This window comes from Bacillus sp. BR3(2024), from assembly GCF_039134555.1.
In the GTDB taxonomy this organism is placed as follows: Bacteria; Bacillota; Bacilli; order Bacillales; family Bacillaceae_G; genus Bacillus_A; species Bacillus_A cereus.
On the sequence record NZ_CP152433.1, the window covers coordinates 4864675 to 4922345 of the forward strand.

Consider the following 57671-nt stretch of genomic DNA (forward strand, 5'->3'; position numbering starts at 1 on the left):
TTGTAACTTTAAACTCATTTCCAGTCGCTAATACGCGCTCCTTATTATTCTCCACCTTCAAGCTTATAACATCAGCAGGCTGTTCTTTAGTAAGTGTCATATACGCTAGAAATCCTCCTACAATGCCCGCTACTACTAAAACACATGTAAATACGATTTTTAAAAATTTCTTCAAATAAATGACTCCTTTTCACGCGAATTTATTTTTCTTTATTTTCAGTCAAATAAAACAAAACGACACACATAAGAAACATTTTATCATAATTAAAACCTTATATCACTATATTTAGTTGATAAGTAATCGATCCCATTTTAATTACTTGAAAAACCTTCAGACATCAAAAAAAGAAACGTTACACCCACCTCCTCACTGGAATTTAAACGGTATATTTAGTACACTATATGTAATAATCCTAGGCGATGGAGTTCGCCATAAACGCTGCTTAGCTAATGACTCCTACCAGTATACATACTGGTAGGAGTCTATTTTTTTGAGCAAGCTATTTAAAGAGGTGAGAAAATTGATTTATATTATCGTCGGCATTGCCGGTATATTAGGAGCTCTTTCTCGTTATTATTTAGGTCTTAATATCACCACATTTTGGCATCATTCATTTCCATTAGCAACATTACTCATTAACTTAATCGGTTGCTTCTTCTTAGCGTGGCTAACTACTTATATCACCCGGCTAAACATCTTACCTTCAGAGGTTATCACAGGCATCGGAACTGGATTCATCGGTTCCTTTACGACTTTTTCAACATTTAGTGTAGAAACTGTGCAATTGATCAATCATTCTGAGTGGAGCATAGCCTTCTTATATGTATCATGTAGCATACTTGGTGGCCTCATTATGTCTGGCCTTGGCTATATACTTGGGGATTTCTTAATTAAGAAATCTCTTACGGAAGGTGATTACTCATGATAGAAGCCTTATTAGTCGCAACAGGAGGATTTTTCGGTGCGATTACACGATTTGCAATTAGCAATTGGTTTAAGAAAAGAAATAAAACACAATTTCCACTTGCTACATTCCTTATTAATATAACAGGGGCGTTTTTACTTGGATATATAATCGGCAACGGAGTTACTACAGGCTGGCAACTATTATTAGGTACTGGATTTATGGGCGCATTCACTACATTTTCTACGTTTAAATTAGAATCTGTTCAGCTTCTCAATCGTAAAAAGCTATACATCTTCCTTTTATACTTAAGCGCTACGTACATAATTGGTATCCTCTTCGCATTCCTTGGAATGAAGCTAGGCGGAATATGAAAAAAGCGACTCTATTGAGTCGCTTTCTTTCATAAGAAATATGTCCCGCCATATGGAATAGAAAATAAACCAGCTGGATGTACATCGTAATGTACAATTTGCATCGGAAGCTGTGAATACGGCATATACTGACTTTGCATCATTTGTGCAAAATATGCTTGTTGTTGCATTTGAATAGCTTGATTCATAGCATGAATTGTTCCCTGTGCCCTAGCCAGCGTAATAGCTGCTCCTACTTGTCTTCCATTATAAAAATGATGGTTCATCATGATTCATCTCACTTATTCTTTTTCTTCCATATGGTATGTTTCTATTTCATAGTGAGTATTTTGTCCCTATTGGTAACCCCTATTTATTGCCCTTTTTCAGCTTTGAAGTAATAAATCCAAATAATAATACGCCAATACCACTAAGGAACAATACATAACTTATCGGTACTAGGAAAAAGAAAGGTTCTTCAAGGAATCCATCCGCTCCTACTTTACTGTTTGAAGCATGTATAGTTAAAGAAATAATCGCTAAAATCATGAAAGAAATAGCTACTACGTATTTATTTTTCATTTCACATTCTCCTCTACTCATGTAATTCTCCTTAGATTCTTAACATCATATTATCCAAAAAACCATTAACAGTCAATAATTATTTATCGTTTAACAATAAATAATTATTGACTAGAATAATAACAAAAAGGTTTACGAAGCATATTAAATCACTTCGCAAACCCTCTGTATTATAAATATTTACACTTCAAACCTCTTGCTTAATACAATATACATTGCGCAAAATAGTACGAATATCCCAGCATAAATTAACAAAATCTCTACACTAAACATATCCGACAATGGCCCAAATATTATCATTCCTAGAGGAAGCGCGCATGAATTCGCAATTTGTACAAGACTGAACATCCGTCCGTGCATTGATGGTTCTACTTTCTCCTGCAATAACACAGTAACTGGTGTATTGAAGCACGGCATCGTTATACCAATTAAAAAATTAAAGACTAAATATATAATAAATATCGGTGCTATTCCGAGTCCAATCATAAGCAGTCCATATAATGCACAAGCTAGCGCTGTTGTATACATACGATTACGAAAACCACCCCACGCCGCAATTAATACGCCACCAGCTGCCGCACCCGCACTAAAGGTCATCTCACTAGCAGTAAGTCTCCACATTTCGGCCCCGAAAGAACGAGTTACCATTAAAGGTGTTAAAAAAGCAGCTGGACTTATTAAAATCATGACGATAATTAATAAAACGATTAGCCTTTTAATAAATACATTTTCTTTTAAATAAGAGAATCCTTCTTTAATTCCTTGTAGATTAGATTTTTGCTTACTCTCTACATTCACATGTCCTTCCACCTGAATGATAAACATAATACTAATTCCAATCATAGCCGTAATAACATCAATAAAAAATGTTGTTTCAATGCTGGCAATAGAAAGAATCATCGCACTTGCTGCTGGAGAAAGAAACATAATTAAAGATGTAATACTGCTATTTATTCCATTTACTTTCATAAGATACTCTTTCGGAACGATTTGCGGAATTAATGCATTCACAGCTGGCGTTTGTACTCCTGTTCCAGCTGAACGAATGAGTAACACAATAAAAAGTAACCAAATACTTTTATATCCTGTTAAAAATAAAATTGCTAAAACTAACGTCGCAATCGCTATAATTCCATCCGATAACATAATCATCTTTTTACGGTCATAACGATCAATCCAAACACCTGCAAACAAAGATATCGCAATTTGTGGTAGAAAACCGCAAACAGTTGAAATAGTCAACATCACTCCTGATGATGTTGTAAGGGTGATATACCATATAATCGCGTATTGCACGAGAGAGGAACCGAACAACGAAATAGTTTGAGCGGTCAAAAATAATATAATTTTCGTTTTCCAATTGTTTTCACTCATATGTTTCACACCCCCTTAACTAATCCCGTCTCTATATGAAAGATACTATCTGCCCAATCAAGATAAAAACTCGCTTCGTGAGATACGAGTATAATGCTGCCCTTAAACTTAATTAACGCCTTTTGCAAAGCTTCCTTCGCTTCTGCATCTAAATGATTTGTCGGCTCATCTAAAATTAATAAGTTACAAGGTGATAATAATAATCCGCACAGTTTCACCTTCGATTGTTCACCACCACTTAACGTACGAATTTCTTGCGAAACGTGCGTATCCTTCACTCCACACGCAGCTAAATGATGGCGTATTTCCTTCATATTCAGTTTAGGAAACTGTTCTGAAATAATTTGAAGCGGCGTTAAAGAATCATTGCTCCAATTTAAATCTTGCTCATAATATCCAATCTTTATTTGCTCTGAAAAGTGAAACTCTCCAGAAATACTATCAATATTTCCAACGATTGTTTTTAATAAAGTAGATTTTCCTACTCCATTGAAACCTGTAATAACAAGTTTTTGCCTACCCATTACTGAAAAATTCAACTTTGGTAAGAGAGCGAAGTCGTAACCAACTTCAAGGTTATTTACTTCAAGAACTGTCTGAACTGAAATGGGAAGTTCCTGAAAATGAATAGACGGTTTATGAGTAAAACTTGGTGGCGCAATTCTTTCCATACGCTGTAATTGTTTTCGACGACCTTGCGCTATTTTTGAATTCACCCCAGCAATATTTCTACGAATATACTCTTCCGTTTTTTCAATTTTCTTTTGCTGTGCATAATATTGGCGAATATAATCTTTTCGCAAATGCTCCTTCTGCCTTACAAAATCTGAGTATTTGCCGTAATACTTCTTAACTGTCCCGAACTCTACATCACATATGCAAGAAGTTACCTTTTCCAGAAAATCAAAATCATGTGATACGACAATAAACGCTCCTTCAAAATTCATTAAATAATTAGCAAGCCACTCCACATGCTCCTTATCAAGAAAATTCGTCGGTTCATCTAGTAATAAAATATTAGGCTCTTCTAATAAGAGCTTCGCTAAAATTACCTTTGCACGCTGCCCTCCGCTTAATTCACCAATAACACGATCCATCCCAATCACATCAATACCTAAGCCGGATGCCACCTTATTCGTAATACTATCTACTGAATAAAAATCATGAGCCTCGAGCAGTCCTTGAATTTCTGCCGCTTTCAATAGTTGATTTTCATCTCCAGTCATCGCACTTTCTTCATATAACTTGTTCATTCTCTTTTCCATTTCATACAAATCATAAAAGGCTCTCTTTAAATATTGAGAAATGGTATAACCCTCATCAATTTCTGCGTATTGATCAAGATGTCCAATTTGAATATTTGGTTGCCACTTTATGTCTCCCTTATCAGAAATAATTTCCCCCACCAATATTTTCATTAATGTGCTTTTCCCTGCACCATTCTGTCCAACAATTCCCATATGCTCCCCTTTATGCAAATCAAAAGAAGCATTTTCGTATAATACTTTATCTATAAAACTATGTGATAAACTTTCAACTTTAAGTAAACTCATTTTTATTCCTCTTTTCCTGAAATTAAAAAAAGCAGAGAGATAGCGTCATTCGACACTAGCCCTCTGCTTCATGGTTTTTCCTATACTACTCCAATTTATAGTAAAGACTCATCGGAATAATATACACAAAGGGCCATAGACAAAGCATTGTCTATGGCCCCTTAATCTATTTTATACACCAGCTGAAAAACCATAACGAAATAAGCATAGATAAACTATACTTTTTTAGAAAAGTTATTCAGCCGATGAATATAGGGGATTTATACCCCTTGATTAAGCTCCGTACAACGCTTCACCGTATACATTTGTGCGGAGCAAAGTTTTCTAATGAGTTTTACAAATTTTATATAAAGCATATTCTGCACCTTCCTTAATACTTAAAAGGGATTTTAGCATACGGTTTTACGAAGCGTCAACATTACTTCCGAATCTTTCAACTACTTGTTTTCAAAATATTGCTTCTGAAACATACACATTCTTATCGCATTATGATAGTTACCATCAACGAAAAACTCATCGATAAGCTCACCTTCTACCATAAACCCAACCTTTTTATAAACATGTACTGCTTTTTCATTTTCCTTATCCACAACTAAATATATCTTATGCATATTTAATACAGCGAAAGCATAATCCATTGCTAAACGCGTCGCCTCTACTGCATAACCATATCCTTGATAATTCGGATCAATAATAATTTGGAATTCTGTTCTACGATGAATATAATCGATTTCTACTAACTCAACTAATCCAACCATTTCATTGTCTTTCTCAACGATAAATCGGCGTTCGCTTTGATCATGTATATGTTTATCGTATAAGTCTTGCAGCTCCACAAATGCCTCATATGGCTCTTCAAACCAATACGACATAATATGCGCATTATTATTCAGTTCGTGTACGAACTTTAAATCTTCTCGTTCCAATGGACGTAACTTCAATTCCTGATTCATTCCTATAACCTCCAAGTAAAAGAAACCTCTTCACTTAATTTCTCAATTTTTTTCGATTTCAAACGCCCTAATTTCATTGTAAACTTTCAAGCAACTTGAAGGTCAAGATGTAAAAAAGTAGTGCAAACTTATGTCTGCACTACTACTCTTTTCTCAAATCTCTCATATTCGATATGTATAAAGCAATAACTAAAACAAGAATTGCTCCTGCGTATAATAACGTCTCCATCGGTTCCTCATGAGACACAATAATCAATCGAATTAAGGCCGTAATTCCGATATAAATAAAATAACGTAACGGGAAATGATAGTTCGATTTAAAATACTTAATAATTAATGCAATGAACTCGAAGTATAAGAAATAAACGATGATACTTTCAACCAATTTATAAGACGTATACTCTTTTGCCGAAAAAATATACTGCACAAATGTAATTGTCTCATTCACTAAGAAAATTGATAACACAATGGATAATATAATTAAAGCTATATTTAATATCCATTGCAAAACACTAGCTATAACATGATCGATATTAAATGACTTCATATTCTCTTTAGACTCCCCTTCGTATAAGTACTTATTTATTATAGCAAAATTACGATTGGAAAGAAGTTAAATCATATATTCTTCCTTTGTTGTTGCCAGTGTAGGGGAGATTTAGTGTGTGGAGAATTCTGTTTACAACCATACCCGACGAAACATGGAGAAACTCTTTCAAATTACCGTTCGTACATGTCGTACTAATGAGCAATGCATAATCTCGTATAGCATCCTCATGTGCCACTTTTGAAAAATCTTTACAACTTGTACAACGCCAGCCCTTCTTCACTTTAACCATTGGAATAACTAAGCATTTCTCACATTGTACTCCATTTAACAACTCCTCTTTTTCTATTTTATATTGCTCAAGTATATTTTGTTGAAGTGGAGAATGCTCCGTTATTATTTGATGAATGAGCCTATCTACATTATCTATAACTTTTCTCTTATATTTACTTTCAAACCACTTTATTTTATGAGGTAAATTTGCACTATGAATAATTGTATGAAGAAGATTGTCATCTGAAGATTTTATAATGGTACGAGGCGAGCTAATAACAACGAGGGACTCGATTGGAAGACTAGAGGAAAATCCATGTAAGCTTAACCATTTCTTTAATTGTATTTCTTGCCTTTTTATTTGTAAAACCGGATCTGGAAATCCCTCTGAATTTCCTTCTGTTATTCGGATAAGTTGATTAAACTTTGCATCAAACATTAATGTACCTGCTATATTTTTTATCTCAAGAAAAAGAAGAAACTTTGTGGAAATGATAATAGTATCAATTTGAAAGTATTGATCATGATTAGATAAGCGAACATCATGTAAAACACTATACTCTTTCTCAGAAATAAAACTAAGTGGATAATCAATTGCTTGCTCCCCTTTATACCCCGCCATGTGTTTTGCCAAGTTTTCTCCAATTAAATTTCGTTTTGGATGATGTACAGGTAACCTTCTAAGCAGTGCTTCTAACTGTCTTATATAAATCGGCATTTTTCTTTCTTTCACAATCACCTCAAACACCCCTTTACAAATATATCAACGATTTTTTCAATATATCTATCATAACTCACAATATATCAACGATTTTTCCAATATATCTATCACAACTCACAATATATCAACGATTTTTCCAATATATCGATTGGTCGACAATATCTGACACTACCTCACTCCAATCACTCACAGCATATCCTAGAAAAACACCTTCAGCAAAAACTTAAAATCGTATTTCCTCATAAAAAAACCATAACCCGCTCCTCCAGCAAAGTTATGGTTTTTAACCCTGCAATGCCACTCTATCTATAACTTTGCCGTGAAGTCCACAAAATCCATTTGTACTTATAGCAACTTTCACTTTTTTCACACTGAAACTATATACCCCAAAATCGTTTCACAACGTTATTACTTCCGCATAGCTACAATTTATATAATAACGGTACAGTACAAATAACGTGCTGAATCACTAAGTATGGGGGCATAACGATGAACGAAGCGTTGCTATTAGTAGACATACAAAATGATTACTTTGAAGGTGGCAATATGGAATTACATCAACCTGAAAAAGCCGCACAAAAAGCGAAAGAAGTTTTGAAAGCATTTCGTGAAAAACATAAAACAGTTATTCACGTACAACATATTGCGAACAATGAAGGAGCTACTTTCTTTTTACCCGATACAGTAGGTGTTCAAATTTATGATGATGTACAACCGATTGCTAACGAAAGAGCCTTACAAAAACACCACCCCTACAGTTTTTCTCAAAAGTTTTGCACTACAATCGATTAGCTATATTAGCAATTACATTATTATTAGCGGCTTTCCTTCTTCTTTACAATGTATTTTTTGGATTACTCGTAGGCACTACAGCAAGCTAGCGATTTTTTATAAATATGAACAAATTTTAGGAATTAGTTTATCTTTTTTTAATGTTTTATTTAGAGGCAGTTTATAGTCAGGTATTAACATAAGAAACGTAGCAACTAAGTTCATATATGACGAACTGCTACCATAATCGCTAACCGTACTACTTGAAATCATAAAATAAGGAGACGATAAAACATGAACAAAAAAGCAAAAGCACTTTCATCCGTACTGCTCGGATTCACATTAGCATTAACAGGGTGTGCTGGTACTAAAGCTGAAGAAAATCATGGAAAACAAAAACAAGAACAAGTTGCTAAAGAAACAAAAAAGGAAAATAAATTAACTAAAGGGCAAAAAATGGCTAATATTCTTAGCGAGACAAATTGGCAAGGTACACGAGTGTATGACAAAGATAAGAATGACTTAACAAAAGAGAATGCAAACTTCATTGGTCTTGCAAAATATGATGCGAAGTCAGGCAGATATGAATTTTTTGATGCTAAAACAGGTGCAAGTCGTGGCGATAAAGGCACTTTCTTTGTCACAAATGATGGGAAGAAGAGAATATTAATTTCAGAATCAATGAAGTATCAAGCTGTCGTTGACATGACAAAACTAAATAAAAATGTATTTACTTATAAACGAATGGGTAAAGACGCTAACGGTAAAGATGTAGAAGTTTTCGTTGAACATGTCCCATATAAAGAAAAAGAACTTTCTTTCACTGATCCGGACAAGCAGCTGAACACGACTACAGGAGATATTGTTAAAAACGTTGATGGAGATAAAATTTTAGGCGGTACCCTTTGGCACGGAACAAAAGTAGTAGATGAAGCTGGTAATGATGTAACACAGTTTAATTCGAATTTTATAAGTCTAGCAAAATTCGATGACAAGTCTAATAAATATGAGTTCTTCAATAGCGAAACAGGTCAAAGCCGCGGTGACTATGGCTACTTCGATGTTGTACACGAAAATAAAATAAGAGCCCATGTTTCAATTGGAAATAACAAATACAGTGCAGCTCTTGAACTTACTGAACTAAATAATAAGAAATTTACGTATAAAAGAACTGGTAAAGATCAAGCAGGTAAAGATATCACCATATTCGTTGAACATGAACCTTATAAAGGTGATATGAAACCACAATTTAGTTTTTAAATACGTTTGATTAAAGATCCTGTACTGAGTTGCAGGATCTTTCTTATTAAGCAAGAGAACGAAAAGACGAAAAACATGTAGCTTTTCGTCTTCACAATATTTCCACCTTATAGTTGATGATTTACAAAACCTAAAAACATACCGATACAAAATAAAATAAATCCAATTAGAATTAAGGGAAGAGTGAAGCCACCCCAAGCTGGTTTATTAGCAAACGCCCTTATTTTAAAATTAATCCTCGCTAAAGACATGATAACGATACCCGCTATTGATAAAATTGTAGTTACATAAGTCATCTAGAATAATACTCCTCTTCTATATTGATTTTATATCTCTGCAAACCATCTACATAAGTGTTACAGTCCACTATTCATACATGTCATCCCAATTGTAGCAATCCAGCTTTGTGCACATCATTTGTAAAATTCATTCTTCATTCCTAAAAAAAGACAGAACCAGACGGTTCGGTCTTTTTTGTTTTATAATAATCTCTTTTATTTTTGCTACAATACCTTTTTCTTATAAATCTTACGCCAACACAGCTTTTGATTAACTTATCCTGAAATATTATGAATTTGCGTTCAACTTATCTAAAATACCTTTATCTATTTTTGCTTGATTCACTTTAGCTATTTTAGAAACAATCCCACGGCGATCTTCCCAATCAATCAAATAATATTGATTTTTTTCCAATTCATTTTGCAAGGAAATTTTCAGTTCTCTTTCTTCCCCTTTTTTATCGTACACCTTCTCATCGTAAACATGATACGTAAGAACTTCTCCATTACTCAATTTTTCGTTTTCTACTTTAGAATCAGTCGTTACTTTTACATAATATTGTTTAGTCAAATAGTATCCATTCCCTGACTTCATATAGTAGAAAGCACCTCCTACTATAGCTAATAACACAAAAATTCTCATGATCCATTTCATATGATAATACCTAACCTTTCTATTCTACTTGTAAGATTTATACCCGTTAAAATATAAATCTTCCTTACCTTAAGTATGCTTTAACCATACAGATGGTACAATCCAGTTTCCTTACACCCACATTACATTTTTGTAATCCTATCATTTTACAAAAGTTTCTTAAGTTGGCCCAAAACAAAGGAACATAAAGTTTTATTCCTCCAATTGCCACACTTTTAGCAACACTTGTCCAAGTAATAGGAATTTCATTTCAATCCATTTTACGTGAAGAAGTAAATCAACGCCGATTAACTATATTAGGAATTACATTATTAATCAGCCCTCATCAATCGGGCTGCCCGGTAAATAGAGGAATAAAATTTGTGACTAAGTAAAAAAGCGCCCTACTTATAGGGCGCTTTTTTTATACTTAATGACTAATACTAGCTGTTGGATATAATGTTGTTCCTCCAATTGAAACTTTTATTTCATTTGTTAATGGAACGTTTTGTTCATTAATAATTGTTCTCCACCATTCCCATGCAAGACCTGTACATTCTCTTGCTACAATTTTTATATTTTTTGAGTTCGGTGGAAGAGGGATAACTGTAGAGTAATGAGCCGTTTTGTCTTTTCCGCTACCATCCCATGTTTTATGTGTTAGTACTTCGTTACCCTTTTGATCAAATGTGAATTCATCCCAAGATACATCAAATTGAGCAACGTAAGCACCGTAATGATCAAGTGTCATTTTAGCACTTGAATATTCTGTAGTTGTCGTCTCAATATAATCTGTATTGTTATGAACAGCAGCAGTTGCATTATCTTTTAAGAAAGTACTTGTATATGAAATTGGGTATGCTGGATTTTTAAGACTTAATTCAGCATTATCTTTAATAATATTTCGGATTTCATTGAAATCTTTAGTAACAACCTTGTTATGCTCTTTCGCATCTCCGCCTAATACTACAGCAGTAAAGGTACTTTCTTCAAAAATATCTTTATACTGTCCACTTGTTTCAACGCTGTTATCCTTAAGTAAGGCTTTAAAAGCAGCTTGTACATCTTTGCTCTTAGATGTTGTTTCTAATTTTACATAAATCGTTCTACCATAAGCTACATTTGAAACCATAACAGGTGGAGCCGAATTACTTACGCCTTTTCGAGTTAACTCATCAAAAGTAACGCTATTATCAAAAAGGTCGGATGGATTGTTAGGTAGTTCAGCACTTACCGTATAAAATATTTGCTTATACGCCGCTACCATCACTTTTTTCTCTCCATTTGCAACCGCATTAAAATCAATGTTTAGACTGTTATCAAGATATTTAGCGTTAACATTAAGAGCGCTTGCGATTTGCGATTTACTATAAACCATGGATTCCGTATACTGCATTCTTGCAGGTAACGTATGTGTTGTAGAATACTTTTCATTCCAAGTAGATACTAAATCGTCTACTGCTCCAGCTACATTACCATATGTCGGATTTTGGACAGTGATTGTATTTTCTTTTCTCATGCCCGGTAAGTCTATACTAATATTCAAAGGCTTTCTCTTAGCCACTAATAAACTCGGTTGATTGTCTGCAAAAGCTTTATTTGCAAGTTGTACAGCTCCTGGATACGTGCGATTCACTACAGAATCAATAATTGAAATATCGACTGGTGACGTTGTAAGTGATTTTTTTTCGCGTTCTACTACTACAAATTTACCATTTGAATTGATACTTTCTTTCGGAACAAAACTCTCTACTTTATCACCATTTACAGCTAAAACCTCTTGATTATTATATTTAAGATTTGCTATACCAGTATCAATGCCACTAGCATTTTTGGTTACATCAGTTGCATTACTTGCTTGTGTTTCTGCGAAGGAAATAGATGAATAATTAATAGTGCATAGACTAACTAATAAACATGCAAGGAACTTTCTTCTTTTAGTGTTTTTCTTAATATTCAGAAAAATCACCCCGTTCTTTTTTTAGTAAAATATGATAATGATTGATAAATGATTGCTAACTAATAAATTTACATAAATGCTTTTAAAAGTTCTTGAATTAACGGGATTACGCCACCTACAAATTTTAAAACTGCCATTGCGATTTCCATATTATTTCCTCCTTTTTATTGCTACGAAAATATGATTTATCTTTATGCCCTCATTATAGTGACCCCTTACACTTTTATCAATACACTCTGATATGCAATATTACATATAAAAAAACAAGCTGAATTCTTTTGAAAAATTATACAGAGATATTTTTTCCACTTGGTACATACTTGAAAAGGTGAAGCATTCTTTTGCATTTTATGAGTAATCACATAAAAAAAGCTGCTTCCTATAAAATACAGACAGCAACTTCAACTAGAGTGGCTTGCATAATCTACGCAAGACATTTTATAACTAATAAACTGCTATTGGCCCATAAGGACCATTAATAATTTCTATTTTTGTTTCAAAAATATCTGTCAAAAGTGTTGAGTCCATAACCTCTTCTACTGTTCCAAAAGCAGCAATTTGTCCATCTTTCATAGCACAAATTTTATCCGAGTATTTAGCTGCAAAATTTATGTCATGCATAACCGTCAAAATTGTTCTTCCAAATTCATTAGCTGCACGTCTTAAATGCTCCATCATTTGAACAGAACGAGCAACATCAAGGTTGTTCAAAGGTTCGTCCAAAAGTACATATTCCGTCTCTTGGCACAGTACCATCGCTACATATGCCCTTTGTCTTTGACCACCAGAAAGCTCATCTAAATATCTATTCTCTAAACTAGTTAAATCTAAGAAATCGATATATTTAGAAATGATAACCTCATCTTCTTTAGTCAACCTTCCCTTTGAATAAGGAAAGCGCCCAAATCCAACTAATTGTCTAACTGTAAGCCTAGTTACAAAATGATTTTCTTGTCGCAATATAGTCAAAACTTTTGCTAAGTCTTTTGATTTGGATTCAGAAACATCCATATTTGCTACCTGAATTTGGCCTTCATCCATATCTAAAAGTCTGCCAATCATCAAAAGTGTCGTTGACTTTCCAGCACCATTTGGTCCAATTAAAGAAGTAAAGCCTGCTTTTGGTATTTCAATATCCAAAGGTCCTATTTTTACCTTATCAGTATAGAACTTTTTAACATTATCAATTTTTATCATAAAGCCCTCTTCCTTAAAACTATAGTTAAGAATATGATTCCACCAAATAATTCAATAATAACTGAAACTACACCTTGAGCATGGAATACATGATACATTAAAAAGTATGCGCTCGTCATTATTAAAAATCCTATAGCAAAAGCCATCGGAAAAATATATCTATGATCATAAGTTGACGCTGCCTGATAACTCAAAGTTGCCACTAAAAAGCCGTAGAAAGTAAGTGGCCCAATTAGAGCTGTTGAAATGGACATTAAAATAGCTACTAATACAAGCGTATAAATTACACTAGGTTGGTATTTAACTCCAAAAGAAGTAGCAACATCTTTTCCTAGTGATAAAACATTCAAATTCTTAGAATGAGCAAAAATTAATACCGCTACAATTATGATCATAGGAATTACAATAGGAAAATATGCAGGATCTGCATGATTAACAGAACCAAATAGTCTTGCTTGTAAAATATCAAATTCTGAAGGCGCAAGTAGTTTTCTCATGAAAGTTGACACAGAATTTAGCCCGGTACCAATAATAATTCCAACTAAAAGCATAAGTTGTAAATTCCCGTATTTACCGGAAAGTAACCATCCATAAAGTATCAAACTCATGAAGACCATAACAACGACTTGGAATAAAAATGATCCAATTCCATTAAAATTTATTAACGCACTAGCACCAAAGAAGAATACTGTACTCGTTTGAATTGCTGAATAAAGTGATTCGAAACCTAAAAGCGATGGAGTAATAATTTTATTATTCGTAATAGATTGGAAGGCAACTGTCGACAAGCTATGGCAAACCGCAGCAATAATCATTGCAACAATAGCTACTATCCTTCTCTTAACGACTGGGATAAAAGAAGGTGAATCTATCGGAACTGGATTGTTATAAACTAAAAGTCCATATGAAGAAAGAAGACCTAAAGCAATCAATGTTATCAGTAAAATCCAATAACGTCTTGCTTCCTTCTTAGACCGAAAAGCGCTAGCTGATCTACTTTCATTATGAAGGCTAGAATCGACTTCAACATTTTCTTTATTTCTATATTCTAATGTGATCATCGTAGCCTCCTTGGTTTTCTTTGTCTCAATAAAATAGTAATAAACACGACTGCTCCCACTGTTGCAAGTATTAAAGAAACAGGTAATTCAAAAGGCTGTATAATTGTTCGAGAAATGATGTCACAGGCAGTTATTGATCCCATTCCGATCACACAAACCCAAGGTAAATTACTCCTAAGATCATCACCTCTAAACATTGAAACGATATTTGGCACAATTAATCCTAAGAAAGGTAAGTGTCCAATAACAGCTGCAACAATTCCAACTGCAACAGAGATAAGAGCAGTCCCAAAAAGAACAATTCTATTGTAATTAACTCCAAGACTTGTTGCGACATCTTCTCCTAGTCCAGCTAAAGTCAATCTATTAGCATACATAAAAATAAGAAAAGTAATGATAACAATCAGCCATAAATATTCATATCTTCCCACCTGAATGTTAGCAAATGAACCTACAAACCAAGTTTCAATACTTTGCGTCTTTTGAAAAAGGAGTCCTAAAAAAGTAGACACTGCAGAAATTACTGCTCCAAGCATCAATCCAATAATCGGAACAATTAAAGACGAACGAAGCTTAACTCTTCTTAAAAATAGAAAGAAAATCATAGTTCCTATAAAAGAAAAAATGATTGCACCAGTCATTCTTTGAACTAAAGTCGGGGCAGGAAATAATAAATACACAAAAAGCAGGCCTAAGCCTGACCATTCAATAGTCCCCGTTGTAGTAGGTTCAACAAAGCGATTCTGTGTAATGAGTTGCATGACGAGCCCTGCCATCGCCATCGCAGCTCCAGTAAGCATTAATGCAGCTGTTCTCGGAACACGAGTTATGAAAAACATCTCTGTCCCATCCTCTTGTCCACGTATATCATAAACTCCAGTAAACAGTGATATAATCCCTAAAATTATAACAACTATAACTGCTATTATAAAAGGTTTTGTCCATATTTTATTTTGATTATAAAACTGGGGTTGAGAAATATTCTCAACCCTAGAAATCATATTTTTTGACACTGTTTCGTACCCCTTTACACTACTTAGCTAAAGTTTTTGCCATATTTCCAAATAACTCTATATAAGTTTGAATTGATTCATTTGTGTAAGTATCTTCTGGTGCATAAATAACTTGTTTTTTAGAAACAGCAGTTGTGTTTTGAAGAGCAGGTGATTTAGAAATAACATCCTTAGCAGGTGTTGACTTAGCTGCATCAGATGTTGCAGCATCACGATCTAATACGAAAATCCAATCAGGATTTGTTTGTGCAATAGCTTCAACAGAAACGTCATCACCTTTATGACCTGCAGTAGAATTTGAAACTTCTAACGCTGGAGTCCAACCGAAAATTTCATACATTGGTCCCCAAACACGACCAGAATGTGGAGCAGCAAAACCAATATTACCACCAGTAACGATAACACTCATAACTTTATCTTTTCCGTTATAAGCAGATTTTGCTTTTTCAATAGATTTATCAAAATCAGCTACTAATTGTTTAGCTTCTTTATCTTTATTAAAGATTTTTCCTAAAGTAATTGTAGAATCTTTAAGTCCTTTTACTAAGTTTTCGCCAGGCTTAGTAGCTTTCTCAGAGACATCAAAATTAAGATCAATAACTGCTGCATTTGGTACTAATTTTTTGATTTCTTCGTAATGGTCAGCAAATCTTTGACCAACGATTACAAGGTCAGGGTTTGCCGCTGCAATAATTTCTAGATTTGGCTCACGGTGATTCCCAATATTTTGAACTTTTTCATCCTTTTTATATGCTGAATCAGCAGGCATGATATCCTTTGGAGCAGCCGCTAATTTAATTCCCCAATCAGATAAAGTTTCAAACGTTCTGTTATCCAAAGCAACTACATTCTTTGGGTTTACAGGGACTTTAACAGTTCCATGAGCATCAGTGATTTCAACCGTTTTTGACTTATCACTACCATTATCTTTATTATTAGCCTTCGAAGTTTCTTTACTTGAATCTGAGCAAGCCACTAACATTAAAGTAAAAATTGCTAGAATACTCACTAATTTTAAAAGCATAGATTTTTTCATATGTATACTCCTTATAGTGTAATTTATTTCGAAAATGATGACATCCATAGATTGAATTAGAAGGTAACTTTTATTCAATTGAATCGCTATTGATAATCATTTTCATTTGAACATCCTGTTAATTAGTATAGTCATTAATCCTGTGAAAATCTTGTGAATGGTGCGAATTCATAAAATCAGGCATAGAAAGTAATATATGCAGTCGGGCGTATTGATTAGCCATAATTTCCTCTACAAAACACGCCCATTAATAGCTAATATTTTTATAATCCATTTTTTTACGTCTTTTAATACTTCTAAGAAACTATTTGATTATTAGGTTTAATAGAAAAAAGAGTAAAACTGAATGAAACAGTTTTACTCTTTTTTCTATTACCTTATTTTATCATTCAATCATTGAATAGCCTCTACCATGTATCGTTTGAATATATCTGTCTTTCTTCTCGCACTTTAACTTTTTTCTTACATACCCAATATATAAGTCTACTACATTTGGATTTACTACTACATTATATCCCCATACTTGATTCAAAAGCATTTCACGGCTCAATATTGTGTTTTTATTCTTGATTAAAAATACAAGTAAATCGTACTCCCGCTTAGTAAGCGAGAGGTTTTCGCCACCTTTTTTCACAATATTGCTAGATGCATCAACAAAGAGATCTTTAAACTGAAAAAAGTTTATCTCCTTTTGCTGGTTACAATCACTTCTCCTTAAAATCGCTTGAACCCTTGCTACTAATTCTTCTTTCGCAAATGGTTTTCTTATATAATCATCTGCTCCTGCTTGTAACCCTGCTACGCAATCCTTACTAGAAATATTGTCGGTCACAATAATAATCGGTGTCGTTTTAACAAGTCGTATTTGTCTACAAATTTCTGGTCCCGGTATACTTAATGAATCCCAATCCAATATGATAATATCCCAATCTTGTTCATATATTATATTTAAACCTTCGTTTTCATTGTGAAGTTTTAAAATGAAATAGCCTTCTTGCGTTAGACCGCTTACGATTTTCTTTGCTGAAGACCGTTCATTTTTAATCACCAACACCTGCTTCACCGATGGTTCACCTCTACTTCAATATAACTTATTTAGATAAAAAATTATCCCGAAAAAACAATTTAAGATTTATAAATTTAAAACCCCTAAATAATCCATTAAAACAGCTTATTAGGAGAACTCTATATAATCTTACAATAGGTATGGATAAAAAGACAAAATATATAAACATTTGAATAAAGTGTAATAAAAATAAATAATCACCAATCGCTCGTTTACGAGTATCTATAGTATCTACTTGCTTATCATCAATACCCATTTCTTCATTTTCTATTTCAGGGGTAACGCTCCATCAACTTAAACATTTTATAAAATTACAAAACAAAAAGAACCATAACCTCACCAAACCGGAAAATTATGTTTCATATCATACAATGTCACTTTACCTATAAGTTGGCCAGAAAACACTTATTTTTGTAGATGGTTATCTAATTATTCAACAGAATTGGAAGCATAAATTGGCCGTAAATTAATTATTAACCCATAAGCTGACAGCAAAATTCACAAAACAGCAAATTAAAGTTTCAGCTTGATGGGCATGGAAGGACAACAAATCAAGCTTTAAAAATAAGTTTATAATACTAAAGCTGCTTTATGAAATTAAGCTCATACAAACTTATATTGATGGCTAGGTGTTATTGCCCCATATCTAATAAGTTGATAACTTCTGTGACGATATACGACCATTCTTCCACATTGGGATCGATCACTTTAGAGTGCTCTGCGGATGGTATTTCCACCATTTTCACTTGATCCCCAGAAGCATCTGCTACACGCTTGTAGTTATAACTAATTCCGATTGGCACATTAATATCGAGTGATCCGTGAATAAGAACTTGTGGAACCTGAAGGGGCAATAATTGAATTGGAGAAGCCTCCTCATAACGCTCTGGAACCTCTTTCGGTGTCCCGCCTAACAAATCAGTTACAGGATGGTTATTTTCTTTACCGAATTCTGATAGACGTAAATGATGGACATCATCCATTAGTGCAAGATCGTTAACTCCTGCTAAGCTTATTGCTCCCTTAAGAGAAAGCGGTTGATCAGTAATTCTTAAAACACTATTTTCCGGTAGTTTCTTACGACCCGCTAACCATAAAGCCAAATGACCTCCTGCAGAATGCCCAATAGCAATAACCCGGCCTAAATCAAGATGATTTTCTTCCGCTATTTGTTGTAAATAGTCGGTCGCATTTGCAGCATCAATTAAAGTGCCTGGCCATCCTCCGCCTTCATCGCCAACACGACGAAATTCAATGTTCCAAGTCGCTATACCCCTTGACGCCAAATCTTTTGCTACAGGTTCCATCATATCTAAGCCCCAAATATTTTTCCAAAATCCACCGTGCAGAACAATTGCAACTGGATAAGGCCCCTTTCCTTCTGGGAGACGCAGATCCCCAAACTGCAACTGATTTTTTCCATAAGCGAATCGTTTATTTCGTATACTCATAAGAGCACCTCCGTGTTTTTCTTTATAATTTTTCATCTAGAACCTAAACGTAGTTAGGTTATTCTACAAAGTTAGCTTAATTTTCTGCTTCAACTTGTCTACTGTGCAAAAAAATGTTTTTCTTTTTTACCAGATAACATTCCTGTTGCAATGAGTAATGCAATAATAACAGGTTTTTTCTTTGTTTCATGATTTATTTTCATTCGCTCCAAAGTTATACAAATTAATAAACAGTAAAAGCCCAATTCAAACAGTGATGTTCAAATTGGGCTTTTTAAAATGCCTGCGACATTCGTCGGGGTGTCCATTCATTATGACTAGCGTTTATTTTTATCTGTACCTTTTGTCTTTATTTAAACCCGTATTTAAACCATTATTTAAAGCGTGGGAAGAGTTTAAGAGCATTATTTCTTGAAATGTCTTCGATAGTTTTATCATCGAAGTTTGGATAATTAGAAATTCTTTCAATCATTTCTTTTGTCCAGTCTTCAGGAGCATAGTGTGCATCACTACCAAATAAAATGTGTGATGAATCAGTTGTATCTTTTAAAGCTTCAAAAGTTGCTGGTTGAGTAGAAATTGCTGTTTCAAAATAGAAATTGCTGATATATTCTTCAGGGTCTTTTGTTAGTGTTGTCCATCTTTCAGATACTAATGGATCATTCATCCAAACTTTAGCTGAACGGTAAGATTGTCCGATTCTCCATTTTAAATATGGAAGTGTACCACCTGCATGAGCAAGGATAAATTTAATATTTGAACAACGTTCGATTGTACCACTTAACACAAGGTTAGCAGCCGCACGAGTTGTATTGAATGTAAACTCTGCCATGAAGTCCGCTGTTAAGAATCTTGCGCGTGGGCTTGCTTCAACTGGTGCACTAGGGTGAATAAATACTACTGCATTACGTTTGTTTAATTCATCCATTAATTCGTCAAAGATTGGGTCACCTAGAAAATGACCATTATAGTTAGATAATAAACCAACGCCGTCTAGTTTAAGTTCATCTAAGGCATATTTTAACTCTTCAATTGATTCTTCAACGTGTGGAAGTGGTAAAAATGCGAAGCCTCCAAAACGTTTTGGATATTTAGCAATCATTTCTGCTTGGAATTCATTAATACTGCGAGCAAGTTTTTTTGCTAAATCAGGATTTGCAACAGGAATTAGACCAGGTTCGGAAATAGAACCGATACCAACTTCAATTCCTAAACGGTCCATCATTGCAATGCTATCTTCAGGGGTCCATTTTTTGATAGGCATGCCTCCTGATTTTGCAACTCCAAAATATTCAAGAGTTGAACTGTATTCCTCTGGAATAATGTGATGGTGAACATCAATAAGACGTGATGCTTTCATAATAAATCGTTCCCTTCATGTTGTATTTTATACAATATGTTCATTAGTTTACTTATTGTCAATTAATGAACGCTTTGTATATAATAATTTTATCAAGTTATGGATTTTGGTCAATGTGCAAAAAACTCTATAATGTCTTATAAAAGACAATTCGATACATATCGTCCAAAAGATTTGAAATTATAGACAAGGAGAAGGAACTATGTCTAAAAATAAAAAAATTGATCCACGTGTAAAGAGAACTACTAGGTATTTAAGGGATGCTCTTATTGAGCTTCTGGAAGAAAGAGATTTGAATACGATTTCTGTTCAAAATATTACAGATAAAGCGGAGCTTACTCGTGGCACGTTTTATTTACATTACCAAGATAAGCAGGATTTTCTTTTGAAAAGTATGGATGAGACGTTAGAAGAATTAATAGAACGAGTAAAACCTAAAGAAATAAATGGAACAATCCAAGAAGTTAATGAACATAATCCACCACTTTCTTTTTTAAGGCTTTTTGAATATATAGCCGAAAATCATGATTTTTTTAAAGTGATGTTAGGGGATAGAGGGTTACCAGAATTCCGACGTCGTATGTTACAAATTGTTCAAGAAAAAGTATATGGTGATTTATTATCTTCTATTGTAGAATCTGATGAAGAATTAGGTATTCCAAAGGAGATTTTTACTAGCTATATTACTTCAGCACATATAGGTGTCATTAGTACTTGGCTAGAAAATGGTATGAAATATAGTCCTGCTTTTATGGCCGCTTTGTTAACTAAACTAACCTTACAAGGACCAATGCGGGTTATAGGATTAGAGAATAAAATCAGGCTTCCAAAATAAATTTTTCATACTTAGGGGTAGCACCACATCGCTATCAAGTTAACAAAATAAAATACCTCAAAAAATGAAAAAATACGCTATTCTTTCTGTAGAATCACAGGAAAGGATGGCGTTTTTTGTATGTCATTTGGTTGGCGGGACCCTTATATGAACTAAAGAGCTGACTTATTAACCCATTTTTTTATATTGGAAGCATAAGTTGGCCGTAAACTAAAAGAAGCATAAGTTGGCCAAAACGGCCGCCTTATGCTTCTTGTTATATATAAAATAAAAAAACCACCAAATATGTATTGGTGGAGACGGTGGGAGTCGAACCCACGTCCAAAAATATCGGCACTTAAGCTTCTACGAGTGTAGTCGATATATTAGCATTTCGCGAACTCTTCGGCCTATCGACAGGCTTCCAAGTTGCTAGTCTGGTTGTTCTCTTCCTTTGTCCTCAGACGGCGAACTCCGGCGTAGTCCACTTAGTTTGAGTCCCTTACCCTACCACATGGACGATGGAGGGAGGAACCTTTAGTGCAATTAAGCAGCTAAAGAAAGATTGTTTTGTTTGCCAATTATAGGCTTTGACGTTTTAACGAGGCCGATCCCCTCGACTCGCAACCTAAGCTCGAACTATCCCTGTCGAATCCGTAACGTCCCCATGATAAAAATGGAGCATACGAAGAAAATATCGTGATAGCTACTAAGAGCTGTTTTTCAATGTGCAACAATCTTACATAAGTTATTATAACATACGCGCTCCATTTTACAAATGTAAATATCTGTATTACATCTTTTGGCGATCACGGAACGCGCGTGCAATTTCACGTTTAGCTTCTTTCTCTTTTAAATCGTGACGTTTATCATATTGCTTCTTACCTTTTGCTAAACCAAGTGCCATCTTTGCAAATCCATTTTTCAAATAAATTCTAAGTGGAACTAATGCGTAACCTGTTTCTTTCGCAGCGCCCGCTAGTTTATCAATTTCTTTTTTATGCAGAAGTAATTTTCTCGTACGAAGTGGATCATGGTTGAAACGATTCCCTTGTTCGTATGTATTAATGTGCATATTATGAACCCATACTTCACCATTATGTACACGTGCAAACGCATCTTTCAAGTTTACGCGTCCAGCGCGAATCGACTTAATTTCCGTTCCTTGAAGGACAAGCCCTGCTTCGTATGTTTCTTCGATGAAATAATCATGAAATGCTTTTTTGTTCTGTGCAATAACCTTACCTGTACCCTTTGGCATATAACGTCCCTCCTCTATTTTTACTATTGTAACAAATGTTAATAAAAAGCGAAAGTGGCTCGCTCAGAATGTGAGATGGATGGAGCTTCTGACCTTGAGGCGCTCTTTACCTCTCGGGAAGAAGTGAAGCCGCCGAACATTCTAGCCACTGTAGCTGGATTCCGATAAAAAGCGAAAGTGGCTCGTTCAGAATGTGAGGTGGATGGAGCTTCTGACCTTGAGGCGCTCTTTACCTCTCGGGAAGAAGTGAAGCCGCCGAACATTCTAGCCACTGTAGCTGGATTCCGATAAAAAGCGAAAGTGGCTCGTTCAGAATGTGAGGTGGATGGAGCTTCTGACCTTGAGGCGCTCTTTGCCTCTGGGGAAGAAGCGAAGCCGCCAAACATTCTAGCCACTGTAGCTGGATTCCGATAAAAAGCGAAAGTGGCTCGCTCTCAAGCCACGAAGAAAAAAGAAAACGGCCCCGCTTTTCATCAAAGCGAAGCCACTCTTTTCTTACTTACGCTTTTTCTTTTTCTTCTTGAATCCTGGTACGTTTTCGAAGAATGCTTTTTTCTTCTTACCGTTACCATCTTTTTTTCCCGGCTGGCTAGCAGAAGCGGATGCAGATCCTCTTCCTTTTCCTTTACCACCACGGTCAAATTTTCTACCTGTGCCACGTTCACCGCCGCGCTCATTACTGCGCTCGCTACGTCCACCGCGTTTCTTTCTGCCTGTTCTTGGCTGCTCGATAACGACTGGACGATCTTTGAACTTACGGCGAGGTGTGCCTTTCATGCCAACGATTTCAAAGTCGATTGCACGCTCGTCTTTGTTTACGTTAATAACGCGAATTGTAATTTCGTCACCGATGCGGAATACGTTTCCTGTACGTTCTCCGATCATAGCGAAATGTTGCTCGTCATAACGGTAGTAATCATCCGTTAAATAACTAACGTGTACAAGACCTTCAATTGTATTTGGAAGCTCTACGAATAAACCGAAGTTTGTTACAGAGCTAATCATACCGTCATACTCTTCACCGATCTTATCAACCATATACTCTGCTTTTTTCATCTCATCTGTTTCACGCTCTGCTTCAACAGCACGACGTTCCATATTAGAAGAATGCTCTGCAATCTCAGGTAATTTTTCACGCCATTTTGCTTGCGTTTCGTTGTCGACTTTACCGTTAATAATGTATTCACGAATTAATCTATGAACGATTGTATCTGGGTAACGACGAATTGGTGATGTGAAGTGTGTGTAGAACTCAGTTGATAAACCGAAATGTCCTAAACTATCCGCATCGTAACGAGCTTGCTTCATAGAACGAAGCATAACTGTTGAAATAACTACTTCTTCTGGCTGTCCTTGAACCATTTCAAGAATTTGTTGTAGCGCGCGAGGATGCACTTCATTCGCACGTCCTTTTACTGCATATCCGAAGTTCGTTACAAACTCGAAGAAACGCTCAAGCTTATCTTCTTTCGGATCTTCATGGACACGGTACATGAATGGTACGTTCATCCAGTGGAAGTGCTCTGCTACTGTTTCATTCGCAACAAGCATAAATTCTTCAATTAACTTCTCTGATACAGAACGATCGCGCATGACAACGTCTGTCGGTTTTCCTTCTTCATCCACTAATACTTTCGCTTCTTTAAAGTCAAAGTCAATTGCACCACGGCGCATACGTTTTTCACGTAAAATTTGTGCCAATTGACCCATCTCTTTAAACATCGGTATGAGCGGCTCATAACGCTTAATTAACTCTTCGTCCTCATCTTCTAAAATGCTTCTTACATCAGTATAAGTCATACGCTCTGTCGTTTTAATCACACTTTGGAAAATCTCGTGTTTAACAACATCACCTAAGTTGTTGATTTCCATTTCACAAGATAATGTCAGACGGTCTACTTTCGGATTTAATGAACAAATACCGTTAGATAGACGGTGTGGAATCATCGGAATTACACGGTCAACAAGATACACACTCGTCGCTCTTTCCGCTGCTTCTACATCAATTGGAGAACCTTCTTGAACGTAATGACTTACATCCGCAATGTGAACGCCTAGCTTGTAGTTACCGTTCTCAAGCTTCGTTACTGTAACAGCATCATCTAAATCTTTTGCGTCTGCACCATCAATCGTTACGATCATTTGATCACGTAGGTCGCGGCGATCTTTTAAATCTTCTTCTGAAATCGTTTCTGGTACACTGTTTGCATGTTCCATCACTTCTTCAGGGAACGCTAAAGGCAAGTGATGTTTATGAATGACAGATAAAATATCTACTCCTGGATCATTTTTATGACCTAGAATTTGAATAACTTCACCTTCCGCACTTAAACGATTCTCTGGATAGCTCGTAATTTTTACAACTACTTTATGGCCTTCTACAGCACCCATTGATGCGCTTTTCAATACGAAAATGTCACTTGTCCAGCGTTTATTGTCAGGTATAACAAATCCAAAGTTTTTCGATTCTGTATATGTACCAACTAGTTCTTTCGTTCCACGTTCTAAAATGCGTACAATAGACCCTTCTTGACGTGAACCACTCGATTGAGAACTAAGGCGTGCTAATACTGTATCGCCATGAAGTGCACCGTTTAACTCTGTAGGCGGGATGAAAAGATCATCATCTCCAGTTTTCTTCTCGTCTGGTACAACGAATGCAAAACCACGTGCATGTCCAATTAACTTACCGCGTATTAAATTCATCTTTTCAGGAAGACCGTAACGGTTGCTACGAGTACGAATAACAAGTCCCTTTTCTTCCATCGTTACAAGTGCCTTTACGAAATCTTTAAAGCCCTCAGAACCTTCAATCCCAAATGCCTCTTCTAACTCTTGTATCGTTAGCGGTTTATACGCTTCTTCTCTCATAAATAATAACAACTTATCAATATGTTCTTGTATGATTTCTTCCAAGCAAAAATACCTCCTTTAAAACCTTATATTATTTAGTGTATCCGAAAGATAGGGGATGTATAAAGTGAAACTTCAATACTCCCCTTATGATTTTTACAGTTTTCACAAAAAATTCCTTATGAAAAAAAGAGGCAACTAGATCTTACCAATCTAGTTGCTCCAAGAAGTTATATACATCCTCATGTAGCTCGTCACGTTGTTTATCAAGTGTAATGACATGCGTAGAGTCTTCATACCATTTAATGTCTTTTAACGTAGATTCTACACCGTTATAAATAATGTTAGCACTATCTGTATTAATCATTTCGTCATGACGTGCTTGTACAACAAATGTTGGTGCATAAATCATATCCACATTGTTACGTACGTCAGCAATTAATTGTTGTAATGCTTTTAATGTATTCATCGGTGTCTTTTGGAATTCCAACATTTCTTGTTCAATTTGTTCAGGTGATTTTTGCTCACGTTTTTTATATTCGCGGGCATATGCCAATATACCTTGGTACATCGTTTCTTCACTCTTAATATACATCGGTGCACACATTGGTACTACACCTAAAACCGGTACTGTATAACCTAATTTTAAAGAAAATACGCCGCCAAGTGACAATCCAACAACAGCAATTTTCTCAAAACCTTTATCTTTTAAAAGCTGATATGCCTCCGTTACATCTTGCCACCAATCTGTAGGCCCTGTATGAACAAGCTCTTCTGGTGGTACACCGTGCCCTTTATAAATTGGCGCATGACAAGTATAGCCCTTCTTTTCTAAGAAACGCCCTAACATACGTACATCAGCTGAGTTCCCTGTGAATCCATGTAGTAATAAAACAGCGCGGTCTCCACCCTCAAATGTAAATGGTTTCGGAGATGCTAATTTCATCATGTATTTCTCCTCTTTCTCTTCTGTAATCTAGTCGTATTCTTTCTATATCTAGTGTACCATATTTGTATTTCTATAATCTAATTAGAAACATCTTTCAAATAGCAAAACAAAAAAAGAAGAACCATTAGTACCATTCACTAACGCTTCTTCTTTCAATTCTATAAATTGAAGTACGTAACACCAATTGTTAATACAAAGAACAATACAGCTAAAACAATTGTAATACGGTTTAATACCGCTTCAATTCCACGTGCCTTTTGCTTACCAAATAATTGCTCCGCACCGCCTGAAATTGCACCTGAAAGGCCTGAGCTATTACTAGATTGCATAAGTACCATAACAATCATTAAAATCGATACAATAATAAGTAAAACTGATAATAACGTATGCACTTGGCGTACCTCCTACAAAGATTCAGTTATTGTAACTGTAGCATAAATTCTATAGAAAAGCGAGAGCTATAGAGGCGCTCTCGCTTTTCTTCTATTACATAAACATCATCGCAAATAACGGTCCAAGTAAACATGTCAAAATTGCTGTTAATGTCATTGTTACCGATCCAATAACACCTTCATGTTCGTTATTTTTCATCGCTCTCATAACACCCATAATATGAGAAGCACATCCAAATCCGATACCTTTACCAACTGAGTTTGTAACACGACTCCATTTTAATAAAAGGGGTCCTGTAATCGTTCCAGTAATACCTGCAATAACAACGAAAGCTGCTGTTAAGGAAGGTACACCACCGACTTGCTCTGAAACACTCATCGCAACTGGCATTGTCACCGATTTTGGTAAAGACGATAAGATTAAGCTTTTATCCGTTCCCATAAGTGAAGCAATCGCAAAATCACTAGCGATTGCAACTGTTGTACCTACTAATACGCCACCAGCAATCGGTACAACATATTTTTGCAGAACATGGCGTTGTTTATAAAGAGGAATTGCAAATGCTACAACACCGGGTCCAAGTAGCTTTGCAATCCAGCCACCACCACTTTCCATATAATGTTGATATGGTATATCAAGCACGATAAATAAGAAAGCCATTAATCCAGTTGCTACAAGCATTGGAATGGTGAATGGTGTTGGAAATAATTTATAGATTTTTTTAGATAATTGATATAATAGCACCGTAAAAAGAACCCAACCGACTCCGATTAATATTTGGCTCATCGCGACTCTCTTTCCTTCCTATTCGCAAGATATTGTCCTGTATGTCCTGCGACAATAATAATTAAAAATGTACTCGCTACAACTGTAATGAAAAGAGAAATTCCTTTACTCATAAAAAAAGCACCGTAATTCATTAGGCCAAGCGTTGGCGGAATTAATAAAAACGGCATAATAGCAACGAGTGTTTCTGCTCCTAAATCGAACCATTTCACTGGAAGAACTTTTAGGCTAAGTAAAACAAGTAAGAGGAACATTCCAATCAAACTTCCTGGGATCGGAATATTTAACATTTCTTGTACCCAAGTTCCAACCATATAAAAAACGTAAAGAGCAGCAATTTGGACAAGAATCTTTGTAAATTTCATGTTCATCATCCCTCATGTTTATACGATCTTCTGTTAATATCTTTATCATAGTATAAATTGTAAAAAGCTGCAATTTATCAACTTGACAGCAAAAACAGCCTATGTTATACGCTTACAACCTTGATATGACTGCATTTCCAAACGAAAATTACGTCAAAAACCTTGACCTAATATAAAAAGTTTTTATTTTCTGAATTTAAAAGGCTATTATTTCAATAAAATAATCTTTTTATTCTTAAACTTACATATATATAAAGTGAAACTTTAATCAATGAGATTCCCCTCATCCTTATTGATTATTAGCCCTCACCAAGCTGGTTTGTACGGGATAAACAAGATAGGTGGTGAACATATGCCCAAAAAAGTTCTCATTTTTTGTGATCCTGGGATTGATGATACGATGGCTCTCCTCTTAGCATTCTTTATCGATGAAATAAAAATCGTCGGTATCGTTGCTGATTACGGCAATGTTCCAAAAAAAATGGCCGTAGAAAATGCTCACTTTTTTAATAACGAAACAAAGAATAGAAATATCAAGATATTCGGTGGTTCAGAACGTCCCCTTACTGGTGCCCCACCTACGTTTTTTACGGATGTACATGGGAAACAGGGGCTCGGTCCAATTATTCCAAAGGTGAATGTGACTAACGGAGAAATGGAGAATTTTTTTGAAGTCATTCCTCTTATTGAACAGTATAAAGATGAATTAATCATTGTAAGTTTAGGAAGACTTACCTCCCTAGCAATTTTATTCATCGTATGTAAACAGTTAATGAAGCAAGTTAAATCTTACTACGTAATGGGCGGTGCCTTTTTACATCCTGGTAATGTTACCCCTATTTCCGAAGCAAACTTTTATGGCGATCCTACTGCTGCTAATATAGTACTTCAATCTACAGCTAACATGTACATATACCCATTAAACGTTACCCAATATTCCGTCATTACACCAGAAATGGCAGAGTATATTGAAGCAAAAGGAAAAGCTCCACTTGTCAAACCGTTATTTGATCATTATTACTACGGATATTATAAAGACGCCCTACCACATTTAAAGGGGAGCCCCTTCCATGACACAATACCAATACTCGCTTTACTTGATAACTCTATGTTTACCTATCACAAATCACCTATCGTTGTCATGACAGAATCTTATGCACAGGGGGCAAGCATTGGAGAATTTCGCTCTTTAGGAGAATCTAAACCATTTATTGATTGGCCGAGTCATCAAATAGCAATTGATTTTGAGTATAACCGCTTCTTCAAACATTTCATGTCACTTATGACGGGTGAACAATTTTAGCATAAAAAAACAGACCGTGATTTCTCACGGTCTGTCGTTTATTTTCTACAATTATCGTTTGATGTTATAGAAAGATTTTACACCATCGTAAACAGCTACTTCGCCTAGCTCGTCTTCGATACGTAATAATTGGTTGTACTTAGCAATACGGTCAGTACGGCTCATAGAACCAGTTTTGATTTGGCCAGCGTTAGTTGCAACTGCGATGTCAGCGATTGTAGCATCTTCAGTTTCACCAGAACGGTGAGATACAACTGCTGTGTAACCAGCACGTTTAGCCATTTCGATAGCTTCGAAAGTCTCAGTTAAAGTACCGATTTGGTTAACTTTAATTAAGATTGAGTTAGAGATACCTTTTTCGATACCTTCAGCAAGTTTTTGAGTGTTAGTTACGAATAAATCGTCACCAACTAATTGTACTTTATCACCGATACGCTCAGTTAATAATTTGTGACCATCCCAGTCGTTTTCGTCTAAACCATCTTCGATAGAGATGATTGGGAAGTCTTTGCAAAGCTCTTCATAGAAATCAACCATTTCTGCAGAAGTTAAGCCAGTACGGCCTTCGCCTGCAAGGTCATATTTACCAGTTTCTTTGTTGTAGAACTCAGAAGAAGCAACGTCCATTCCTAAGAATACGTTCTCGCCAGCTTTGTAACCAGCTTTTTCGATAGCTTCGATGATTACTTCTAGAGCTTCACGGTTAGAACCAAGGTTTGGAGCGAATCCACCTTCGTCACCTACTGCAGTGTTAAGACCTTTGTCATGTAATACAGCTTTAAGTGCATGGAATACTTCAGCACCCATACGGATTGATTCTTTGAATGTTGGAGCACCAACTGGTAAGATCATGAACTCTTGGAAGTCAACGTTGTTATCAGCGTGAGAACCACCGTTGATGATGTTCATCATTGGAGTTGGTAATTGTTTTGCATTGAATCCACCAAGGTAACGGTATAATGGAAGACCTACGAAGTCAGCTGCTGCGTGAGCTACTGCCATAGATACACCAAGGATAGCGTTAGCGCCTAGTTTACCTTTGTTTGGAGTGCCATCTAATTCGATCATAGCACGGTCAATACCAGCTTGGTCAGTTACATCGAAACCAGCGATTTCTGGAGCGATAATTTCGTTAACGTTGTTTACTGCGTTAACAACACCTTTACCAAGGTAACGAGATTTATCACCGTCACGTAATTCTACTGCTTCGTGCTCACCAGTAGATGCACCACTTGGTACGATAGCGCGTCCGAAAGCGCCGCTTTCTGTATAAACTTCTACTTCTACAGTTGGGTTACCACGAGAGTCAAGGACTTCGCGAGCATAAACATCAATAATTGTTGACATAATAAATTCTCTCCTTTTTATATAAGCAAATTATTTAATAATTGTTTTACCTGTCATTTCTTTCGGTTGCTCAACACCAAGAAGTGTAAGCATTGTTGGAGCGATATCACCTAAGATACCATCTTCACGTAATTCTACGTCGTTCTTAGTAACGATGAAAGGAACCGGGTTAGTTGTATGAGCTGTCATTGGCTCTCCTTCAGAAGTTAATTCTTCATCCGCATTACCATGGTCAGCAGTAATAAGTGCTACACCATCTTTTGCAAGAATCGCTTCTACAACTTTTCCTAAACATTCGTCAGTTGCTTCTACTGCTTTAATTGTTGGTTCCATCATCCCAGAATGGCCAACCATATCACAGTTCGCAAAGTTAAGAATGATAACATCATGTTTATCATTTTCGATTTCATTTACTAAAGCGTCCGTTACTTCGTAAATGCTCATTTCAGGTTTCAAGTCATACGTTGCAACCTTTGGTGAGTTAATTAAGATACGCTCTTCTCCTGGGAATTCAGCCTCACGACCACCGCTAAAGAAGAATGTAACGTGCGGATACTTTTCAGTTTCCGCGATGCGAAGTTGCTTTAATCCCGCTTGCGCAACAACTTCACCTAAAGTGTTATCAAGGTTCATTGGCTTGAATGCCACGTAACCATCTACAGTTTCACTGAAGTGTGTCATACATACGAATTCTGGAATGTGAGGTACTTTTTCACCACGATCGAACTCACGGAAGTCTTCGTTTGTAAATACACGAGCAATTTGAATTGCACGGTCTGGACGGAAGTTATAGAAGATAACTGCATCATCATCATTGATTGTTGCAACTGGCGTGTTATCTTCGTTAACAATTACAGACGGCAATACGAATTCATCATAGATACCGTTCGCATAAGAGTCTTCTACACACTCTTCTGCTGATTTATAAGTAGGGCCTTCACCATTCACCATAGCACGGTAACATTTTTCTACGCGATCCCAACGCTTGTCACGGTCCATGGAGTAATAACGACCAGAGATAGTCGCGAATTGTCCTACTCCTGTTTCTTTAATTACTTCATTTGTTGCATCGATATAGCTTTGTGCTGTTTTTGGTCCAACATCGCGGCCATCTAAGAATGCATGAATGTATACTTTCTCAACGCCTTCTTTAGCTGCTAAGCGAAGAAGAGCAAACATATGGTTCATGTGACTGTGCACACCACCGTCAGAAAGTAAACCGAATAAATGAAGTGCAGTACCTTTTTCTTTTACGCTTTTAATTGCACTTTGGAACGTTTCGTTCTTATCGAACTCACCTTCACGAATTGCAACGTTAACGCGTGTTAAGCTTTGATATACAATGCGGCCAGCACCGATATTTAAGTGACCAACCTCAGAGTTACCCATTTGACCTTCTGGAAGACCTACTGCCTCGCCACAAGCTGTAAGCGTTGTGTGAGGGAATTTGTTCCAGTAACCATCAAAATTAGGTTTCTTAGCTTGTGCTACAGCATTCCCGTAAGTTTCTTCACGAAGTCCGAAACCGTCAAGAATGATTAAAGCTGTTGGCTTTCTCATTTTACCGCCCCCAGAAGACCTAAGAACGAAGCAGGCTCTAAGCTAGCACCGCCAACTAAAGCGCCGTCGATGTCAGATTGTGCCATATACTCTTTAATGTTTTCTGGTTTTACGCTACCGCCGTATTGGATACGAACAGCTTCTGCAGCTTCTGGAGAAACAGCTTCTGCAACAACTTTACGGATGTGCGCACATACTTCGTTTGCATCTGCAGAAGAAGAAGATTTACCTGTACCGATAGCCCAGATTGGCTCATAAGCGATAACAGTTGCTTTAACTTGCTCTTCTGTTAAACCTGCAAGTGCTTTTGTCACTTGACCTGCTACTAGGTCAAATGTTTTTCCGCTTTCGCGCTCTTCTAAAGTCTCACCACAACATACGATTGGTGTTAAACCATGTTCAAATGCTGCGATAGTCTTTTTGTTTACTGACTCATCTGTTTCAGCAAACATTTCACGACGCTCAGAGTGGCCAAGTACTACATAGCCAACTTTTAAGTCACTAAGTGCTACCGGGCTAATTTCGCCAGTGAATGCACCATTTTTTTCGAAGTGCATGTTTTGTGCACCTACTTGTAAGTCAGTTCCTTCAGTTGCTGCTACAAGGCGCTCTAAGAATAGAGCTGGAGAGCAAACTACTGCATCAACAGCTGAAGCTGCTGAGATTTGACCTTTAACTTCCTCTACGAAGCTAACTGCTTCAGATAGAGTTTTATTCATTTTCCAGTTACCTGCGATAATTGGTTTACGCATGCTTTGCACCGTCCTTTTTCTTTGGCTGCTACTTATTTGTCGTTAAGACAAACTACACCTGGAAGCTCTTTACCTTCCATGAATTCTAATGACGCACCGCCGCCAGTAGAAATGTGGCTCATTTTATCAGCCATACCGAATTTTTCAACAGCTGCTGCAGAGTCACCACCGCCGATAACAGAGTATGTATCTTCTGCATCTGCTAATGCTTGTCCTACTGCTTTTGTACCTTCTGCGAATGGAGTCATTTCGAATACACCCATTGGTCCATTCCATACAACAAGCTTAGAATTTTTAATTACATCTGCATAAATTTCACGTGTTTTAGGACCGATGTCCACGCCTTCCCAGTTAGAAGGGATAGAGTCGATACCAACGATTTTAGTTGTTGCAGTTTCAGAGAATTCCTCAGTGATTACAACATCAACTGGCATGTAGAAGTTTACGCCTTTTTCTTTTGCAAGTTGCATAAATTCTTTAGCTAGTTCGATCTTGTCGTCTTCACATAGAGATAGACCAATTTCATGACCTAAAGCTTTAACGAATGTGTAAGCAAGTCCACCACCGATGATTAAGTTATCTACTTTGTCTAATAGATGACGAATTACACCGATTTTATCTTTTACTTTCGCACCACCGATAATAGCTGTAAATGGACGTTCTGGGTTAGAAAGTGCTTTACCAAGTACATCTAACTCTTTTTCCATTAATAGACCAGATACTGCTGGTAGGTAGTCTGCGATACCTGCTGTAGAAGCGTGAGCACGGTGAGCTGCACCGAATGCATCGTTTACGAAGATGTCAGCAAGTGCTGCAAATTCTTTCGCAAGTTCTGCATCGTTCTTTTCTTCGCCCGCATAGAAACGTACGTTTTCAAGAACTAATACGTCGCCTTCGTTCATTGCTGCAACCATTTCTTGTGCAACTGGTCCGAATGCTTCGTCCGCTTTTTTAACGTCTTTACCAAGAAGCTCGCCTAAACGTGCTGCTACTGGAGTTAAACGCATTTCTTCTACTACTTGACCTTTTGGACGGCCTAAGTGACTTGCTAAAATAACTTTCGCACCTTGCTCTACTAAATATTGAATTGTAGGAAGAGCTGCACGGATACGAGTTTCATCTGTAATTTTGCCTTCTTTCATAGGTACGTTGAAATCAACGCGGCAAAATACACGCTTACCTTTTAAATCTACGTCACGAATTGATTTTTTGTTCATTGGATTTCCCTCCGACTACTAGTTAGGATTGACAAAACCCACTCAAAAGCTTAACACATTTGCTTTTAAAACGAAAGAAGAGAGAGAGGGAACAAACCCTCTCCCTCGTTTTGTCATTGATAACTTATATAATTAAGAATTAAAGACCTTTTGAAGTCATGTAAGCTGCTAGGTCTACTACGCGGTTAGAGTAACCAGTTTCGTTATCGTACCAAGAAAGTACTTTAACCATGTTACCTTCCATTACCATTGTAGATAATGCATCGATTGTAGAAGAAGCTGTACATCCGTTATAGTCGATAGATACTAATGGCTCTTCGCTGTATCCAAGGATACCTTTTAATTCGCCTTCAGCTGCTGCTTTGAATGCTGCATTTACTTCTTCAACTGTTACTTCTTTGTCAAGTTCAACAACTAGGTCAACTAGAGAAACGTTAGCAGTTGGAACACGTACAGCGCCACCGTTTAATTTACCTTTAAGTTCTGGTAATACTAATGCTACAGCTTTAGCTGCACCAGTAGATGTTGGGATCATGTTTTCAGCTGCTGCACGAGCACGACGTAAATCTTTGTGTGGTAAGTCTAAGATTTGTTGGTCGTTAGTGTAAGAGTGAATTGTTGTCATCATTCCGCGTTTTACGCCGAATTTTTCGTTTAATACTTTAGCGAATGGAGCTAGACAGTTTGTAGTACAAGAAGCGTTAGATACTACGTTGTGGTTAGCTGCATCGTATTGTTCGTGGTTAACACCCATAACTACAGTGATATCTTCGTCAGAAGCTGGAGCTGAGATGATAACTTTCTTAACTGATCCACCTAAGTGTTTCTCAGCGTCTGATTTTTTAGTGAAACGGCCAGTAGATTCTACTACTACTTCTACTCCGTAGTCGCTCCATGGTAATTGAGCTGGGTCACGCTCAGCGATAACTTTAATTTCTTTACCGTTAACAACGATGCTGTTTTCGTTAGCAGATACTTCTGCATTTAAAGTTCCGTGAACTGTGTCATATTTTAAAAGGTGAGCTAATGTTTTAGCATCTGTTAAGTCGTTGATTGCTACTACTTCTACCTCAGAGTTGTTAAGAGCTGCGCGGAATACGTTACGTCCGATACGTCCAAATCCATTAATACCAATTTTAGTCATTTGAATTTCCTCCTTGGGGGATTATATTAAAGGGTAAAACCCTTTGTTAACTGTTTTGCTGCACCTTCATCTGTAATTAGAATTGAAGTGTGCCCTTGTTTAATTACAGCCTGTATTGCTTTTGCCTTTGAAGAACCTCCAGCGACTGCAACAACGTGAGATACATTTTGTAAATCCTCTAGTTGCATACCAACTGTTCTTACTTTATGAACAACATTTCCTTCTTCATTAAAGTAGTAACCGAAAGCTTCGCCAACTGCTTCGCTTGCCTGAATCTTTAACCAATCTGCTTCTGAAGTACTTCTGCGACGTGCCATTGTTAACGCATCACCTATTCCATGAATGACGATATTGGAAGATCGAATCAACTCAAGAACTTCTTTCACGGAAGGCTCTGTCACAATAGACGCATATGCTTCGCTACTAACATGGTCTGGAACATACAATAAGCGATAATTACTCATCGTATTTTGTGCCATCTTGGCACAAATGGTATTGGCTTCTAATTCGACGCCTTCTCCAATTCCACCACGTGCTGGGACAAATAGCATATGTAAATCTTTGCAATCAAGTTGCATCATGTCCGCAGCAGCAGCTAGCGTAGTTCCTCCAGCCACAGCAACGATATTATTCGCTGTCAGACGGTCTTTTATACAAGTCACACAAGCACGGCCCATCTCCAGTTTGACCCAAGGTGATTCATCACTATCACCAGGGACAACGAAAACTTCATCCAAGTCTAATGTTTCCTTAAGTTGCTTTTCTAAAACCTTTAACCCGGAAATTTCTTTCATAAAGTCTTCCAAAGCAAGAACTAAAGCTGTTCCTTCTTCTGTCAAAGTCATTCCAGAAGAAGCGACGTGAACTAAGTTTTGTTCTTTCAAAACTTGAACTTCACTTCGCAATACTCGTTCTGTCATACCGAGACTTGCTGATAAGTTTCTTCTTCCAATCGGCTGCATGAGCCTAATGTATTGAAGAATTTGCATTCTCGTTTGCATAACAGGTAGCAGATCAGGTAATAATTTTTTTGTGTTCTGAATCCATGAGCGCATATCTTTTCTCCTCACTACATCGGTTCATTTTTCCTTCGTGGTCACTTTACGTCCCGTAGTGACATTTTGTGTCCCACATAGGTTAAAAAAATAATCCCTGCTACGTGTATTATTGTAACAGGAGATAGAAACTTATTCAACTCTTAACTGCATTCTTTATATAGTTTATTATGACACCTTTGTGAATGTTACCATATTCTACTTGTTTTCCGTCCATTTCTACAACCGGAATCATTAAGTGATATTTTTCTAAAAGGTCATTATCTTCATATATATCTATTTCCTCGATTTGAAAAGAATATTCACATTGTACTTCCTGTAAAACTTGTTTCGCCTTCACGCAAAGGCCACAATCTTTTTTAGTATACAGTACAACTTTCATCTTCTTCACCTATCCGATCGTTTTTCGTAATGACGAAGCTGGGATATGCATTTGTTCTCTATACTTCGCCACTGTTCTTCGAGAAATAACAATTTCATGCTCTTCTTCTAATAATTTTGAAATCTTTTGATCTGAAAGTGGCTTTTTCTTATCCTCTGCCCCAATTAGCGTTTGAATAAATTGTTGTACACGTTTTGTAGAAACTGCTTCATCTTCAGTCGTCGAAACGGCATTGCTAAAGAACGATTTCATCTCAAATAAACCGTGTGGTGTTTGAACATATTTATTTCGCGTCGCACGACTAATTGTCGATTCATGCACACTTAACTCTTCCGCTACCTCTTTTAAAGCGAGAGGTCTTAAATACTCTGGACCTTTCCAGAAGAAATCACGTTGTTTTTCCATAATAATAGTCATTACTTGCAGCAGCGTCTGTTTTCTCTGCTTCAAACTGCGCATAATCCACTGCACATGCTGATACTTTTCTGATACGTAAGATGCTACTTCACTTTCACTATTATTAAGAAGCGCACTATATTCAGAATGAATTTCAATTCTCGGCATATTTCTCTCATTCATTTGTAAAACGAGGCGATCGCCATCTTTTTTCACCGCCATATCAGGCACAATATAAAGTGGTTTATCTGAAGAAAACGCAAGACCTGGTTTTGGTTGTAATGACGTTATACAATTTACCGCACTCTGTAATTCCTCATTACTACATTTCAACACTTGAACGAGCTTTCGCCAATCTTTCTTCACAAAATAAGCGAAATGATCTTCTACAACCTCTTCTGCTAATCCATTCCGTCTTTGTAAGCGCTTCAATTGCAAGGTTAAACATTCCTGAATATTACGCGCCCCTACCCCTGCTGGTTCCAGTGATTGGACAAGCTCTACAGAGCGGTCGACTACATGAATATGCGCAGAAAGGAGCTCTGCTAACTCTTCATTCGTTTCTTGTAAATATCCATTTCCATCCATGTTCATAATAATGAAAGAAGCTACTTTTCGCTCTTCTTCATCTATTTTATAATACTGTATTTGATTTAATAAATGTTGCTGAATCGTTGTAGAATCCACACTGTAGATCTCCATCTGATTCTCGACTTGTTTGCTGGTACTTTTACTGTTGTTAGAGCTCTTTTTCTTCTCCCTCTCAAAACCACCTAACTCAATAAGGGGATTCTCTAACGATTGCTCATACAAAAACTCCGATAATTCTTGTACATTATACTGGAGCATTGTAATCGCTTGCCTTAACTCTTGTGTCATTGCCAAACGTAAGCTTTGTTCTTGTAAAAGACTTGCCTTCAAACTAATCTCCCCCTTGTTTCTATTGTACAATAAGTTTGGTAAAAGGAGAATGCTATCACAGACACCCATTCCAAAATATTATTAATTTATATGTATTAATGAGATTTACAACTTACAACCGAAATTTGAATAATATTGAAAGAAAATAATAAGTTTAAAAATTATAATCAAGTACTAATAGTAAATCTTATCACCAGATATAACAAGAGAAAAATAAAAAAAGTCCTAACCTACAAAACGTAAGTTAGGACTTTTTGACGCGCCCAGAGGGATTCGAACCCCCGGCAGACGTGGTACCGGAAACCACCGCTCTATCCGACTGAGCTATGGGCGCATGATTATAGAAAACACTTCATTTTCTTCTCATAATAATAGCAATAAAATCCATCTAAATCAATAAAAATATCCCCGTAATACCTTATGCATCTTAGCTAAAAGCATATAAAATCTATTTCACCCCTAAATTTTCCAATCATAAATTCACCCCAACTCACAAATTATAATCTTTGAATTGATATTCCAAAGGGGGCTTCATTCAATGACTGTAATTACGAAACTAAAGCAAACTGTTTCTGGATTAAAAAGTGCACAAGCTAGCTTAGAGGGATTCGCTCTTGATACGGATAACCAACAAGCGAAGCAACTTTTCCAAACAGCTGCGCAGCAAACACAAACGATTATCGATTCTTTAAACCCACGCGTTGAAGAAGTCCAACAAGAAGAACCACAATACTCACAGCAATAACAAATCAGTCTTGCTGTGAAATAGAAAAAGGATGATATGCAGTCATCCTTTTTCTATCACATTACATATTGTAATAGAAATGGAATGATAATTATGCGAAAACTCGGCCTCATAACCGCATTATTTGCACTTCTATTTAGCTCTTTTACCGGATGTGATAATAGTCCTTTAGATAAAAAAGTGAAAGAAGAAGCAAAACGAACGGAGAAAGAAAAAGGTCCAAAGTTAACAAAGACGAGTACGGAATCCTTTAATCAATCTATATCACAAGGAGCGAAAAAAAGAGCTCTCGCTATGGATGAAATTATAAAAAGCACAGCAGTGAATTCAAATTTAGATCTCTACATAGCAGTTACACCTGAGCATCACGAAAGGTTTGGATTAAAACCTCTTCGTAAAAAGCTTCAAAAGCAGCTAAGTGATGAGCATCCTACTTTCGATGTTCGTGTCAGTACAGATAAAAAAATCTTTATGTTACTCGAAAAACTCGAAAGAAAAATTAAGGAAAAAGAAGTATCTAAAGATGAAATTAATAAGCAATTAAAATTCATTGGTAAAAAAATGGAGTCTAACACTTAACGCTTTTTAAAAGAAAAGGAAGGATTGCAATGTCTAGTAAAGATAAAAACTTAACCCCTGTACAACAGGAGTATAAAAAATTCGAACAAGAACGCGAACCGAAAAGACCTGTCTTAAAAAATTGTATAAAAGCCTTTTTCGTCGGTGGTTTTATTTGCTTCATCGGACAACTCATTTCTACTTTTTATATCACATATTTTGATTTCACTGAACGCTCAGCAGGAAATCCGACAGTCGCAACTCTTATTTTCATTTCTATGTTACTAACTGGATTTGGTATATACGATCGTTTTGGGCAGTTTGCTGGTGCTGGCACAGCTGTACCTGTTACTGGATTTGGTAACTCTGTTATTGCAGCATGTATTGAGCATCGAACGGAAGGATTCGTCCTTGGTGTTGGCGGCAATATGTTTAAACTAGCGGGTTCTGTTATTTTATTTGGTGTATTTTCCGCTTTCGTCATCGCACTTATTAAAACGATTCTCGTTCAATGGGGAGGGCTATAAATGTTACAAGGACACCGAACGTGGGTATTTGAAAACAAACCAGTCATTATCTCAACAGGGGTTGTCGGCGGACCATTTGAAGCAAAGGGGAACATCCCAGAAGACTTCGATATCCTTCATGAAGATTTATGGCTTGGACAAGATTCCTATGAAAAAGCACATAAAATTTTATTCGAAGAAGCTTGTAGCCGCGCTACTGAAAAAGCAGAACTTCGTAAAGACGATATTCAATTCGTACTCGCAGGAGATTTAATTAATCAAATCACTCCAACAAGCTTTGCTTGCCGCACACTTGGCACTCCTTATCTCGGACTATTCGGGGCTTGCTCTACTTCTATGGAAGGTTTAGCACTTGGGGCAAGTATCGTAAATGCAAAAGGTGCAAAATATTTATTAACTGGAGCTTCAAGCCATAATACTGCTGTAGAAAAACAATTCCGCTACCCTACCGAATACGGCGGACAAAAGCCGCCTACTGCACAGTGGACAGTAACCGGAGCAGGAGCCGCTATTTTAAGCGATACTGGACACGGTCCAAGAGTAACCTCTGCAACAATCGGACGAGTGATTGATATGGGATTAACGGATCCGTTTAATATGGGAGGCGCAATGGCTCCAGCTGCAGTTGATACAATTGAAGCCCATTTACGTGAACGCCAAATTGATGCCTCTTACTACGATTTAATCGTAACAGGCGATCTCGGACATGTAGGACGCGAAATTGCTTATGACTTACTACATAAACACGGAACGAAAGTAACGAGCGAACAATTTCAAGATTGCGGAATTATCATTTACAGAGAAGGACAACCTGTCATAGCTGGTGCTAGCGGGCCTGGATGTTCCGCAACAGTCGTGTATGGTCATTTATTAAACCGAATGAAAAGAGGAGAGTTCAAAAAAATACTTGTCATTGCGACAGGCGCTTTACTATCTCCACTTACATTCCAACAAGAAGAAACAATTCCATGTATCGCTCATGCCGTTTCGATTGAATTTGGAGGTGCAACGCAATGATTTTTTTCTGGGCTTTCGTCATTGGCGGACTCATATGTGTAATCGGCCAACTTATGTTTGATGTCGGCAAACTAACACCCGCTCATACAATGGCAACACTCGTTGTTGCTGGAGCTATATTAGATGGATTTAATTTGTATGAGCCATTAATTGATTTCGCTGGAGCCGGGGCAACTGTACCTATTACAAGCTTTGGTAATGCCCTCGTTCATGGCGCAATGGAAGAAGCTGCAAAACATGGCATCGTTGGCGTTATTACCGGCATGTTTAAAGTAACGAGCGCCGGTGTATCAGCAGCTATTATTTTCGGCTTCATTGGAGCATTATTATTTAAACCGAAAGGATAAGAGGTGTTTATATGACTGTTATCTCTAGCGTAAAAACTTGCCTTGCTAGTGTAAGGGGCGCCCAAGCAAGCTTAAGCTCTCTTTCATTAAATTCACAAGACGAAGAATCAAAACGCGTATTTCATGAATGTATGTTAGAAATGGACAGCGTCATCGCTGATTTAAAGGATAGAATTTCAGTATTAGAACGTGAAGAACCTCAATATAAAGGGTTTTAAGTAGACTGGAGGAAACGACTATGTCTCACCTGCCGGAATGGACACTTGTCATTCTTCGCTCTGTATTCATATTAATTATTTTATTCGCTATTACGAAATGGTTAGGGAAAAGACAAATCTCTCAGCTTTCCTTTTTTGAATACATAGCCGGAATGACGATTGGTGACATCGCTGCCCAAGTATCTACAGGGCTCGATTCAAAATTTTTTCACGGCGTCTTTGCGATACTCATTTTCGCTGTGGTACCTTTTTTAACAGGAATCCTCTCTTTAAAGAACAAAACAGCTCGGGACTTCTTTGAAGGAAAATCTACCGTATTAATAAAAGACGGAAAGATACTCGAAGATAATTTAAAGAAAGAAAAATATACGAGTGACGAATTACTGGAACTTCTCCGTGGAAAAAGTGCGTTCAGCGTAGCTGAAGTCGAATTTGCTGTCTTAGAACCGAGCGGAGAATTAAATGTATTATTAAAGAAAGATTCTCAGCCACTTACAGCAAAAGACATCGGTTTAAAAGTACCAAACGAGAAAGAACCACAAACTGTTATTATGGATGGAAATGTACTAGATGAACCTCTTTCAGCAAGCGGACATAACCGCGCTTGGCTACATTCAGAATTAGAAAAACTCGGTGTTGTTATTGAAAATGTCTTCCTCGGTCAAGTGGATTCATACGGACAACTTACTATCGACATTTACAATGACAAACTCCAAATGCCTTCTCCTCAAAATAAACCTTTATTATTAGCATCTTTAAAAAAATGTCATGCTGATCTTGAACTATTTTCCCTAGAAACAAAGTCGAAATCAGCAAGCGAAATGTATAGTAAAAACGCCAAACAAATCGAAAAGATTTTAAATAAAGTAACCTATCTTTTAAAAGACTAATTATCGAAAGAACGCTTCAGTTAAAAGGCGTTCTTTTCTTTTTTCTCCAGTTTTCATAACGTTTAAATTTATGTAATTCGGTTATGATGTTGAAGATACATAAGCAGGGAATTTCGAAAACATAGCGAATATTTCATGGTACAACGACATATTTTTTTGATTTAAAGTGGTTTCGTTTGACCTTTATTGACCATAATTGTATTATAAGACTAAGAAAGCTTTATAAGGAGGAAATAACAGATGAATTTAATTCCTACAGTAATTGAACAAACAAATCGTGGAGAACGCGCTTACGATATTTACTCTCGACTATTAAAAGACCGCATCATTATGCTTGGTAGTGCAATTGATGACAACGTAGCTAACTCAATCGTTTCCCAGCTTTTATTCTTGGAATCTCAAGATCCAGAAAAAGATATTCACATCTACATCAACAGCCCTGGTGGTTCTATCACAGCGGGTATGGCAATCTATGATACAATGCAGTTTATTAAGCCACAAGTATCAACAATCTGTATCGGTATGGCTGCATCTATGGGTGCATTCTTACTTGCAGCAGGTGAAAAAGGAAAACGTTATGCACTTCCAAACAGTGAAGTAATGATTCACCAACCACTTGGTGGAGCACAAGGTCAAGCGACTGAAATCGAAATCGCTGCAAAACGTATCCTATTCTTACGTGAAAAACTAAACCAAATTCTTGCTGACCGCACTGGTCAACCACTTGAAGTACTACAACGCGACACAGACCGCGACAACTTCATGACAGCAGAAAAAGCTTTAGAATACGGTTTAATCGATAAGATCTTTACAAATCGTTAATAACTAAAAGCGGAAGCGGCTCGTTCAGAATCGCAGGGCGATGGAGCACCTGATTCCGAGGCGCTTTTTGCCTCGAATGAAGGGGCGAAGCGACCGGAGATTCTAGCCGCTGGAGCTGGATATAACTAAAAGTGGAAGCGCCCTATAATTGGGCGCTTCTTTTATATATTGTTCCCCGCTCACATACCCCATCCAGTATCCCTCTAAATATATCAACGATTTTTCAATTATATCGAACAAAACTTAAATTATATCAACGATTTTTTTAATATATCAACGGTTCGACACAACATATCGATTTACCGACAATCTCCGACAAGGACAAACCAGCTACATACCCCCTATCCCGAAAACTCCCTTTAAGTAAACCGCAAAAACAAAAAGCTATCGCATATACGCGATAGCTTCTTATTGTACATATGCAGCTAATGCTTCTAAAGCCTCTTCTGCATCTGAACCTTCTGTTGTAATTGTTATCATGCTTCCAGTTCCAATTGCTAAGCTCATAATCCCCATTATGCTCTTTGCATTTACTGTCTTTCCATCTTTCTCGATGAAGATATCTGCATGAAAGCGATTTGCCTCTTGTACAAACAACGCAGCCGGACGTGCTTGTAAACCGTTTTTTAATGAAACCTGAACTCGTTTTTGAACCACAGCTCCATTTCCCCTTTAACCTCTTATTTTTTTACTAACGTTTCCCCCGCGCGTAATTTCTCTGCGATTTCATCGATTTTACGCAAACGATGATTAATACCCGACTTACTAATCTTCCCCCCGGATACCATCTCACCTAACTCTTTCAATGTTACATCTTGATAATCTCTTCGTAATTGTGCAATCTCTTGTAATTTATCTGGCAAAATATCAAGACCAACTGTCTCATCAATATAACGAATATTTTCAATCTGTCTTAGTGCTGCACCAATTGTTTTATTTAAATTAGCTGTTTCGCAGTTCACTAAACGATTTACAGAATTACGCATATCACGTACGATTCGAATATCTTCAAATCTTAAAAGTGCATTATGAGCACCTATAATATTTAAAAACTCTGTAATTTTTTCTGCTTCTTTCAAATACGTAATGTACCCTTTTCTTCTTTCCAACGTCTTACTATTTAAATCAAATCCGTTCATCAGTTCACATATAGCATCATTATGTTCCTTATATAACGAAAAGATTTCTAAATGATAAGATGATGTTTCTGGGTTATTTACTGAACCACCTGCTAAAAATGCGCCACGTAAGTACGATCGTTTACAACATTTCTTCTCAATCAATTCTTGTGATATATTTCGAATAAATGAAAAGTCATCTCGAACGATATGAAGATCAGCTAATATTTCGCGAGACTTCTCAACAAGCCGCACAATATATACATTATTTTTCTTCAAGCGCATTTTTTTACGGACAAGCAATTCTACCGTCACGTCATATCCTTTTTTCAAAAGCGTATAAATCCTTCTTGCAATTGCCGCATTTTCCGTTTGAATATCGATAGATAGACGACGGTTTGAAAAAGAAAGCGACCCGTTCATTCGAAGTAACGCTGATAATTCTGCTTTCTCACAGCATTCCTTCATCTCAAGATTCGTCAACTCTTTCTTTGTTTCTGATGCAAATGACACAGTCAACACCTCCTTATACGATTATTATGGAACAAAATTCTTGTCCTATATGAATGAGGAGCGCTACCTCAAACGAGGCAACGCATATTTATAACAATGAATATAAAATGGACGCTAACTTTAACGTATCATGCCTTACAACATGATCATCATACTTCGCTAATCCCTCTTGAATAACATCAATATTATTTTCAACAAAACGTTCTTCATCCACTACAACTGGTGTAGACATTTCTTCCTCATATGACTTGCGTAATTCACAAGGAATCTCACGGTTATTTACAATTGCAGTATTGATAAATGGTTGCCCTAAATGATCGTGTAACGCCTGCACATGATCAAAAGCAGTATATCCCATCGTTTCACCCGCTTGTGTCATAACGTTACATACATATACCTTCTTCGCCTTTGCAGCAAGAACAGCGTCTCCAATTTTGTTAACAACTAAATTGGGCAATATACTCGTATACAAACTTCCAGGACCGAAAACAAGTAAATCAGCTCGTTTAATCTCAGCCAACGTTTCATGCAATGGCTCTACATCTTCTGGAGTTAAAAAGACACGATTAATCTTCTTTCCGTAATAAGGAATCTTTGATTCACCTGTTACAATTTCCCCATCTTCAAGTTCCGCATGAAGTACCGCACTTTGATTCGCTGCTGGTAATACACGTCCTCTGACATTTAATACTTTACTTGTTTCTGTAATTGCATGGAAAAAGTCTCCTGTAATCGAGGTCATACCTGCCAACAATAGATTTCCTAACGCATGACCTTTCAGTCCGTCTCCTGTTGTGAAACGGTGCTGAAATAAAGCTTCCACCAGTGGCTCTACATCCGATAACGCAACAAGTACGTTACGGATGTCACCTGGAGGTGGAATTTCTAGCTCATCACGTAATCTACCCGAACTGCCACCATCATCAGCAATTGTAACAACTGCTGTAATATCAACAGGATATTGCTTTAATCCCCTTAATAAAACAGAGAGTCCAGTTCCGCCTCCCATGATGACAATTTTAGGCTTTCTCTCTTTTTTCATCCCTTAATGGCCCTTTCTCTTCTCCACATCACGATGAGATACATGAACACTATACTCTGGTTTCAAATGTTTCCCAAGGTATTCTGTAAGCGTAACAGAACGATGCTGTCCACCTGTACATCCAATTGCAATTACAAGTTGACTTTTGCCTTCTCTTTTATAATGAGGCAGCATGAAAGTAATCAGATCCGTCAACTTCTCTAAAAACTTATGTGTCTCATTAAATTTCAGTACATACGAAGAAACTTCTTCATCTAGTCCTGTTAATGGCTTCATGTGTGGAATGTAATATGGATTTGGTAAAAAACGAACATCAAATACTAAATCTGCATCAATTGGAATACCGTACTTAAATCCAAATGACATAACATTTACACGAAATGCTTGCTCAGTTTCTGTTGAGAACAAGTGAACAATTTTTTCACGTAATTCTTTCGGTTTTAAATCCGATGTATCAAGCACAATATTCGCTCGTGCCTTCATATCTGTTAATAAATTACGCTCTGCTTCGATTCCCTTTAACGGCAAACCAGTTGGTGCAAGTGGATGCGAACGTCTCGTTTCTTTATAACGAGTTACAAGCGTACTATCTTTCGCATCTAAAAATAAAATATGAGGAATAATCCATGTACGTTCTGATAAATCATCAAGTGCTCCCCATAAATGTTCGAAAAACTCGCGGCCACGTAAATCAATACCAAGTGCCACTTTATTCATTTTCCCTTTTGAATCCGCCATAAGCTCAATAAACTTTGGCAATAACATCGGTGGTAAATTATCCACACAAAAATATCCTAAATCTTCAAAACTTTGTAAAGCTACTGTTTTTCCAGCTCCAGACATCCCTGTAATAATTACCATTTTTATATCATTATTCTCTGTCATTGTATCCTCTCCTTGACGGTTTAACTCGGATCTAATCGATATGAAAGCAACTCAAAATCTGGGGTATATACAAATGTACCGTAGATTATGCCATTTCCTTTAATTAAATAATCAATAATGTGATAATCTCCTGGCGCCATTGCTAAATCATCAATTTTATCAAATGTATGCCAACCAATGATGCCTTCTTCGCTCTCTAGTTTGTTTTCTCCTGCAAAATCTGTCGCTAAAAAGGAGAACATCATCCATTCAGAAACAACTTTATCACCTTCTTGGATGACAAAGGTGAAGACCCCCTTTAACGCTGGGTTTTTCAAATAAATACCTGTTTCTTCACGATACTCGCGAACAACGGAATCTCTTACAGTCTCACCACGCTCCATTTTCCCGCCTGGTGCAACCCACCAATTTCGGCGAGGTTTTTGGAGTAAGAGTACTTCATTATCTCTAATTAACACACAGTTTGTCACTCTTTGCATGTTTCTTCACCTCAGCTACTTGCAGTAAAATTTCTCACTGCATACTTCTTTCATTATACTATCAAAAACAGTTTGCTACAACGAAGGAGCAAGTCCTCTTTCGCTAAGCATATGCTACTCAGCAATTTTAAAAAAGCTTTCTATAACAAGCAATGTAAATGCTTATACTTTGAATGAATAGCATGAAAAATCCCCTTAACGATTTTTATCGCCAAGGGGATTAAAGCCCTTATTTCTTACCGAAATAAGTAACAATCGCAAATCCTAAAATAAAGGTAATGATTGAACTTATAATTGAAAATCCACCAGTCGGAATCCCAGGGAATACAATTACAATCGAACCGATTACAAGTCCAATAATTGCCGCAAATGTCATACTTTTATAACGATCTAATAAAAAACTAATGCCTTTACTACTTACAACAAATCCAACCATAACACCAGCACCGATAACCACGATTAAAGGTAAGTTAAGTGTAGTTAAAGCGTTAATTGCTGTTGGATACACACCAATAATTAATAAAATAAACGATCCACTAATTCCAGGAAGCAGCATGGCCATACTAGCCATCCATCCTGCGAAAAATAAACCAATTGCATTTAAAATTGTTAACGTCGTAATTGGATCTGCTGCCTTATCTGGTTTAAAGAAAGCTGTAATCGCAACAAGAATTGCTGCAACTATTAATAAAACGATATGCTTACCTTTAAACGACGACTTTGCATCAGCTTCCCTCATTAACATCGGTAATATACTAATAATTAAACCGAGGAAGAAAAATTGAGTCGGTTCATAATGATTTGCAAGTAAATATTTAATAACGTGACTTAACGTTAAAAATGCCGCTGCCACACCAGCTGCAAGTGGAATTAAAAATCCTAAATGTTTTTTCCATTCACGACTAAAGAATCCACTAATTGCCGCAAGCAATTGTTCATAAATCCCTAACACAACAGCGATTGTACCGCCGCTCACACCAGGAATTAAATCACTAACGCCCATACAAAATCCACGATATATATTACGCCATTCCATACTGAATAAATTCCTCATTTCTTATAGTGATTTTTTCCGTAAAGTCCAGTATATCAATAAGAAAGCTTATAATCCTTATATTTTTTGACAAAACTTTGACATTTTCACACAAAAAAAGAAGAAAGCTCCTGTCGGTAGCTTTCTTCTCACAAGGTATATTATCCCTTATTTTTCTGATACAGTTTTTAATTCCTCTAATAATTCTTCTACGTAATGTTGTGCACTTTGCGCTGCAATACTACCGTCACCTGTTGCAGTTACAATTTGACGAAGCATTTTTTCACGAACATCACCAGCTGCGAAAATACCAGGAATTTTCGTTTCCATACGCTCGTTCGTTTCAAGGTAACCATTTTCATTTGTAATACCTAGTTCAACAAATGGTTTTGATAAAGGTAACATACCGATGTATACGAATACGCCGTCAGTTTTGACTTCTTTCTCTTCTCCACTATTTACGTCCACAAGTGTTACACTTCCTACTTTACCACTTGCTTCGTTGATTTCTTTTATCGTGTGGTTCCAAATGAAATCTACTTTTTCGTTTTGGAAAGCACGGTCTTGTAAAATTTTCTGTGCACGAAGCGTGTCACGACGGTGAACGATCGTTACTTTTGATGCGAAGCGCGTTAAGAACACACCCTCTTCAACAGCAGAATCTCCGCCGCCAATTACGATAAGTTCTTTTCCTTTAAAGAATGCTCCGTCACATACTGCACAATATGATACACCGCGGCCGCCAAGTTCTGTTTCACCCGGTACACCAATTTTTTTATACTCTGCACCGCTTGCAACGATAATTGCACGTGCTTTATATTCTTTTTTACCAGCAATAATTGTTTTGTATTCCTTACCATCGATGACTTCTTTCACATCACCGTATGCATATTCAGCACCAAATTTCTTCGCATGCTCGAACATTTTATTTGATAAATCTGGTCCTAAAATAGACTCATAACCTGGGTAGTTTTCTACATCTTCCGTGTTTGCCATTTGGCCACCTGGAATACCACGCTCAAGCATTAATGTGCTTAAATTTGCACGAGATGTATATACTGCAGCTGTCATACCAGCTGGTCCTGCACCAATAATAACGACATCATAAATTTTTTCTTCTGACACACTATTCACTCCTATCCATTCCTACACAATTAAGTTACCCTCATTATACTGTTAGCATCATTTTTTTCCCAATGATTTGCTTATCTTATGTGTGCGTACGCTTAACAGCTTGCACATACTTTCGGACAGTCGCTACAGATACATTATATACATCTCCAAGCTCCGACTGTGTCATTTTATTTCCTTGTTCGCCGCGTACAATGTATTCAATCGCAGCTGACCAGCCGTACACATTTGTAAATATGTCTCCAGATGTATATAAACGTATGAACGTACAAAACCAAAAGTGTAAACACTCTTCAATTAATTCATCATCTTTTTTCGTATAATTGTATAATGCATCCGCGATTCTCGCGCACTGCTCAAATTGCTGTAAATCAGCTGGAATACTCTTATGACTATTAAGTAAAAAGAAGTACTTTGCAAGTTGTGATACGATGGGAACACCGTTCTTCGCTTGCGTTATATCAAAGAAGAATCCCACCTTCTCCGGCGTTGACAATTCATTCATTAAATATAAAGCTAGCATTTGTTCTTCTAGCGTCGCACTTTGCTGAAATGATTTTCGTAATTCTTCAAATAACACGTTTTGTCCTTCATCTGCTAAATTCAGCGCATTCCACGGTTCTTTTCCCTTTTTATCAGGATGCAATTCCACGACATATTGCCACATTTTTTCAGCTAGTTGCTGATCTTTCACCATATAAGCAGAATATGCAAACCAATAATAAAAACTAACGTCTCCCTCATATCCTTGACGCTTTAATAGTTTGAACCATTTATATGCATGCTCGAAATAACCAATTGTTGCAAGTGTAGTTCCCAGTTTCAAACGATGTTCAAATGAAATTGGATATACTGAAACTAGCTGTCCCGCTAATGCTTCTACTTGTTTATGCTCTCCAATTGAATATAGAAAAATAAGTGTATTACAAAGCGCATGTATATTACCAGGATTTTTCTCTAAAATCATTTCTGTTAACTTCAGCGCTTTGTCTACATTACCCGATTGAAAATGTGCAATGGCTAAATTATTATGACCTGACCAAAATTCCGGATAATCTTTCGTAACAATTTCTAATGTAGCAATTGCTTCTTCTAATTGTCCATTACGAATATAACGATTCGCTTCTTCCTGCATAACAATTAAATCATCTTCATCTTCAATCTCTTCCGCACCCATTGCTTCTTCTTCCATAATCTCTAGAAGTTCTAATGTATCTTCTACGAATTCCTTCTCTTTTGCAACTTCTAAATAGCGATCCGCATATTTCTTCGCCTGTTGAAATAACCCCATATATGCATAATTATTTGCAATAAAATAATAGCACTGTTCAAGTTCAGGATTAGATCTAACTAACTTTAAGAAGGTTTGATTCGACTCTTGATATTCACCAGCCTCAGATAATACTGTTGCTAATTGACATAAAATAAACGGCTCCTTCTCACTTTGTGCCGCTCTTCGAAAATATTTAATTGCATCTTGCAATTTTTGTCCTTTGTAAGCTCTCATCCCTTTTTTATAAAAGAAGTCCGCTAATTGATTAAAAGAGATAACTTGTCCGTTCTCCTTATATATCCTTTGATTTTTCCCCATATATCCTCCAGTTTTTTGTTTTCTTCGTTCACACATTCTTCTATCTATAAGTATAAACGATTCCGTAAAAAACAAAACAGTATATTATACTCAATTATTTCCTTTTTATTCATAAAAAAAGAGGAGAAATGTTACATTTTCACCATGAACCTTCTCTGGCGGTCATTTGCTCTTTCGTATAAATAATACGCATTGGATTTCCACCTACGAAAGCACCGCTCGGTACATCTCTATGAACAAGTGTGCCAGCTGAGACAGTCGCACCGTCTCCAATTTTCACACCTGGTAATATTGTTACATTCGCTCCAATCATCACTTCATTTCCAATGACGATTTCCCCAAGTCGATATTCACGAATTAAATATTCATGTGCTAAAAGCGTTGTGTTATAGCCAATAATCGAATTCTCTCCCACAGTTATCTTTTCTGGGAACATAATATCCGGCATTACCATAAGCGCAAATGATGTTTTCTTTCCTACTTTCATCCGTAAAAAAGTGCGGTACAACCAATTCTTCACAGATAAAAATGGCGTGTAACGTGCAATTTGGATAATAATAAAGTTTTTCATTACCTTCCAAAAAGACACTGTTTTATACACATTCCATAATGAATTTTCTCCTGAAACAGGATAGCGCGTTGTCCGTCGCACTTAGCTCGCTCCTCTACTAACTTACTTGGACCTTTATGAACGGTTCATATTAGACAAAATCGGTAGCAAATCACTCATTTTATCTAGCATAAAGTCCGGCTTGTAAGCCTCTAAATACGCTCTACCTTTCAACGTCCATGAAACCGCAGCTGTTTTCGTCCCCGTATTTTGACCACCGACAATATCATGATGATTATCCCCAACCATCAATGCTTCTTCTGGTTTTGCATCTAATAATTCAAGCGCTTTTTGAAGTGGCTCTGAATGTGGTTTCACATGCTCTACATCATCAATTGTCACGACAACATCAAAAAATTCATCAAGCTTTGACAACTGTAATCCCATCTCAACGGTTTGTCTCGCTTTCGTTGTAACAATACCAACTTTATAACCTTGCTTCTTCAACTCTCGAACTGTTTCATATACAGTTTCATATTCTTCTACTAATTCATCATGATGATCATGGTTAAATTCGCGATAACTTGTAATCATCTCTTCAACCTTACTTTCATCAATCTTACTGAAAGTATCATGCAAAGATGGACCGATAAATGGCAATACATCTTCACGCTTATATTGATTTGGATAATATGTATTTAAAGTATGTAAAAAAGAAGAAATAATAAGTTCGTTTGTATTAATTAAAGTTCCATCTAAATCAAATAAAACTGTATTTATTCTCATCGCCTTAGTCCTTTCGCCTTCCTGAATATGAAAGAAGCAGCATCTTATAATAAGATGCTACTTGTCTCTAATTTTCTAAATATCTTTTATCAGCTTGCCCCATTTTTCGTCTCACAATAATGAAAATAATAGAAATAACAACAAGTCCAATTGACATTACTTGTGCAATACGAAGTGGTCCTAGCATTAAACTATCTGTACGTAAGCCTTCTACGAAGAAGCGTCCTACTGAATACCAAATTAAATATGTGAAGAATAATTCCCCGCGACGTAAATTCACTTTTCTTAATGCAAGTAGTAAAATTACGCCTGCAAAATTCCATAATGATTCATATAAAAACGTCGGATGATAGTACACACCCTCAATATACATTTGATTAATAATAAAATCCGGTAAATGAAGACCTTCTAAAAACTGTCTCGTGACTTCATCACCATGCGCCTCTTGGTTCATAAAGTTTCCCCATCGGCCAATTGCTTGTCCTAGTAAAATACTTGGTGCAGCAATATCAGCCAACTTCCAGAAAGAAAGTCCGCGTCGTTTCGCAAAAAGAACACCTGTAATAACAGCCCCGATTAAACCACCATGAATCGCCAAACCACCTTGACGAATATTAATAATTTGACTCGGATTTTGTGCGTAATATTCCCATTCAAAAATAACATAGTACATTCTCGCAAAAAGAATAGCGATCGGTACTGCAATTAATACAAGGTCAACAAATGTATCTTTTGGAATACCTAGCCTTTCTCCCTCGCGAGTTGCCAGCCAAAGACCTAATAGCACACCTGTACCGATAATAATCCCGTACCAATACACAGGAAACGGCCCAAGTTGGATAGCTACACGGTCAAGCTGTGGTACAGAAGCTAACAGCATATGTATATGACCTCCCTCTCCAAAGTTTACTCCTGATTTCCTAACTCAATTGCACTCATTAATCGTTCAGAGAACTGCTGTGCTGCATTGACTCCCATACGTTTTAAACGGAAGTTCATCGCTGCTACTTCAATAATAACAGCCAAGTTTCGACCAGGACGAACTGGAAGTGTAATCTTCGTAAGCTCTGTATCAATAATTTTCATTTTCTCTTCATCAAGACCTAAGCGATCGTAATTTTTCTTTTGATCCCAAATTTCAAGATTAATAACAAGTGTAATACGCTTGTAATTTCGTACTGCCCCTGCACCGAATAACGTCATAACGTTAATAATACCTAGACCACGAATTTCTAATAAATGCTCGATTAAATCTGGTGAGCTTCCGACTAACATGTCTTCATCTTCTTGACGAATTTCTACACTATCATCCGCAACAAGACGGTGACCACGCTTTACAAGCTCAAGAGCTGTCTCACTTTTACCAACACCACTTTGACCTGTAATTAAAACACCAACACCGTAAATATCTACTAACACACCATGAACAGCAGTTGTTGGTGCTAACTTACCTTCTAAATAGTTTGTTAAACGACTTGATAATCTAGTTGTCGTTTGAGAAGAACGTAATAAAGGCATACCTGATTCACGTGATGCTTGTAATAACTCATCTGGTACATCTTGATTACGAGTTACAATAATACATGGCGTCTCCTCAGTACAAAGCGCTTTCATTCTCTCTTGTTTTTGCTCTGACGTTAACGTGTCAAAGAACGTAAGCTCCGTCTTTCCAAGAAGCTGCACACGATCTGCTGGATAATATGTAAAAAATCCTGCCATTTCAATTCCCGGTCGTGATAAATCACTTGTATCAATCGGACGATGAATGCCTTCTTCACCACTGATTAACTCCAATTGAAATTGTTCAATTAAATCTTTTGTCCTTACTTTCGGCATATGTATAAACCTCCACTCCGCTGCGGGTTCAGTCTCGTTTGATGTAAAATTCCATTCTATCGGATATTGTACCATTTTTTTCTGGAAACAAGAAATACGGTTTCTAATAAATAGAAAAAAACATTTCATACGAATAATGAAATGTTTTTCTTTTTGTCACTTTCTCTTTTTTTCATATAGAGGTTCAACAATTGCCTTTTCAATTATCATATTAAAAATTGAAATACAAATTGCCGCTACAATCGCTACACCAAATCCTGATATATTAAAAGCATCTCCTAATAATGAATCTGCTATTTTTAACGTAATCGCATTAATAACAATTAAGAAGAAGCCGAAAGTTACAACAGTAATTGGTAGCGTAATTAAAATTAAAAACGGCTTTACGAAAACATTTAAAACCGCCAATATAATACTCGCAATAATTGCAGTTTGTATATTTGCTACGTAAAATGCATCTGGTGCAATCCCTTTTAAAAGTCCCGATACAGCGATTAACACAACGCTATTTACAAGAAGTGATACAATCCATCTCATTTCGTCACACATCCTTTTAAACATATATATTTCATCATACGCTAATAGATAATAAACGCAAGTATGATACAAACACTTATATCAACTTATTCTATCTTTCATGCTTGTATACCTACTAACACTTCCTCGCAAAATAAGGACCACACCACCTATGTTCATGAGTTTTTACAAAGGTCCAAGTGAAATCTTTATCTACTATATAGATATCACCTTTATACGCATCGTCTGTCTCACACAATATATCATCCATATGTAACAAACTCACATCCTTTATTAACAGTACCTCATCACAGTGTTGATAGAAAATGTAGCAATCCTTTTTCACTTCATTATGAAACGCGTTTTCCGCTTCTTTACCCTCTAAACACTTCTTTTTCTCATAACTAAATATGTGCCATAGATAACCACATGCATACTTATCTCCATAAAGAAAAATATCTTCTTTTTCTTTATCACTTAAATGATTTGCAAAGTGATCCTCCCAGCGCTTTCGAAAATATACACCCCAACTTTGAAACTCTCTTACCTTCATATGTTTCTTCCTTAACACCTCTAAAAACTCCATCTTCTCCCCCTATACAATAAAAACCGAGCGTCATTTCCACTCGGTTTTCATCAATAAACTTATTGCGATAACTCTACTTCTTTTATTTTCTCTTTCATTCTTGCTTTATCACGATTTAAAATCTCTTTTAAATACTTACCTGTGTATGAGCGCTCTTCTTTCACTACTTGCTCTGGCGTTCCGGAAGCAACGATTTGTCCACCTTTATCTCCGCCCTCTGGTCCAAGGTCAACGATATAATCAGCTGTTTTTATCACATCTAAATTATGTTCAATTACAAGTACCGTCTCACCGCTCTCAACAAGACGTTGCAGCACTTCTAGAAGACGTGCAATATCATGCGCATGCAAACCAGTCGTTGGCTCATCTAAAATGTATAACGTACGACCTGTAGAACGACGGTGTAATTCAGAAGCTAATTTCACACGCTGTGCTTCCCCACCAGATAATGTTGTTGCTGGTTGACCTAATTTCATATAACCAAGCCCAACATCTACAAGCGTTTGAAGTTTACGCTTAATTTTAGGAATATTGGCGAAGAATTCTACTCCATCTTCAATTGTCATCCCTAACACTTCAGAAATATTCTTATCTTTATATTTCACTTCTAACGTTTCACGATTATATCGTTTACCGTGACAAACTTCACACGGAACATACACATCTGGTAGGAAATGCATTTCAATTTTAATAATTCCATCACCACGGCACGCTTCACAACGGCCACCTTTTACATTAAAGCTGAAACGTCCTTTTTGATATCCGCGCACTTTCGCTTCATTCGTTTGTGCAAACACATCACGAATATCATCGAATACACCTGTGTACGTCGCTGGATTAGAACGTGGTGTACGACCAATTGGTGATTGATCAATATCAATTACTTTATCTAAATGTTCAAGACCTTTAATCTCTTTATGAGTACCTGGCTTCGCTTTCGCTTTATATAACTTTTGAGCTAGCGATTTATATAGTACTTCATTAATCATCGTACTTTTACCAGAACCAGATACCCCTGTTACCGCTACAAACGTACCGAGTGGGAATGACATTTTCGCATTCTTTAAGTTATTCTCTTTTGCGCCGACAATCTCTACTTTACGTCCATCACCTTTACGTCTTTCAAGTGGAACTGGAATAAACTCTTTACCACTTAAATACTTCCCTGTTAATGAATTCTCATCTTGCATAACTTCAGCCGGCGTCCCCGCTGAAACGACCTGTCCACCGTGAATACCTGCACCAGGCCCTATATCAAGTAAATAGTCAGCAGCCATCATCGTATCTTCATCATGTTCAACAACGATTAACGTATTACCTAAATCGCGCATTTCTTGCAATGTACGAATAAGACGATCGTTATCACGCTGGTGTAAACCAATTGAAGGCTCATCAAGAATATAAAGTACGCCAGTTAGACGAGAACCAATTTGCGTCGCTAAACGAATACGCTGCGCCTCACCACCTGATAAAGTTCCTGCGGCACGACTTAACGTTAAATAATCTAAACCAACGTTCACTAAGAACCCAACGCGCTCCTGAATTTCTCTTAAAATTAAATGAGCTATTTTTTGTTGCTTCTCCGTTAGCTCTACATTCGAGAAGAATTCTTGTACTTCTTGAACTGAATACTTTGTTACATCAGCAATCGTTTTATTGCCAACAAATACAGCTAAACTCTCAGGCTTTAAGCGTCCACCTTTACACTTTGGACAAGCTTGTTCTGCCATATACTTTTCCATTTGCTCACGAATGTAATCAGAACTCGTTTCACGATAACGACGTTCAATGTTTGGAATAACACCTTCAAATAAAATCTCATTTTCCTTTACTTGACCAAATTCATTTACATAGCGGAAATAAACTTTCTCTTCCCCGCTTCCGTACAACACTTTATCAAATAAATCTTTCGGTATATCTTTTACAGGTATATCCATATCAACGCCGTAGTGATTACATACAGATTGTAAAAGTTGTGGATAGTATTGTGAACTTGTCGGTTCCCAAGGTGCAATCGCATGTTCATTTAATGATAAATCCCAGTTCGGGATAACAAGCTCTAAATCTACCTCTAGCTTTGAACCAAGTCCATCACAAGAAAGACATGCTCCGAACGGACTGTTGAATGAGAACATACGCGGCTCTAATTCTCCGATTGAAAAACCACAATGCGGACAAGCATGATGTTCACTAAACAGAAGTTCCTCTTCTCCCATTACATCAATTAACACTCGGCCTCCGCCAAGCTTTAATGCACTTTCAAGTGAATCAGCAAGGCGGCTTGCGATTCCTTCTTTTACAACAATACGGTCAATTACAACTTCAATGGAATGCTTCTTATTTTTATCTAACGTAATATCTTCAGATACATCAAGCATTTCACCGTCAACGCGAACACGAACATATCCTTGCTTCTTAATATCTTCAAGTACTTTTACATGCGCACCTTTACGCCCAGAAACGATAGGCGCTAACACTTGTAATTTCGTACGTTCAGGATATTCAAGAACACGGTCTACCATCTGCTCTACTGTTTGTGACGTAATTTCAATGCCATGATTCGGACAAATTGGCGTACCAATTCGTGCAAATAATAAACGTAAGTAATCATAGATCTCCGTTACCGTTCCGACAG

Annotated in this window: 61 protein-coding genes, 1 tRNA gene, 1 other RNA gene and 1 riboswitch (2 of these 64 only partly in view); of the genes, 14 read left to right on the plus strand and 49 right to left on the minus strand. The window is 36.7% G+C overall.

What is annotated here, in order from left to right; all coding sequences use genetic code 11:
* A protein-coding gene (locus V7S45_RS25165; RefSeq protein ID WP_342761546.1) for an endonuclease/exonuclease/phosphatase family protein crosses the window boundary here: on the minus strand, nucleotides 1–175 show its 5' portion. The gene continues 884 nt to the left of window position 1, outside the view; only the first 175 of its 1059 coding nucleotides appear in the window; the start codon lies at nucleotides 173–175; its stop codon lies off the left edge, out of view.
* 232 nt (nucleotides 176–407) lie between these two features.
* Nucleotides 408–467: riboswitch (Fluoride riboswitch) on the plus strand.
* A 54-nt stretch (nucleotides 468–521) separates the two neighbouring features.
* Here V7S45_RS25165 and crcB (V7S45_RS25170) point away from each other — a divergent pair.
* The gene (crcB, locus tag V7S45_RS25170; protein ID WP_063225491.1) at nucleotides 522–926 is read left to right on the plus strand and encodes a fluoride efflux transporter CrcB; all 405 of its coding nucleotides are present in this window, start codon (nucleotides 522–524) and stop codon (nucleotides 924–926) included.
* A complete protein-coding gene (gene crcB, locus V7S45_RS25175; RefSeq protein WP_088346108.1) occupies nucleotides 923–1279 on the plus strand; it encodes a fluoride efflux transporter CrcB in 357 nt (118 codons plus the stop codon). The genes crcB (V7S45_RS25170) and crcB (V7S45_RS25175) overlap by 4 nt, the downstream gene beginning before the upstream one ends.
* Before the next feature lie 29 nt (nucleotides 1280–1308).
* On the opposite strand, the gene V7S45_RS25180 is transcribed toward crcB (V7S45_RS25175), so the two are convergent.
* From V7S45_RS25180 to V7S45_RS25210, 7 genes are all read right to left on the minus strand, one after another.
* Complete coding sequence (locus tag V7S45_RS25180) at nucleotides 1309–1548, minus strand: DUF3947 family protein (RefSeq protein ID WP_342761547.1); 240 nt, start codon at nucleotides 1546–1548, stop codon at nucleotides 1309–1311.
* A gap of 79 nt (nucleotides 1549–1627) precedes the next feature.
* Nucleotides 1628–1840 (minus strand): DUF3955 domain-containing protein, encoded by a 213-nt coding sequence (locus V7S45_RS25185; RefSeq protein WP_025118109.1) that lies wholly within the window; start codon nucleotides 1838–1840, stop codon nucleotides 1628–1630.
* 180 nt (nucleotides 1841–2020) lie between these two features.
* Nucleotides 2021–3214: an MFS transporter gene (locus V7S45_RS25190; RefSeq protein ID WP_001293755.1), complete on the minus strand. Its 1194-nt coding sequence runs from the start codon at nucleotides 3212–3214 to the stop codon at nucleotides 2021–2023.
* 5 nt (nucleotides 3215–3219) lie between these two features.
* Complete coding sequence (locus tag V7S45_RS25195) at nucleotides 3220–4767, minus strand: ABC-F family ATP-binding cassette domain-containing protein (protein WP_089607711.1); 1548 nt, start codon at nucleotides 4765–4767, stop codon at nucleotides 3220–3222.
* 437 nt (nucleotides 4768–5204) lie between these two features.
* A complete protein-coding gene (gene speG, locus V7S45_RS25200) occupies nucleotides 5205–5720 on the minus strand; it encodes a spermidine N1-acetyltransferase (RefSeq protein ID WP_001071095.1) in 516 nt (171 codons plus the stop codon).
* Between the two features lie 142 nt (nucleotides 5721–5862).
* Nucleotides 5863–6267 (minus strand): phosphate-starvation-inducible protein PsiE, encoded by a 405-nt coding sequence (gene psiE, locus V7S45_RS25205; RefSeq protein WP_000834708.1) that lies wholly within the window; start codon nucleotides 6265–6267, stop codon nucleotides 5863–5865.
* A 49-nt stretch (nucleotides 6268–6316) separates the two neighbouring features.
* Nucleotides 6317–7273: a nuclease-related domain-containing protein gene (locus V7S45_RS25210; RefSeq protein WP_002184034.1), complete on the minus strand. Its 957-nt coding sequence runs from the start codon at nucleotides 7271–7273 to the stop codon at nucleotides 6317–6319.
* Nucleotides 7274–7750: 477 nt separating this feature from the next.
* On the opposite strand from V7S45_RS25210, the gene V7S45_RS25215 reads away from it, so the two are divergent.
* A complete protein-coding gene (locus V7S45_RS25215) occupies nucleotides 7751–8053 on the plus strand; it encodes an isochorismatase family protein (RefSeq protein WP_088346100.1) in 303 nt (100 codons plus the stop codon).
* A gap of 273 nt (nucleotides 8054–8326) precedes the next feature.
* Complete coding sequence (locus V7S45_RS25220) at nucleotides 8327–9292, plus strand: DUF4822 domain-containing protein (protein ID WP_088346098.1); 966 nt, start codon at nucleotides 8327–8329, stop codon at nucleotides 9290–9292.
* 107 nt (nucleotides 9293–9399) lie between these two features.
* On the opposite strand, the gene V7S45_RS25225 is transcribed toward V7S45_RS25220, so the two are convergent.
* The 10 genes from V7S45_RS25225 to V7S45_RS25270 all read right to left on the minus strand — a co-directional run bounded on the left by V7S45_RS25225 (nucleotide 9400) and on the right by V7S45_RS25270 (nucleotide 20348).
* The gene (locus tag V7S45_RS25225; protein WP_000222858.1) at nucleotides 9400–9588 is read right to left on the minus strand and encodes a hypothetical protein; all 189 of its coding nucleotides are present in this window, start codon (nucleotides 9586–9588) and stop codon (nucleotides 9400–9402) included.
* Nucleotides 9589–9859: 271 nt separating this feature from the next.
* Complete coding sequence (locus V7S45_RS25230) at nucleotides 9860–10225, minus strand: YxeA family protein (protein WP_002164645.1); 366 nt, start codon at nucleotides 10223–10225, stop codon at nucleotides 9860–9862.
* Nucleotides 10226–10634: 409 nt separating this feature from the next.
* Nucleotides 10635–12173: an anthrolysin O/cereolysin O family cholesterol-dependent cytolysin Alo gene (gene alo, locus V7S45_RS25235; RefSeq protein ID WP_000576727.1), complete on the minus strand. Its 1539-nt coding sequence runs from the start codon at nucleotides 12171–12173 to the stop codon at nucleotides 10635–10637.
* A gap of 435 nt (nucleotides 12174–12608) precedes the next feature.
* Nucleotides 12609–13361: an ATP-binding cassette domain-containing protein gene (locus tag V7S45_RS25240; RefSeq protein ID WP_000590071.1), complete on the minus strand. Its 753-nt coding sequence runs from the start codon at nucleotides 13359–13361 to the stop codon at nucleotides 12609–12611.
* Nucleotides 13358–14422, minus strand: coding sequence for an iron chelate uptake ABC transporter family permease subunit (locus tag V7S45_RS25245; protein WP_071739836.1), 1065 nt, complete (start codon nucleotides 14420–14422; stop codon nucleotides 13358–13360). The genes V7S45_RS25240 and V7S45_RS25245 overlap by 4 nt, the downstream gene beginning before the upstream one ends.
* Nucleotides 14419–15435, minus strand: coding sequence for an iron chelate uptake ABC transporter family permease subunit (locus V7S45_RS25250; RefSeq protein ID WP_000042077.1), 1017 nt, complete (start codon nucleotides 15433–15435; stop codon nucleotides 14419–14421). The genes V7S45_RS25245 and V7S45_RS25250 overlap by 4 nt, the downstream gene beginning before the upstream one ends.
* A 19-nt stretch (nucleotides 15436–15454) precedes the next feature.
* Nucleotides 15455–16471, minus strand: coding sequence for a siderophore ABC transporter substrate-binding protein (locus V7S45_RS25255; protein ID WP_074555606.1), 1017 nt, complete (start codon nucleotides 16469–16471; stop codon nucleotides 15455–15457).
* A gap of 385 nt (nucleotides 16472–16856) precedes the next feature.
* Nucleotides 16857–17534: a response regulator transcription factor gene (locus V7S45_RS25260; RefSeq protein ID WP_074553716.1), complete on the minus strand. Its 678-nt coding sequence runs from the start codon at nucleotides 17532–17534 to the stop codon at nucleotides 16857–16859.
* Between the two features lie 635 nt (nucleotides 17535–18169).
* A complete protein-coding gene (locus V7S45_RS25265; protein ID WP_000027824.1) occupies nucleotides 18170–18988 on the minus strand; it encodes an alpha/beta hydrolase in 819 nt (272 codons plus the stop codon).
* Nucleotides 18989–19361: 373 nt separating this feature from the next.
* Entirely contained in the window at nucleotides 19362–20348 is a 987-nt protein-coding gene (locus tag V7S45_RS25270) for an amidohydrolase family protein (RefSeq protein ID WP_198512959.1), read from the minus strand.
* Nucleotides 20349–20550: 202 nt separating this feature from the next.
* Here V7S45_RS25270 and V7S45_RS25275 point away from each other — a divergent pair, with 202 nt between their 5' ends.
* Complete coding sequence (locus V7S45_RS25275) at nucleotides 20551–21183, plus strand: TetR/AcrR family transcriptional regulator (protein ID WP_000041936.1); 633 nt, start codon at nucleotides 20551–20553, stop codon at nucleotides 21181–21183.
* Nucleotides 21184–21474: 291 nt separating this feature from the next.
* Here V7S45_RS25275 and ssrA read toward each other — a convergent pair.
* From ssrA to V7S45_RS25310, 7 genes are all read right to left on the minus strand, one after another.
* Nucleotides 21475–21829, minus strand: a transfer-messenger RNA (tmRNA) gene (ssrA, locus tag V7S45_RS25280).
* A gap of 126 nt (nucleotides 21830–21955) precedes the next feature.
* Complete coding sequence (gene smpB, locus V7S45_RS25285) at nucleotides 21956–22423, minus strand: SsrA-binding protein (protein ID WP_001123919.1); 468 nt, start codon at nucleotides 22421–22423, stop codon at nucleotides 21956–21958.
* Between the two features lie 495 nt (nucleotides 22424–22918).
* Entirely contained in the window at nucleotides 22919–25339 is a 2421-nt protein-coding gene (rnr, locus tag V7S45_RS25290) for a ribonuclease R (protein ID WP_089607714.1), read from the minus strand.
* Between the two features lie 142 nt (nucleotides 25340–25481).
* Entirely contained in the window at nucleotides 25482–26222 is a 741-nt protein-coding gene (gene estA / locus V7S45_RS25295) for a carboxylesterase (protein WP_000761986.1), read from the minus strand.
* A gap of 161 nt (nucleotides 26223–26383) precedes the next feature.
* Nucleotides 26384–26617 (minus strand): preprotein translocase subunit SecG, encoded by a 234-nt coding sequence (gene secG, locus V7S45_RS25300; protein WP_000557264.1) that lies wholly within the window; start codon nucleotides 26615–26617, stop codon nucleotides 26384–26386.
* 94 nt (nucleotides 26618–26711) lie between these two features.
* On the minus strand, nucleotides 26712–27404 hold the full coding sequence (locus tag V7S45_RS25305; RefSeq protein ID WP_000078309.1) for an LrgB family protein: 693 nt from the start codon (nucleotides 27402–27404) through the stop codon (nucleotides 26712–26714).
* On the minus strand, nucleotides 27401–27769 hold the full coding sequence (locus V7S45_RS25310) for a CidA/LrgA family holin-like protein (protein ID WP_000673222.1): 369 nt from the start codon (nucleotides 27767–27769) through the stop codon (nucleotides 27401–27403). Before V7S45_RS25310 ends, V7S45_RS25305 begins: the two co-directional genes overlap by 4 nt.
* A gap of 352 nt (nucleotides 27770–28121) precedes the next feature.
* On the opposite strand from V7S45_RS25310, the gene V7S45_RS25315 reads away from it, so the two are divergent.
* Entirely contained in the window at nucleotides 28122–29072 is a 951-nt protein-coding gene (locus tag V7S45_RS25315) for a nucleoside hydrolase (protein WP_089607715.1), read from the plus strand.
* 51 nt (nucleotides 29073–29123) lie between these two features.
* Here the strand turns inward: V7S45_RS25315 and eno are convergent, their stop codons facing one another.
* From eno to V7S45_RS25360, 9 genes are all read right to left on the minus strand, one after another.
* Nucleotides 29124–30419: a phosphopyruvate hydratase gene (gene eno / locus V7S45_RS25320; RefSeq protein ID WP_000103955.1), complete on the minus strand. Its 1296-nt coding sequence runs from the start codon at nucleotides 30417–30419 to the stop codon at nucleotides 29124–29126.
* Between the two features lie 30 nt (nucleotides 30420–30449).
* Entirely contained in the window at nucleotides 30450–31979 is a 1530-nt protein-coding gene (gene gpmI, locus V7S45_RS25325; protein WP_001231152.1) for a 2,3-bisphosphoglycerate-independent phosphoglycerate mutase, read from the minus strand.
* Nucleotides 31976–32731, minus strand: a complete 756-nt coding sequence (tpiA, locus tag V7S45_RS25330) for a triose-phosphate isomerase (protein WP_242278361.1) — start codon at nucleotides 32729–32731, stop codon at nucleotides 31976–31978. Before tpiA ends, gpmI begins: the two co-directional genes overlap by 4 nt.
* A gap of 32 nt (nucleotides 32732–32763) precedes the next feature.
* Nucleotides 32764–33948 (minus strand): phosphoglycerate kinase, encoded by a 1185-nt coding sequence (locus V7S45_RS25335; RefSeq protein WP_001036350.1) that lies wholly within the window; start codon nucleotides 33946–33948, stop codon nucleotides 32764–32766.
* Nucleotides 33949–34087: 139 nt separating this feature from the next.
* Nucleotides 34088–35092, minus strand: a complete 1005-nt coding sequence (gene gap, locus V7S45_RS25340) for a type I glyceraldehyde-3-phosphate dehydrogenase (protein WP_000161236.1) — start codon at nucleotides 35090–35092, stop codon at nucleotides 34088–34090.
* 26 nt (nucleotides 35093–35118) lie between these two features.
* Nucleotides 35119–36147, minus strand: a complete 1029-nt coding sequence (gene cggR / locus V7S45_RS25345; protein WP_001258185.1) for a gapA transcriptional regulator CggR — start codon at nucleotides 36145–36147, stop codon at nucleotides 35119–35121.
* Between the two features lie 136 nt (nucleotides 36148–36283).
* Nucleotides 36284–36529, minus strand: a complete 246-nt coding sequence (locus V7S45_RS25350; protein WP_000869730.1) for a glutaredoxin family protein — start codon at nucleotides 36527–36529, stop codon at nucleotides 36284–36286.
* Nucleotides 36530–36538: 9 nt separating this feature from the next.
* Complete coding sequence (gene rpoN / locus V7S45_RS25355) at nucleotides 36539–37846, minus strand: RNA polymerase factor sigma-54 (protein WP_088344098.1); 1308 nt, start codon at nucleotides 37844–37846, stop codon at nucleotides 36539–36541.
* 258 nt (nucleotides 37847–38104) lie between these two features.
* Nucleotides 38105–38180: transfer RNA gene (locus V7S45_RS25360), tRNA-Arg, on the minus strand.
* A 204-nt stretch (nucleotides 38181–38384) separates the two neighbouring features.
* On the opposite strand from V7S45_RS25360, the gene V7S45_RS25365 reads away from it, so the two are divergent.
* The 8 genes from V7S45_RS25365 to clpP all read left to right on the plus strand — a co-directional run bounded on the left by V7S45_RS25365 (nucleotide 38385) and on the right by clpP (nucleotide 42970).
* Nucleotides 38385–38591 (plus strand): DUF1657 domain-containing protein, encoded by a 207-nt coding sequence (locus V7S45_RS25365; protein WP_000216166.1) that lies wholly within the window; start codon nucleotides 38385–38387, stop codon nucleotides 38589–38591.
* Nucleotides 38592–38684: 93 nt separating this feature from the next.
* Complete coding sequence (locus V7S45_RS25370) at nucleotides 38685–39170, plus strand: YhcN/YlaJ family sporulation lipoprotein (protein WP_001228545.1); 486 nt, start codon at nucleotides 38685–38687, stop codon at nucleotides 39168–39170.
* A gap of 29 nt (nucleotides 39171–39199) precedes the next feature.
* On the plus strand, nucleotides 39200–39676 hold the full coding sequence (gene spoVAC / locus V7S45_RS25375; protein WP_000095399.1) for a stage V sporulation protein AC: 477 nt from the start codon (nucleotides 39200–39202) through the stop codon (nucleotides 39674–39676).
* The gene (gene spoVAD / locus V7S45_RS25380) at nucleotides 39677–40693 is read left to right on the plus strand and encodes a stage V sporulation protein AD (RefSeq protein WP_089607717.1); all 1017 of its coding nucleotides are present in this window, start codon (nucleotides 39677–39679) and stop codon (nucleotides 40691–40693) included.
* On the plus strand, nucleotides 40690–41040 hold the full coding sequence (gene spoVAE / locus V7S45_RS25385; protein ID WP_000575919.1) for a stage V sporulation protein AE: 351 nt from the start codon (nucleotides 40690–40692) through the stop codon (nucleotides 41038–41040). Before spoVAD ends, spoVAE begins: the two co-directional genes overlap by 4 nt.
* Nucleotides 41041–41051: 11 nt before the next feature.
* Nucleotides 41052–41258, plus strand: coding sequence for a DUF1657 domain-containing protein (locus V7S45_RS25390; protein ID WP_000216153.1), 207 nt, complete (start codon nucleotides 41052–41054; stop codon nucleotides 41256–41258).
* A 20-nt stretch (nucleotides 41259–41278) separates the two neighbouring features.
* Nucleotides 41279–42148 carry a DUF421 domain-containing protein gene (locus V7S45_RS25395; RefSeq protein ID WP_000018924.1) on the plus strand — a complete coding sequence of 290 codons (870 nt, stop codon included), beginning with the start codon at nucleotides 41279–41281 and terminating at the stop codon, nucleotides 42146–42148.
* Nucleotides 42149–42388: 240 nt separating this feature from the next.
* Complete coding sequence (clpP, locus tag V7S45_RS25400) at nucleotides 42389–42970, plus strand: ATP-dependent Clp endopeptidase proteolytic subunit ClpP (RefSeq protein ID WP_001049162.1); 582 nt, start codon at nucleotides 42389–42391, stop codon at nucleotides 42968–42970.
* Nucleotides 42971–43378: 408 nt separating this feature from the next.
* Here clpP and V7S45_RS25405 read toward each other — a convergent pair whose 3' ends face one another.
* From V7S45_RS25405 to uvrA, 15 genes are all read right to left on the minus strand, one after another.
* The gene (locus V7S45_RS25405) at nucleotides 43379–43627 is read right to left on the minus strand and encodes an HPr family phosphocarrier protein (RefSeq protein WP_000250307.1); all 249 of its coding nucleotides are present in this window, start codon (nucleotides 43625–43627) and stop codon (nucleotides 43379–43381) included.
* A gap of 23 nt (nucleotides 43628–43650) precedes the next feature.
* Nucleotides 43651–44601 (minus strand): DNA-binding protein WhiA, encoded by a 951-nt coding sequence (whiA, locus tag V7S45_RS25410; RefSeq protein WP_000006558.1) that lies wholly within the window; start codon nucleotides 44599–44601, stop codon nucleotides 43651–43653.
* 88 nt (nucleotides 44602–44689) lie between these two features.
* Entirely contained in the window at nucleotides 44690–45643 is a 954-nt protein-coding gene (locus V7S45_RS25415; RefSeq protein WP_000712188.1) for a YvcK family protein, read from the minus strand.
* A gap of 3 nt (nucleotides 45644–45646) precedes the next feature.
* Complete coding sequence (gene rapZ / locus V7S45_RS25420; RefSeq protein ID WP_000138459.1) at nucleotides 45647–46528, minus strand: RNase adapter RapZ; 882 nt, start codon at nucleotides 46526–46528, stop codon at nucleotides 45647–45649.
* 20 nt (nucleotides 46529–46548) lie between these two features.
* A complete protein-coding gene (locus V7S45_RS25425) occupies nucleotides 46549–47007 on the minus strand; it encodes an 8-oxo-dGTP diphosphatase (protein WP_001190080.1) in 459 nt (152 codons plus the stop codon).
* A gap of 229 nt (nucleotides 47008–47236) precedes the next feature.
* Entirely contained in the window at nucleotides 47237–48043 is an 807-nt protein-coding gene (locus V7S45_RS25430; RefSeq protein WP_000455196.1) for a DUF368 domain-containing protein, read from the minus strand.
* A 165-nt stretch (nucleotides 48044–48208) separates the two neighbouring features.
* Complete coding sequence (gene trxB, locus V7S45_RS25435) at nucleotides 48209–49165, minus strand: thioredoxin-disulfide reductase (RefSeq protein WP_001288078.1); 957 nt, start codon at nucleotides 49163–49165, stop codon at nucleotides 48209–48211.
* Nucleotides 49166–49250: 85 nt separating this feature from the next.
* Complete coding sequence (locus tag V7S45_RS25440; RefSeq protein ID WP_000517741.1) at nucleotides 49251–50762, minus strand: tetratricopeptide repeat protein; 1512 nt, start codon at nucleotides 50760–50762, stop codon at nucleotides 49251–49253.
* Between the two features lie 139 nt (nucleotides 50763–50901).
* Entirely contained in the window at nucleotides 50902–51414 is a 513-nt protein-coding gene (locus tag V7S45_RS25445; protein ID WP_001255070.1) for a DapH/DapD/GlmU-related protein, read from the minus strand.
* A 33-nt stretch (nucleotides 51415–51447) separates the two neighbouring features.
* Complete coding sequence (ppaX, locus tag V7S45_RS25450; RefSeq protein ID WP_088344092.1) at nucleotides 51448–52098, minus strand: pyrophosphatase PpaX; 651 nt, start codon at nucleotides 52096–52098, stop codon at nucleotides 51448–51450.
* A gap of 67 nt (nucleotides 52099–52165) precedes the next feature.
* A complete protein-coding gene (lgt, locus tag V7S45_RS25455; RefSeq protein ID WP_000922849.1) occupies nucleotides 52166–52978 on the minus strand; it encodes a prolipoprotein diacylglyceryl transferase in 813 nt (270 codons plus the stop codon).
* Nucleotides 52979–53004: 26 nt separating this feature from the next.
* A complete protein-coding gene (hprK, locus tag V7S45_RS25460; protein ID WP_001127250.1) occupies nucleotides 53005–53934 on the minus strand; it encodes an HPr(Ser) kinase/phosphatase in 930 nt (309 codons plus the stop codon).
* A 156-nt stretch (nucleotides 53935–54090) separates the two neighbouring features.
* Entirely contained in the window at nucleotides 54091–54471 is a 381-nt protein-coding gene (locus tag V7S45_RS25465; protein ID WP_001267308.1) for a phage holin family protein, read from the minus strand.
* A 115-nt stretch (nucleotides 54472–54586) separates the two neighbouring features.
* Nucleotides 54587–55036: a DUF4275 family protein gene (locus V7S45_RS25470; protein ID WP_342761548.1), complete on the minus strand. Its 450-nt coding sequence runs from the start codon at nucleotides 55034–55036 to the stop codon at nucleotides 54587–54589.
* A gap of 59 nt (nucleotides 55037–55095) precedes the next feature.
* Nucleotides 55096–57671 carry the 3' portion of an excinuclease ABC subunit UvrA gene (gene uvrA / locus V7S45_RS25475; protein WP_342761549.1) on the minus strand. It continues 301 nt past the right edge of the window, so 2576 of the gene's 2877 nt are visible here — the last part of the coding sequence; its start codon lies off the right edge, out of view; the stop codon is at nucleotides 55096–55098.

Coding starts and splice junctions, on each gene's coding strand:
- crcB (WP_088346108.1), top strand. CDS start 923: ATGATAGAAGCCTTATTAGTCGCAACAGGAGGATTTTTCGGTGCGATT.
- V7S45_RS25180 (WP_342761547.1), bottom strand. CDS start 1,548: ATGATGAACCATCATTTTTATAATGGAAGACAAGTAGGAGCAGCTATT.
- V7S45_RS25185 (WP_025118109.1), bottom strand. CDS start 1,840: ATGAAAAATAAATACGTAGTAGCTATTTCTTTCATGATTTTAGCGATT.
- V7S45_RS25190 (WP_001293755.1), bottom strand. CDS start 3,214: ATGAGTGAAAACAATTGGAAAACGAAAATTATATTATTTTTGACCGCT.
- V7S45_RS25195 (WP_089607711.1), bottom strand. CDS start 4,767: ATGAGTTTACTTAAAGTTGAAAGTTTATCACATAGTTTTATAGATAAA.
- speG (WP_001071095.1), bottom strand. CDS start 5,720: ATGAATCAGGAATTGAAGTTACGTCCATTGGAACGAGAAGATTTAAAG.
- psiE (WP_000834708.1), bottom strand. CDS start 6,267: ATGAAGTCATTTAATATCGATCATGTTATAGCTAGTGTTTTGCAATGG.
- V7S45_RS25215 (WP_088346100.1), top strand. CDS start 7,751: ATGAACGAAGCGTTGCTATTAGTAGACATACAAAATGATTACTTTGAA.
- V7S45_RS25220 (WP_088346098.1), top strand. CDS start 8,327: ATGAACAAAAAAGCAAAAGCACTTTCATCCGTACTGCTCGGATTCACA.
- V7S45_RS25225 (WP_000222858.1), bottom strand. CDS start 9,588: ATGACTTATGTAACTACAATTTTATCAATAGCGGGTATCGTTATCATG.
- V7S45_RS25230 (WP_002164645.1), bottom strand. CDS start 10,225: ATGAAATGGATCATGAGAATTTTTGTGTTATTAGCTATAGTAGGAGGT.
- V7S45_RS25240 (WP_000590071.1), bottom strand. CDS start 13,361: ATGATAAAAATTGATAATGTTAAAAAGTTCTATACTGATAAGGTAAAA.
- V7S45_RS25245 (WP_071739836.1), bottom strand. CDS start 14,422: ATGATCACATTAGAATATAGAAATAAAGAAAATGTTGAAGTCGATTCT.
- V7S45_RS25255 (WP_074555606.1), bottom strand. CDS start 16,471: ATGAAAAAATCTATGCTTTTAAAATTAGTGAGTATTCTAGCAATTTTT.
- V7S45_RS25265 (WP_000027824.1), bottom strand. CDS start 18,988: ATGAGTATACGAAATAAACGATTCGCTTATGGAAAAAATCAGTTGCAG.
- V7S45_RS25270 (WP_198512959.1), bottom strand. CDS start 20,348: ATGAAAGCATCACGTCTTATTGATGTTCACCATCACATTATTCCAGAG.
- V7S45_RS25275 (WP_000041936.1), top strand. CDS start 20,551: ATGTCTAAAAATAAAAAAATTGATCCACGTGTAAAGAGAACTACTAGG.
- smpB (WP_001123919.1), bottom strand. CDS start 22,423: ATGCCAAAGGGTACAGGTAAGGTTATTGCACAGAACAAAAAAGCATTT.
- estA (WP_000761986.1), bottom strand. CDS start 26,222: ATGAAATTAGCATCTCCGAAACCATTTACATTTGAGGGTGGAGACCGC.
- V7S45_RS25305 (WP_000078309.1), bottom strand. CDS start 27,404: ATGAGCCAAATATTAATCGGAGTCGGTTGGGTTCTTTTTACGGTGCTA.
- V7S45_RS25310 (WP_000673222.1), bottom strand. CDS start 27,769: ATGAAATTTACAAAGATTCTTGTCCAAATTGCTGCTCTTTACGTTTTT.
- V7S45_RS25315 (WP_089607715.1), top strand. CDS start 28,122: ATGCCCAAAAAAGTTCTCATTTTTTGTGATCCTGGGATTGATGATACG.
- eno (WP_000103955.1), bottom strand. CDS start 30,419: ATGTCAACAATTATTGATGTTTATGCTCGCGAAGTCCTTGACTCTCGT.
- gpmI (WP_001231152.1), bottom strand. CDS start 31,979: ATGAGAAAGCCAACAGCTTTAATCATTCTTGACGGTTTCGGACTTCGT.
- tpiA (WP_242278361.1), bottom strand. CDS start 32,731: ATGCGTAAACCAATTATCGCAGGTAACTGGAAAATGAATAAAACTCTA.
- V7S45_RS25335 (WP_001036350.1), bottom strand. CDS start 33,948: ATGAACAAAAAATCAATTCGTGACGTAGATTTAAAAGGTAAGCGTGTA.
- gap (WP_000161236.1), bottom strand. CDS start 35,092: ATGACTAAAATTGGTATTAATGGATTTGGACGTATCGGACGTAACGTA.
- cggR (WP_001258185.1), bottom strand. CDS start 36,147: ATGCGCTCATGGATTCAGAACACAAAAAAATTATTACCTGATCTGCTA.
- V7S45_RS25350 (WP_000869730.1), bottom strand. CDS start 36,529: ATGAAAGTTGTACTGTATACTAAAAAAGATTGTGGCCTTTGCGTGAAG.
- V7S45_RS25365 (WP_000216166.1), top strand. CDS start 38,385: ATGACTGTAATTACGAAACTAAAGCAAACTGTTTCTGGATTAAAAAGT.
- V7S45_RS25370 (WP_001228545.1), top strand. CDS start 38,685: ATGCGAAAACTCGGCCTCATAACCGCATTATTTGCACTTCTATTTAGC.
- spoVAC (WP_000095399.1), top strand. CDS start 39,200: ATGTCTAGTAAAGATAAAAACTTAACCCCTGTACAACAGGAGTATAAA.
- spoVAD (WP_089607717.1), top strand. CDS start 39,677: ATGTTACAAGGACACCGAACGTGGGTATTTGAAAACAAACCAGTCATT.
- spoVAE (WP_000575919.1), top strand. CDS start 40,690: ATGATTTTTTTCTGGGCTTTCGTCATTGGCGGACTCATATGTGTAATC.
- V7S45_RS25390 (WP_000216153.1), top strand. CDS start 41,052: ATGACTGTTATCTCTAGCGTAAAAACTTGCCTTGCTAGTGTAAGGGGC.
- V7S45_RS25395 (WP_000018924.1), top strand. CDS start 41,279: ATGTCTCACCTGCCGGAATGGACACTTGTCATTCTTCGCTCTGTATTC.
- clpP (WP_001049162.1), top strand. CDS start 42,389: ATGAATTTAATTCCTACAGTAATTGAACAAACAAATCGTGGAGAACGC.
- V7S45_RS25415 (WP_000712188.1), bottom strand. CDS start 45,643: ATGAAAAAAGAGAGAAAGCCTAAAATTGTCATCATGGGAGGCGGAACT.
- rapZ (WP_000138459.1), bottom strand. CDS start 46,528: ATGACAGAGAATAATGATATAAAAATGGTAATTATTACAGGGATGTCT.
- V7S45_RS25425 (WP_001190080.1), bottom strand. CDS start 47,007: ATGCAAAGAGTGACAAACTGTGTGTTAATTAGAGATAATGAAGTACTC.
- V7S45_RS25430 (WP_000455196.1), bottom strand. CDS start 48,043: ATGGAATGGCGTAATATATATCGTGGATTTTGTATGGGCGTTAGTGAT.
- V7S45_RS25440 (WP_000517741.1), bottom strand. CDS start 50,762: ATGGGGAAAAATCAAAGGATATATAAGGAGAACGGACAAGTTATCTCT.
- ppaX (WP_088344092.1), bottom strand. CDS start 52,098: ATGAGAATAAATACAGTTTTATTTGATTTAGATGGAACTTTAATTAAT.
- lgt (WP_000922849.1), bottom strand. CDS start 52,978: ATGCTGTTAGCTTCTGTACCACAGCTTGACCGTGTAGCTATCCAACTT.
- hprK (WP_001127250.1), bottom strand. CDS start 53,934: ATGCCGAAAGTAAGGACAAAAGATTTAATTGAACAATTTCAATTGGAG.
- V7S45_RS25465 (WP_001267308.1), bottom strand. CDS start 54,471: ATGAGATGGATTGTATCACTTCTTGTAAATAGCGTTGTGTTAATCGCT.
- V7S45_RS25470 (WP_342761548.1), bottom strand. CDS start 55,036: ATGGAGTTTTTAGAGGTGTTAAGGAAGAAACATATGAAGGTAAGAGAG.